Source organism: Aeromicrobium sp. Root236, assembly GCF_001428805.1.
In the GTDB taxonomy this organism is placed as follows: Bacteria; Actinomycetota; Actinomycetes; order Propionibacteriales; family Nocardioidaceae; genus Aeromicrobium.
This window is the reverse complement of the sequence record NZ_LMIS01000001.1, coordinates 1,232,630-1,288,142: the sequence shown is the minus strand read 5'-3', so window position 1 is coordinate 1,288,142 and position 55,513 is coordinate 1,232,630. Positions and strand designations below refer to the sequence as shown.

The following is a 55,513-nucleotide window of genomic DNA, read 5'->3' as shown; positions in this document are numbered from 1 at the left end:
CGCGGCCCAGGAAGCGCCCGAATGCCGCTGCCTCCTCGTCGAGCGCGCGCCTGGTGGAGGCCGTGATCCGGGGTGCGCGGTCGACGACGATCCTGACGGTCTTGGCCGTGACGGTCCGGGCCCACCGGCCCGACAACCGGCCGCCGATCATGAGCAGGCCGGCACCACGCATGACGTCGTCGACCGTGCCGTCGAAGCCCGTGTAGTCCTCGGGGTCGCGGGCGTAGGAGATGTACTCGTCGAAGTTGGACAGCAGCATCGCCGGTGGCACCTCGGTGTCGACCGGTTGGTCGAGCGTCCAGTAGGCCTCGCCGCCGACCTCGAGCGGTCGGAGCTCCGCCAGCTCGATCGCGCGGCGGCTGTCGGTCAAGGTCAGGCTCGTCCACCAGGCGAGGTCCTTGTCGCGGAACGCGCCGTGGCCCCGGGCATAGCGCCGGGCGACCTCGGTCAGCAGCTCGTCGTAGGTCCGCTCGTCGGGGGCCGACGGCAGGGCGACGTACGTGTGCTGCTTGCCGCGCATCGGGCCGTTGGCACACAGCAGGCTGATCTCTGCGTTCATGAGCTGATGGACGAGGAACGTGCCCTTGGCCTGCAGCCCGGCATCCTCGAGCGCCGTGGCGAGCTCGGCCCGGGTGTGCGGCGCGCCGTCGGCCAGGGCCGCGACGATGACCTCGGAGCCCCGCTCGATGAGCTCCGGACCGAGGCCCAGCGCGGCCCAGCTGGACGTCATGACCTGGCGGACCCGGGGTGCGGTGAGAGCCAGCAGCCAGTGGATGTCGGCCGGGTCGACGTAGTGCCAGGTCGGCCGCAGGACGTGCGTGCGGAGGAAGTCGCCCCGGTCGAACGCTGCCTGGGCGTCCGCGAGCGTCAGCCCGGTCGTGCGGCGGGCGACGGCCCACAGCGCCATGTCGTGGAGCTGGGACTGGACGCAGCCGAGGTGGCGTACGACGTCGGCGGCCGCGTCGAATCGGGCGGACGTCAGGCCTTGGGCGTGGAGGCGGCCGGGGACGGTTGGCTTCACGCGACCAGCATCTCGTACGAGGAGGACGTTTCGTCGGGTCGATCGCTCACGAGGCCGTGCTCTAGGCTCGCTCTGACGCAACGACGAAGATCAGCGACGAAGGTGGAGAACGATGAGCACTGGGAACCCCTCAGGACGCAACCGGCTCGTGGTGCCGGCTGCGGCGGCCGGCATCGTGATCGTCATCATCCTCGGCGTCCTCCTCGTGCGCGGCGGTGGAGACGACACCCCGGCAGAGCCCAAGGCCACCAAGACGACCGAGGCCGCCGGCACCAAGGCGCCGCAGGACAAGCTCAAGGGCTCCGGCGACGCTCCTGACGAGATCGCCGTCAAGACCGCGACCGTCGCCCGCGGCGCGACCGTGTTCGCGGTCGGTGCCGAGATCCCCGACATCGACCTCAAGAAGATCGACTCGGTCAGCCTCGTCCTGGGCCAGGACAACGGCAAGGTGCTCTGGCGCGTCACCACGTTCCAGGACGCGCGCGGCGCCTTCGTGTTCCCGCAGCTCTACCTCGCCAAGGACGGCAAGGACGAGCAGTACGCCTGCGCGTCGGCGATGCGCATCCGTGGACCGCAGCTGTCCATGACGGTGCCGCTCAAGTGCCTCGACAACCCCGAGAAGCCCCTGCGGGCGCGACTCGAGATCACCGACCGCGACGGGGGCGAGGAGAAGACCTCGACCTCCAAGGTCCTCTCCGCGCCCAAGTCGTAGCCCGTACGCCTAGGGCGTCTCCATCGCGGCATCGAGGGTGATGTCGACGCCGGCGAGGGCCTTGCTGACCGGGCAGCCGACCTTGGCCGCCTCGGCGGCCTCCAGGAACCCGGCCTCGTCGATGCCGTCGGCCTCGCCACGGACGGTCAGCGTGATGCCGGTGATCTTGAAGCCGCCCTCCGGGTCGGGGCCGAGGGTCACGTCAGCGCGGATCTCCATCGACAGCGGTGTCGCGTCGCGAGCGCCCAGCTGCCCGGCCAGCGACATCGCGTAGCAGGCCGAGTGCGCCGCGCCGATGAGCTCCTCGGGGTTGGTGACACCACCGCCGTCCTCGGACGCGCGCTGGGGGAACGAGACCTCGAACGTGCCGAGGCCCGAGCTGGTCAGCTCGACCTGTCCCGAACCGTCCTGCAGGCCGCCGTCCCAGGCCGTACGTGCTGTGCGTGTGGGCATCGTGAACCTCTTCCGTCGTGGATGTCCCTTCGACGCTACTGCGGGAGGCTGGACGCGGAAAGATCGCGAGCCGGTGAAACATTCCGTGCCCGCCGCGGCATGTACGTGATGTCATGTCCAAGCCGACCGGAGGTCCCGCCATCCATGATCGAAGTGTTCACGTGAAGTCCGACGCCGAGCTGATCGCGTCGTCGGGCCACGATCCGCAGGCGTTCCGCGAGCTCTACGACCGCTATGCCGAGCCGATCCACGCCTTCCTGCTCCGTCGTACGTCCGACCGTGAGGCCGCGCTCGACCTCACGGCGGAGACGTTCGCGCAGGTGTGGACGTCGCGGCACCGGTTCGTCGACCAGAAGGACGGCTCGGCCGGTCCATGGCTGTTCGGCATCGCCCGCAACGTCCTCTCCCGTTCCGCGCGCGAACGGCGACTGATCAGCGAGGCCAGCCAGGCCCTGCGGATCACCCACGGCCGCTCGAGCGCCACGCCCGACACCGCATGGGTCGACGGCATGGACTCCGACGTCGAGGAGGCACTCTCGACATTGCCGGAGTCCCAACGCCTCGCCGTCGAGCTCCGCGTCCTCTCCGACCGTCCGTACGACGAGGTCGCCGAGGAGCTCGACTGCACCCCGACCGCGGCCCGCATCCGCGTGTCCCGTGGCCTCGCCCGCATGCGGACCTCCCTCCAGACCGTCTCGAACCCCAAGGAATCGTCATGAACCCCACCACCCAGTCCGACCTCACCCGCATCGGTGACGACCTCGAGCAGGCCGTCGCCGCCCAGATCGCCGGATCGATCGTCGTACGCCGCCGCCGCAAGCGCTCCCGCACCACGATCGCCGCCTTCGCCACCGCCGGCGTCCTCGTCGTCGGTGGCGGTGCCGCAGCCGCCGTCAGCCTGCTGTCGCCCGACACGGTCGAGCGGGGCATGCCGGGCAGCAGCGTGATCTTCATCGACACCGACCCGACCTGCACCAAGAAGAGCGACATCGAGTTCGACTGCACCCTCGCGAAGGCGCCGAGCAAGGAGATCCTCGAGGACTACAAGGGCACCAAGGAGACGTTCAACGACGCCGACGACAACATCGCCGGCGGTTGCATCGGCCAGGACTCCGCCGGTCTGCACTGGACCTGCTATGCCGGCGAGAAGGCCGTCGAGATGGACATCATCGGCAAGGACCTCCTCGGCCAGCACACCAACGGTCCCGCAGCAGGCTGAAAAAAGATCGTCCCGGGTTGTCGAATCGCCCCGCGTCCGTACGACGTAGGGGTGAGGACGCCGAGAGTCGGTGTCCACGACAACCCGGGAGACGATCATGGGATCCATCACCTCAAGCCTCTTCATCTCGCTCGACGGCGTCATCGAGTCGCCCGAGACGTGGCACTTCGACTACTTCGACGACGAGATGGGTGCGGCAGTCGGCGCGCTCATGGGTAGCGCGGACGCGACGCTGTTCGGCCGGCAGACGTACGACGAGATGGCGGCATACTGGCCGACCGCCGACCCCAACGACCCGTTCACGGCCCAGATGAACGGCGCCCGCAAGTACGTCGTGTCGGACTCGCTGACCGAGGCGACGTGGGAGAACTCATCGATCATCAGCGGTGACGTCGTCGCCGAGCTGACGGCGCTCAAGCAGGAGACCCGGCTCGGCACGACCGGCAGCGCGACGCTCGTGCGCTGGATGCTCGAGCAGGGCCTCGTCGACGAGCTGCACCTGCTGGTGCACCCCGTCGTCGTCGGCAGCGGCAAGAAGCTGTTCGCCGATGGTGCCAAGGTGCCGCTCGAGCTCCGGTCCTCCACGACCTTCGGGACGGGTGTCCTGCACCTCGTCTACGGTCCGGTCTCCGCCTGAACGGCTCAGACGCCGAGCAGCTCCAGTGACACGTCCCAGAGCCGCTCGGCGTTGGCCGGGTCCAGCGCGTACGGCGCGACGCCGGTCATGTCGTTGGTCGGCCGGTCGACGAGGACAGCCTCCTGGTTGTCGACGAAGTAGCGGCCACCGACGCCCTCGAGCAGCGGGCTGGTCGCGAGCAGCACCGACGTCGAGGCACCCTGCTCGGGTGTCTTCGCGAGCGGGTTGGGGCTGCCGCCTCCGCTGTGGCGTTGCAGGTTGGTCGCGATGGAGCCCGGCATCAGCGAGTTGGCGGTGATGCCGTCGGCCGCCCAGCGGCGTGTGGCCTCCACCGCGAACAGCACGTTGGCGGTCTTGGACTGCCCGTAGGCGGCCCACGGGTCGTACGGCATGAACCGGAAGAACAGGTCGTCGAAGATCACCGGAGAGCGGAAGTGTGCGCTGGAGCTGACCGAGACGATCCGGGCGTGACCGGCGGCGGCCAGGGCGTCGTGCAGGCCGAGCGCGAGCCTGAAGTGGCCGAGGTGGTTGGTCGCGAACTGCAGCTCCCAGCCCTGCTCGGTGTACGTCTCGGGGGTCGCCATGACGCCCGCGTTGTTGACCAGGACGTCGAGCGGTCCGTCCCAGCCGGCGACGAACGCGTCGACGCTGTCGAGGTCGGTGAGCTCGAGCCGGCGTACGTCGACCGCGCGGCCCGTGGTGGCACGGATGTCGGCGGCGACCCGCTCGCCGGCCTTGAGGTCGCGCACGGCGATCGTCACCTCAGCGCCGGTGGCGGCCAGGACTCGCGCGGTCTCCACGCCGATGCCGGACGCGCCACCGGTCACGACGGCGCGCCTCCCGGTCAGGTCGATGCCATCGACCACCTCGGCTGCCGTGGAGCTGAAGTCGAAGGGCGTCGTGATGCGATCCATGCCCTCCAGCATGGGGGATCAGGCTGGGTGCGGGTACTCGGGGGAGCGGTGCTGGAACGCCAGGATGTCGGGGTTCTGGATGACGCCGTCGCGGATCTCGATCGCGCGCCGCAGGGTCTCGTCGGCGTCCCACGACTCGGGACCGGCGAGGACCTTCGACACGTACGGCAGCAGTGCCTGGCTGATCTCCCACGTGGCGGAGTTCCAGAGGTACGACGGGCTGTGGTCGACCGCGTAGTAGGTCACGCCGTTGCCGACCGTGAACGTCGGCTCGTCGAACGAGGTCGGCTTGGCCCACTCGAAGCCCATGCCCTCGTCGCACGAGACGTCGACCACGAGCGTGCCGGACGCGAGCGTCGGCAGGCCGTCGTTGGTCAGGAACGTCATCGGCGAGGTCGGGCTCTGCAGCACGCAGTTGACGATGACGTCGTGCTCGGCGAGCAGCGCGGGCATCGGGACCCAGCCTTCGTCGACGAACGCGCGGCTCTCGGCCGGCGATGCGGCGGGATCGAAGTGCACGATGTGCGCCGAGTGGATCGGTGCACTGACCGCGGCGACGCCGCGCTGGGTGAAGATGTTGACGTCGTGGATGCCGTGAGCGCTGAGCGCCGTGACCGCGCCGCGGGCGGTCGCGCCGAAGCCGATGACCGCGGCGCTCAGGCGGCGCCCGTAGTTGCCGGTCAGGCCGCCGATCTCCATCGCGTGCAGCACCGAGCAGTAGCCGGCGAGCTCGTTGTTCTTGTGGAACACGTGCAGCAGGAAGTTGCCGTCGCCGCTCCAGTGGTTCATCGCCTCCCAGGCGATCAGGGTCAGCTTGCGGTCGATCGCGGCCTGCGTTAGCGCGCGATCCTGCACGCAGTGCGGCCAGCCCCACAGCGTCTGGCCCTCACGCATCTCCAGCAGGTCCGACGGCTGGGGCTTGGTGAGCAGGATGACGTCGCACCGCTGGATCAGCTCGGCACGGCTGAGGATCCCTCCGACGTACGGCCGGAGCTCGTCGTCGGACCAGCTGAAGTTCTCGCCGTAGCCCTCCTCGAGGAACACATGGGGTCGCTGGGCGTCCGACAGGCGTTCGAGGTGCCGAGGGTGGATCGGCAGACGCCGTTCGTTCTCCTTGGCGGTGTGGGCGATGACGCCCAGGTCAAGCTGTTCCATGCCGACTCCGTCGGTGCGTGTTGCCAGGTTGTCCGCTGCTCGGTGAGGAGCGGTCGCGCCCGGCGAGGCTACACCCGTCAGGCGCCCAGGCCGTCTTCGAGCAGGTCGAGCGCACGACGGCCGAGGGCGAGGACGTCCTTGGCGATGCGCTTGCCGCTCTGGCCCGCGAGCGCCTGCCGGTGCACCGACGCCTTCATGGCTCGGTTGACCCCCATGAGCGCGTTGGCCACGACCCACGCCTCCGGGTCGTCCGGGCGCACGCCCCGCTCCGCTGCGATCAGCTCGGCGAGGGCTTGGGTGAACCGGTCGAACGTCTGGCGCTCGCGGCCCTGGAGGGCCGGGCTGTCGGCCGCGAGCCTGGCCACCGTCGCGACCCGCTCGATGCCCGCGGGATCGCTGCCGGCCAGTGCCCCTCGCGGCTGCAGCACGAAGTCGCGGAAGGCGGTGAGCACCGGGACGCCGTCCGCCCGGTCGTGCACGGCAGCGATCAGCGCGTGCTCGAACGCCTCCATGCCTTCGTAGACGAGGTCTTCCTTGGTGGGGAAGTAGTTGAACACGGTGGCCTCGGAGACGTCGGCCGCCCGTGCGATCGCCGCGACAGGGACCTTGTCGAAGCCGCTCTCGGCGAAGAGCTCGATCGCACAGTCCTGGATCCGCTGCCTGGTCTGTTGCTTCTTGCGCTCCCGCAGGCCCGTCTCGGTGGTCATGTCATGAGCATACCAGTTGACATTGGGGTGAGTCTAAATTTAGAGTGACCCTAAATACGTTTCCAGGACGGGAGAAGACCATGGCCACCACGCATCAGATGCCACCCGACGCTTCCGAGACGGGGCCGCTCGAACGACACGTCGTGGCGGTCGCCGCCGTCGTCGTGCTCGGCGCCGTCATGACGGTGCTCGACTCCACGATCGTCAGCGTGGCGATCGAGACGCTGGGCCGCGACTTCGGCTCACCGATGCCCACGATCCAGTGGGTCATGACCGGCTACATGCTGGCGCTCGCTGCCGTCATCCCGGTGACGGGCTGGGCTGCCGCGCGGTTCGGCGGCAAGCAGGTCTGGCTCTTCTCGCTCGCGCTGTTCGTCGGCGCCTCCGCCCTGTGCGCGACGGCCTGGTCGACCGAGAGCCTCATCGTCTTCCGCGTGCTCCAGGGACTCGGTGGCGGCATGGTCATGCCGGTCGGCATGACGCTCGTCGCGCAGGCCGCAGGACCGCAGCGCATGGGCCGGGCGATGAGCATCGTCGGCATCCCGATGATGCTCGGGCCGGTCATGGGCCCTGTCGTCGGTGGCCTGGTCGTGTCCAACGTGTCGTGGCGATGGATGTTCGTCCTGAACATCCCGCTCGGCCTCCTCGCGTTCTGGCTGTCGTCGCGGGTCATCGAGCGCAAGCCCAGCATGCGCACCGAGCGGCTCGACGTGCTCGGCCTCTCCGTCCTGACCCCTGGTGTCGTGTCCTTCGTGTACGGGCTGTCGGTGCTCGCCGAGCGTGGCGGGCTCGACGAGGTCACGGCGTGGGCAGCCGTCGCAGCGGGCGCCGCGCTGATCGCGGTCTTCGTGCGGCACGCGCTGCGCGTCGACAAGCCGCTGCTGGACCTGCGTCTGTTCGCCAACCGCACCTTCACCCTGGCGGTCGCGATCCAGGTGCTGCTCGGTGCCGTTCTGATCGGCTCGATGCTCCTGCTGCCGCTGTACTACCAGGTGGTGCGGGGCGAGTCCGCCAGCACGACAGGGCTGCTGCTGGTGCCGCAGGGCGTCGGTGCCGCACTCGCGATGGCCGTCACGGGCCGGCTCGCCGACCGGGGCAAGGGCAGGGTCTCGGTGCTGGCCGGACTGTCGCTCATCGTCGCCGGCCTGGCTGCCTACACCGCCTCGACCGCCGGCACGAGCTACGTCGTGATGTCCGCGGCCCTTCTCGTGATCGGCATCGGCACCGGGTGTGTCATGGCGCCGGTCATGGCGACGGCGTACGCGAAGCTCGACCGGGCCGCCATGCCGGGCGCGACGGCGACGCTCAACGTGACGCAGCGGATCGGCGGCGCGATCGGCACGGCGTTCTTCGCCGCGGTGCTGCAGCACCAGCTCAGCCAGGCGCGGGCAGTCGGCACAGACCTCGTCGAGGCGACCGCCGACGCGTTCGGCAGCACGTTCTGGTGGCCGCTCGCCCTCGCTGCGCTGGCGATCGTTCCTGCGGGGTTCCTGCCGCGCAGTCCTCGGCTCGCCTCTGGCGAAGGCCGCTGAACCCCACCATCATCGACACAGGAGGAGCAACGTCATGACAGCTCAGCTCAACCACACGATCGTCGAGTCCCGCGACAAGCGCGAGGCGGCGACGTTCTTCGCCGAGATCCTCGGCCTGCCGGATCCCCAGTCGTACGGGCCGTTCCTCGTGCTGGAGACCGGCAACGACGTCTCGCTCGACTTCGTCGACGCGCAGGGCCCGGTGCACCCGCAGCACTACGCGTTCCTCGTCAGCGACGACGAGTTCGACGAGGTCTTCGGCCGGATCAAGGAACGCGGCCTGGCGTACTGGGCAGATCCGTTCCACCGCCGGCCCGACGACATCAACCACAACGACGGCGGCCGCGGGGTCTACTGGACCGATCCCAACGGCCACAACCTGGAGATCATCACCCGCCCTTACGGAGGATGACCGAGAGCGCCACGACCGGGTGGCCGTGGCGCTCTCGTGGGTCCGTCCTCATCCCTCCAGGTTGCCGAAGAACTCGCGCAGGTCGGCGGCAACGGCGTCGGGACGCTCGAGCGAGGCGTAGTGCCCACCGGTCTCGTGCTCGGTCCAGTGCACGATGTTGCTGTTGTCGCGATCGGCGAACGTGCGGATCGACTTGAAGTCGTCGGCGAACACCGCGACGCCCGTACGTGCGTGGTTGACCGCGGGCTCAGCCCCGGCGTGCGCCTCGGAGTAGTGGTAGCGGCCGACGCTCGCCGAGGTGTTGGTGAACCACTCGAGCGACACCTCGGTCAGGATCTGTTCGCGGGTGACCAGGCTCGTGCCGTTGCCGAACGACATGAACAGCTCGTTCCAGGCCAGCTGGCCGACGGGGGAGTCCGAGATCCCGGCGGCAACCGTCTGGGGGCGCGACGCGTTGATCGCGTTGTAGCCGCCGACCGACTGGAACCACTTCATGTGCTCGAGGGCGGCGTAGTCCTTGGGCTCGAGCTTCTCGAACTCCGCGGGATCGCCCGAGGGGAACGAGAACAGCTGCAGGACGTGCAGGCCCAGGAAGCCTTCGGGCTGCAGCAGACCGAGCTCGCGAGCGACCATCGCGCCGCCGTCGCTGCCGTGCGCGCCGTACGAGTCGTAGCCCAGCTTGCGCATGAGGGTGTCGTACGTACGGGCCACCCGTGCCATGGTCCAGCCGTGGTCCGTGACGGGCGTGCTGAACGCGAAGCCGGGCATCGAGGGCACGACGACGGAGAACGCGTCCTCGGCCCTGCCGCCGTGCGCGACCGGGTCGGTGAGCGGGCCGATCATGTCGAGGAAGTCGACGAACGAGCCGGGGTAGGTGTGCAGCAGCAGGAGGGGTGTCGCGCCGGCCTCCGTCGACGGCACGTGGATGAAGTGGATCGTCTGGCCGTCGATGTCGGTCAGGTAGTGCGGGAACTCGTTCATCCGCGCCTCCTGCTCGCGCCAGTCGAACTCGCCGCGCCACTGCGCCACCATCTCCTCGAGGTAGTGGTTGGGCACGCCGTACGTCCAGTCGTCGCCAGGTGCGGGCGCCGGGTAGCGGGTCCGGGCGAGCCGGTTGTCGAGGTCGTCGAGCTCGGCCTGCGGGATGTCGATGACGAAGGGGCGGATGTCGGATGAGGTGCTTCGCTGTGTGGTCATGAATCTACCGTAGAACTGATATAGGAACGTTTGATTCCTAGTTCTGGGATAAGTTTTCACCCATGATCGACACGTCTGCGAGGCTGCTCGCACTCCTCTCTCTCCTGCAGTCCAGGCCCCAGTGGTCCGGCTCCGAGCTGGCCGAACGGCTCGAGGTGACGACGCGCACGATCCGCAACGACATCGACCGGCTGCGCAACCTCGGCTACCCCGTCAACGCCGAGCGCGGCGTGCACGGGAGCTACCGGCTCGGCGCCGGTGCCGCGCTGCCGCCGCTGCTGCTCGAGGACGACGAGGCGATCGCCGTCGTGCTCGGCCTGCGCGCCGCGTCGACGAGTGCGGTCGAGCGGGTCGCCGAGAGCAGCGCGCTCGCGCTCGCCAAGCTCGAGCAGGTGCTGCCCTCACGCCTGCGGCGCCAGGTCGCGACGCTCTCTCAGGTCACGACCCAGGTCGCCGACGACGCGGGCATCCCGGATGCCGACCCGCGGTTCGATCCCGAGACGCTGACGGCGGTGGCGGCGGCGATCCGCGACACCGAGTGGCTGCGGTTCGACTACGACGGTGAGCCCCGGCTCGTCGAGCCGTACCAGCTCGTCAGCTGGGAGCGCCGGTGGTACCTCCTGGGCCGTGACCCGGATGCCGACTCGTGGGGCGTCTTCCGCCTCGACCGGATGGCGCTGCGCATGCGCACCGGTCGGCGGTTCCCCCCGCAGCCCCTCCCGGACGAGGACGTCAGCGCGTACGTCATGCGGGCCGTCGCCTACGAGGGCTGGGCCGTGCATGCGCGCATCACGGTGCTGGCTCCGGCCTCCGAGGTCGTGGCGAGGATCAACCCCGCGGTCGGCATCGTCGAGCCGGTCGACGACGAGTCGTGCGTCCTGATCACCGGGGCCGACAGCTTCGGGACCATGGCGGTGTACGTGGGCCTGCTCGACATGGACATCCGCGTCGACGGCCCCCCAGAGCTGGTCGAGCGTCTGCGGGTGCTCAGTCGCCGCTACGGCGAAGCGGTGCGCTGAGGCTGCTGGTCGACGTCGTCCGCCGCATCGGTCCACGCGATGCGGGTCACCAGCGCGCGATGGTCCGTACCGGGCACCGCCTGCACATGCGCGTCCGTCGCCTCCAGCGGACCACGCATGAAGACGTGGTCGAGGCCGAACATGGCCGGCAGCCTCAGGCCGATGAGCCGGACGTGATCGGAGGACGGCCACGTGGGTCTCCAGACCAGGCCGGCGTCGGCGCTGGCATCTCGGTAGTCCGCCCGCAGAAGGGTCTCGAGCTGCGGATGGTCCAACGTGGCGTTGAAGTCACCGGCGACCAGCGTCGGCTCGTGCGAAGCCTTGGCCGTGGCGAGGATGAGATCGAGATCTCTGGACCACTGCGCGACGCCGTTGTTCGGGGCGATGGGGTGCACCGCGAGAACTCTCAGCGGGCCGCCGGCGGTCGCCAGCTGCACGCCGAACCCCGGGGTGCTGGTCGCGATGGTGGCGACGTCCCGGAGGGGCTCGTTGGTGAACAGCATGATCCCGTCACGGTTGACCTGGGCGGTGCCGGCGCGATGCTTCAGCCGCCGCTCCAGTCCGAGTCGGTCCAGCTCGGCCAGGGCGGAAGGGGTGATCTCCTCGAGGACGAGGATGTCGACCCCCTCACGATCGACCGCCTCGAGCAGGGACTCCGGATCGGCGCGCCCGATGTGCAGGTTCGCGGTCATGACCGAGAATCGGTTGGCGGTCGCGGAGCCCGGGGCGTCGGCCAGGAACGGCTTGACGAACCACCACACGTGCAGGAGGAGCAGCGACGTGACCACCGCCAGCACCGGGAGGGCGACAGGTCGGGTCACGCTGCGAAAGCCCCACGACAGGACGACCAGCACGATCACCGCAAACGCGTACGGGATGATCGCCACCGGAGCGCAGGCGCGGAGGATCACCCACCAGAGACTGGTGCCTGACTGCAGCCGGGCCGTCGTGATGGCCAGGGTGGGGAGCACCAGGAAGGCGACGAGGAGGCCCCCCACGAGCCTGGCCACCTGCGGGTGAGTCCCTGCGGTCGACAGGTCAGACCTTCCAGCGGCGGAGGGTGACCTTCGCGTTGCGCAGGGCCATGACCTCGGCGCGCAGGTAGCGCCGGTGCCCGCCCATGGTCCGGATCACCGTGAGGTTTCCCGCGTTGGCCCACTCGCACACCGTCTTGGTGTGCACGTCGAATATCGCCGCGACCTCGGCCGGGCGCATCAGCATGTCTGGGGAGTTGACCACCTTCATCTCAGATTCCCCCGTGCTGCGAGTCGTGCCGGGGCGGAGCCGAGCGCGACGTGCGTGCCATCTGATCATTGGCCATGAAAAACTCCCCTGTTGTTGTTTCGAGCCTGATGTTCCTGTCCCGGGCAAGCCGTTGGACTGGTCCGGGACTAGTGACGACAATGCAGGTGTCCAGGAGGGGGCGACAACAGGATTGCCGAAGTCCTACGGGCGTCCGCAATCGCCCGAATCCGACGGATGCGGGGACCCGCATCGCCTGTGGTTTGCCGCCATCGCAACGAGAAATGGCGTCACCATGGTTCAGGCCGGAGGCGCAGTTGCGCTGGGCGGCGCACCGTCGTCGGGAGCGCCGGCACCGGTGAGCACCGCGACGAGCTGGGCGCGGGAGTGGACGCCGAGCGAGCGATAGATGTGGGTGAGTCGCAGCTCGACGGTCCGGACCGAGACGAACAGCTCTTGGGCGATCTCGCGGTTGCGCAGCCCCTGCACGACCCGGATCGCGACCTCCCGCTCGTCCTCGGTGAGCTGATCCAGCATCGGCGCGCTCTCGGTTCGCCGATTCGTGCTGGCAGGGACGACCGGGGCCTGGTCGGTACGAGCGGCCCAGGCGTCGGCCCCCGCGGTCTCGAACGCCGCGACGGCGGCCATGCGTGAGCGCCGGCCCTCCACCGTCATGCCGAGCTCTTCCTGACGGATCGCCAGGCACCGCAGCGTCCGACCGAGCTCGTACGGCAGCTCGTCCCGGCCGAACTCCTTGACGGCGGCGTCGAACAGGTCGAGCGAGGACTCTCCGGTGTCGACCAGCGCCCGGGAGCGCAACAAGGCGAGCTCACCCCACCGCGACCGGTGGGAGGAGAGTCGCCGCTCGAGCGCCGTCACGGTGGCCGCGGCCTCCTGCACGCGACCGGTCATGACGCAGGCCTCGGTGTAGTCGGCCCAATGACGCAGCAACGTCGGGTTGCGGAACCGGGTCGAGGCCGCGCTGACCTCGCGCAGCTCCTTGACGGCAGACTCAGCATTTCCGGCCAGGAGGCGCAACGCGCTGCGCAGGGCCATGGCGCGGGCGCGGAGTGCCGGACTGGCCTCGCCCGCCGCGAGCTCGATGCACCGGTCGAGGAGCTCGTCCGCCTCTGCCTCCCGGCCCAACGAGTAGGCGTACCAGGCCTGCGCGTAGGCGAAGGCGGACGTGCCTCGGGTGAGCGACGGTGCCCTGCCCTGCCAGGTGTCGACCGCCGCCCGCGCCAGGCGGAACTCGGTGGCGTTGATCTCGTTGTGGATCGTCCCGTACGTCGCGAGGTCGTGGCGGAGGCCGTTGCGACTCGTCGGGCGGTTCCGGACGGTCGTGAAGAGCTGCCGCGCATCCGTGTAGGCCTCGTGCACGCTCAGGGCTCTGGCCCGAAGCAGCAACAGGTCGGGGTCCGCCGTCATCGGGTCCTCGAGCCCGATGGTGGGAGGTGTCCCGGTGATCGTCGTGCCTTCCATACCGTCGACGATGTCCTGCATGGCGAGCAGCTTGAGTCGCGTCAGCTCCGAGGCGCCGTCGGCGAGGCGCAGCCCGTGCTCCACCAGACGGCGGGCCTCATCGGTCTCCCATCGCTCCGACCGGAAGGCGGCGCCGAGGCAGATCATGGAGCATGCGCCCTCGCGGTTCGCCCCGGCGTGCAGGTCGGCAAGGGTCGACAGGTCGTCGTCGACCAGGTGCTTCTTGTGGAAGAGCCGGGCCATGAGCCTGACGTTGAGGATGTCCATCGACTGCTCGGGGGCTGTCGTCTCCGCGCGGGCGCGGGCGCTGTAGCGGTCCGCCAGGATCAGGTGACCATCCAACAGGAGGTGGTTGCACAACCGGATGAGCGGCTCTGCGTGATCCTCGATGTGCTCGGCCCGGTTCAGGGCTCGCTCCGTGAACTCGACGGCGGCGCCCACGTGGCGTTCGTCGACGAACGTGACAGCGGCGCTGAGGAGCTGGTCGACGCTCTGCGGCCCCCGCGCGGTCGAGCTGTGGTGCCAGATCGTCAGTCGTTCGTCGTACGGCTCGCAGGCCTCGGCCAGGGCGGCGTGGTTGTGACGGCGCGACTTGGAGCCCTGGTCCCAGTAGAGACGGCTGCGCAGCCGTTGGTCGGTGAACGTGATGTGGGGTCCCCGACGGGTCAGCACGCCACCGTCGACGAGGTCCTCGATGTCGTCCGCCGCATCGGGCAGGATGCCGCTGAGGGTGCCGACGTGGCACAGCGGCGCCAGGGCGACCAGCTGGAGGACCTCGCGCGCTGCCGCACTGAGGCCGTCGAGCGTCCCGGCCGTCACCTGCTCGATCGTGCTGGAGCCGCGCGGCGGCAGGGCGATCGACGCCGTGCCGTGCAGCTGGTCGTCCTGCAGGTTGGCGACCTGTTCCTCGAGGACGCGGGGGTTTCCGCCGGCGTACTTGGCGAGGATGCACACCGTCGACTCGTCGACGTCGTGGTCCGCCATCGTGATGGCGACGATCTCGTCGGGTGTGAACGGCAGCAGGTGGGCCGGTTCGAACCCCGGGACCGCGCTTCCCGGCTGGATCTCGGTGGCGGTCGCCACGATCCACAGGGACGTGCCGGCGAGGTGGGACGCGATCGTCCCGAGGACCGTACGGCTCGCGCTGTCCATCAGGTCGAGGTCGTCGATGAGCGCGACGGTCGGCGGCAGCTCGAGGCCGCGGATCAGGGACAGCAAGTCGTAGCCGGCGGCGAACAACGCATCGGGCTCCTCGGACCGGAGCGCGAAGTGGCGGTGCGGCTCGGACGACGGATCCTGCCGGAGCGCTGCGAACAGCGAGGCGAACCCCGCGAGCGGGAATCGCCACTCCTCCGGATGGATTCGCAACAGCACGGTCGGGGCGGTGGGCAATGCATGAGCGGCGGCCAACAGGTGGCTCTTGCCGCTGCCGTGCTCACCGATGAGGAGCAGGGCGCGCTCGTCGGTGGACTCGTGGAGGGTGGCTAGTGTCGTGTGGGCGTCTGCTCGACTGATCGACTCCATCCGTCGTCGCTCCTCACACCGGGATCCCCTGGTATCGCCGCTCCGGATGTGACCGGCACATGCGCTGTGGTGGTTGTGTGCACCGCGTACCCCTTTCGTCGGTCCCCGGCAGTTGTGCCGCCGGTGGATCACTTGTGTCCTAGCAGTCATATACACGTTCGCGACCACGTGCAACGGCACGCGACGTGTCGACATCATCACGCAACTGCCCGGATGTTGTCGGGTATTCACCTATTTATCCCCCCGGGATTCGAACGAATCCGAGGAGTCGAAGGCCTGGCGCCACGGAATCCGCAACCAAGGGCTCTTGCGAAGAGTGCACGATGTGCGAATTCGGCGCTTGCGGACCCACCGATCGTGCCATTGCGGACACCCGGTCCCCGTAGTGAAGTAGCGGGTGTCAGCAAGTCATGAGACGGCTCCGCCAAGCCGCTCGCCGCGAGGAATGCGAGTGAGTGATGAAGGCAGAGCAAGGACTTCGAGTCGGAGTCGTCGGGTGCGGGTACTGGGGTTCGAAGCACGTACGGACCCTGCTGTCGCTGGAAGCAGTGTCACGCGTGTGCGTGATCGATCCCAGCGACGAGCGACGCGGTGCCGTGACCCGCGTCTATCCGCGGGTCGACGAGTACAGGACCCTCAGCGAGGCGTTGGGACAGCTCGACGCGGTGATCATCGCCGTGCCTCCGACGCTGCACGCGCCCCTCGCGCTGGAGGCCATCGCACGCGGCGTCCACGTGCTGGTGGAGAAACCCTTGGCACCCACGGTCACGGAGTGCGAGGCCATGGTGCGAGCCGCCGAGAAGAAGGGCGTGACCCTGATGGTCGGGCACACCTTCGAGTACCACTCGGCGGTCTGGGAGCTCCGGTCGATGGTGCAGCGAGGCGATCTCGGCGACCTCTACTACCTCGACACGGCGAGGCTCAACCTGGGCCTGTACCAGCGCGACGTCAACGTGGTCTTCGACCTCGCACCACATGACATCTCGATCCTCAACTACGTGCTCGGCTCGTCGCCGTCGATGGTCGAGTGCTGGGGAGCACGCAACGCGCACCCCCGGCTCGAGGACGTCGCGCAGCTGCGGCTCTACTACGACGACCCCGGCGTGTTCGCGAACGTGCACGTCAGCTGGCTCAACCCGAAGAAGATCCGCCAGGTCACGATGGTCGGCAGCAACAAGATGGTCGTGTTCGACGACCTCAAGGCCGAGCAACGCGTCAAGGTGCACGACAAGGGCGTCACCGCCATGAGCGACGGCGCCGACCTCACCGCGGTCCCCATGTCGTACCGGCACGGCGACATCGTCTCGCCCTACCTGGAGATGAACGAGCCGCTGCGCGTCGAGGACGAGCACTTCCTGAACTGTGTGCAGACCGGGCTGCGCCCGCTCACCGACGGCGAGAGCGGGCTCGGGGTGGTCCGGGTGCTGGAGGCGGCGCAACGTGCGATGTCCGAAGGTGTCGCGGTTCGCCTGCCGGGGCGCTCGGAGTCGTTCACGCCCGCGCCGGCACTCGCCGGTGCGTCCGCCGGCGCGGCTCCCACGATCCTGAGCGGCGCCTCCCACGAGGAGGCGGCCGGATGAGTGCGGGCGTAGCTGCGATGGCGCCGGTCCCGGTTCCCCCCTTCGACTCGGTGCCGTTCCTCGACCTCGGCACGACGACCGCCGTGGTCGCGACCGAGGTGCGCGTCGGCTGGGAGAAGGTCATCGCCTCCAACCGCTTCGTCGGCGGCGAGCAGGTGAAGGCGTTCGAGGACGAGTGGGCGGACTACTGCGGCACGGAGTACGCGATGGGCGTGGGCAACGGCACCGACGCGCTGGTGCTGGCCCTGCGCGCCCTTGAGCTCGGGGCCGGGGACGAGATCATCGTGCCCGCCAACACGTTCGTCGCCACGATCGAGGCCATCGTGCTCGTGGGCGCCATCCCTCGATTCGTCGACGTCGACCTGCACACCGGGCTGATGGGTGCCGCAGAGGTGGAGGCCGCGGTGTCGGACCGGACGCGCGCCATCGTCGCGGTGCACCTGTTCGGCCAACTGACCGACATGGACGCCCTCGGTCGTTGTGCGACACAGCACGGCCTGGTCCTGATCGAGGACGCCGCCCAGGCGCACGGGGCCACGTGGCGCGGCATCCGCGCCGGAGGGTTCGGGGCCGTCGGCTGCTTCAGCTTCTATCCCGGCAAGAACCTGGGGGCCTTCGGAGACGCCGGCGCCGTCGTCACCTCGGACGAGGGCATCGCCGAGCGCATCCGTTCGATGCGTGACCATGGTCGTCCGGGGGGCTCGGAGGACCGGCACTACGACCACGTGCGGATCGGGACCAACAGTCGGCTGGACACGGTCCAGGCCGTGACGTTGTCGGCCAAGCTGCCGCACCTGGACCAGTGGAACGAAGATCGCAGGCGGCTCGTACGGCTGTACGCGGCTGCGCTTCCTCCGACGGTGGTGCCGCTGGGTCAGCTCGAGGAGTGTGCGGGCGCCCACCACCTCATGGTGGTGAGGGTTCCGCAGCGAGATCGCGTACGAGCCGAGCTCGCCGCCCTCGGGATCGGGTCCGGAATCCACTACCCGACGCCGTGCCACCAGCTGGAGCCGTACCAGCAGTGGTCGCCGGGCGTGCTGCCGAACGTGGAGCGGCTGGCTGGCCAGATCCTGTCCCTGCCGCTCTACCCGAGCCTGCCCGACGCCGACGTGATGCGGGTCTGCGAAGCGCTCGGCCACATCACGGCAGACCTGGAGTCTCTCGATGACCAGCCCGGAGACTGAGCCCCGGCAGGTCTTCCTCTCTGAGGAGGACGGCTGGGCCTACGGTCCCTGGGGTCGAGGGTTCCTGCGCTGCGGGACCGTGGTCTACAGCGGGTGCAGCATCGGCGAACGGCTGGAGACCGGCCACAACGTCGTGATCCGCGAGGACTGCGAGCTCGGTGACGACGTGTCGATCTGGAGCAACACCGTGATCGACTACGGCACGGTCATCGGCGACGGCGTCAAGATCCACTGCAACTGTTACGTGGCCCAGTACACCGAGATCGGCGACGGGGCGTTCCTCGCCCCCGGGGTGAGCATCGCCAACGATCTCTACCCCGGGCAGGAGGGCTCGCGGGAGGTGATGTCCGGGCCGCTCATCGGGGCGGGCGCCCAGCTGGGCGTCAACGTGACCGTCCTGCCGTTCGTGCGTATCGGCGAGGGTGCCATCATCGGCGCCGGATCGGTGGTGACCCGCGACGTCGAACCTGGCGTGGTGGCGTTCGGCAACCCCGCCCGGGTCCAGGGCCGGGTCGCGGACCTGGTGCCGGTCGAGGACCGCGTCGATGGCGCCGCACGTCCCGCCGGGCACCGCTACTCCCTCCGAGTGGACGATGCTCCGGGTGGCGAGGAGCCGCTGCCATGAGTGCATGGCCGGCTGAGCATGGTCGCCCCGGACGAGCGCGGCAACGCCGCGAGGTCCGGCAGTACGTGGGCAAGCGGGCGTTCGACGTCGTGATCGCGGCGGTCCTGCTGGTCGTGCTGTCCCCGGTGATGCTGCTGGCGTACGTCGCGGTGCGGGCGACCAGCCGGGGGAGCGGGGTCTTCCGCCAGGTCCGGGTCGGAGCCTTGCAGCAGCCGTTCGTCGTGCTGAAGTTCCGCACGATGGCCAAGGACTGCTCGCACGAAGCACACCAGGCCTTCGTCCGGCAGATGATGGCGGGCGGCGATCCTCGCTCGCGTGACGGCCTGTTCAAGCTCGACAACGACCCGCGTGTGACCCGCGTGGGTCGCCTGCTGCGGCGCACCAGCATCGATGAGCTGCCTCAGCTCGTCAACGTGCTGCGCGGTGACATGTCCCTGGTCGGCCCGCGACCAGCCCTCCCGTGGGAGGTCGAGCTGTTCCCGGTCTCGGCGTCCTCTCGCTTCCTCGTGCGGCCGGGACTGACCGGCCTGTGGCAGATCAGCGGCCGCAACCGGCTCACGATGGTCGACGGGCTGCGCCTCGACGTCGAGTACGTCGCGAAGTGTGCACTGCGGACCGACCTGCTGATCCTCCTCTTCACCCCGCTGACCCTGCTTCGCGGAGGCGCTCGATGACGCGCGGCACGGCTGTCCTGCCGTTCGCGTCCGACGACCTCTCCATCGGGGCCGGCGCGGCCCGGGACACCATGACGGTCGCCGTGTGGACCATGGTCAGCAGGGTGACGGGGCTCGCCCGCGTCATCGTGATCGGTGCGGTGCTCGGCCCGACGTACTTCGGCAACTCCTATCAGCTCACCAACGTGCTGCCGAACCTCGTGTTCTACGGCTTCCTGGCCGGGTCGTTGCTGTCGTCGTTGCTGGTTCCTGCGCTGGTGCGACACATCGACGCCGGCGACAGCGACGAGACCGGCCGGATCGCCGGAGGCTTCCTCGGCGTCGAGTGGTCGATCCTCGTGGTGGTCGCCCCGGTCGCGGTCCTCGCAGTGCCGCTGCTGCTGCCGAACGGGAACGCGGCGCTGGCGCTCGCCGTCCTCGCGATCCCGCAGGTCTTCTGCTACGCCATGGTCGCCTCCGCCACCGCTGTGATGTACGCGCGGCGCCGCTACCTGCTGGCCGCCGCTGCGCCGGCGCTGGAGAACCTCGGAGTCATCGCCGTGCTGGTCATGGCGGGCCGGCTGTACGGCGATGCCGTCGACGGAGCCGTGCCGACGGGTGCGGTGCTCCTGATCGGCGGAGGGTCGACGGTCGCCGTGGCGGTGCATGCCGGTGTGCAGTGGTGGGCCGCCCGCCGGTGCGGCGTCACGCTGGTGCCACGAGCGGGCTGGCGCGACGCGGACGTCCGCCAGGTCGTACGGCGCGCGGTCGCCTCGATGACCCAGGCCGGCCTGCTGGCGGCCCAGATCCTCCTGCTCCTGGCCGTCGCGGGCCGGGCGGCGGGCGGGACGGTGGCCCTCCAGATGTCGCTGAGCTTCTACCACCTCCCACTCGCGATCGCGGCTGCTCCGGTGGGCCTGGCCCTGCTGCCGAGGCTGTCCCGCATGACCGGAGAGCGGGAGGCGACGGAGTTCGCCGATGCCTACCAGAGAGCGATCGGGCTGGCCCTGTTCCTGATGGTCCCGGCCGCGTTCGGCTATCTGGTGCTGGCGGTTCCGCTGGCAAACATCGTGGCAGCGGGGCAGATGTCGACCGACGCAGGCGTGGCGATGGTGGCCGGATCACTCAGTGCCCTGGCTCTCGGGCTCATCGGCGAGACCCTGTTCGTGATCTCGACCCAGGCTGCCTACGCGCGGGGCGATGCGAGATCCCCGCTGCGCTCGATGATGGTGCAGGCCGCGGTCTGCGGCGCGCTCGTCGTACCCGCTGCGTTCCTCCACGGGACGGCCCTGGTCGCCGCCCTCGGCGCGGCGCTCGCCGTGGCGTCCGTCGTGGGCGGCGTGGACCTGTCGCTCCGCGTACGCCGAGGGCTCGCCCCTCCCACCGACCGGTTGCTGCCGTCGCTGGCGCGTACGTGCTGCGCCGGCATCGTGATGTCCTCGGTCGCGCTGTCGGTCGCTGCTGCGGCGATGGTCGTGCTGGACGGCACCGCCGGTCTGGTCGCCGCCAGTGTCGCCGCGACCGTGGCCGGTGTGACCGTCTATCTGGGTGTGCACCGGTCCTTCGGATCGGTGGAGCTGACGTGGCTGCTCCAGGGAGCACGCGGGCAGGTCGTGACCGAATCGACCCCGGCATGAGCGCCCTCCTCGTGGAGGACCACGGATCGGTCCTGTCCCGGGCGGACCGGTCCGACCGTCGGCGCGCGCTCGTCGTCCTGGTGCTGGGCTTCGCGACCGCTGTGGGAGCGGGTCTGCTCGCGGTGACCGCGCCCGTGGCCTGCCTCGGCCTGCTGCTGGTCGCGGCGCTCGCCACGGCGGTCTGGCGCCGTCCGGCTGTCGCCGCGTACGCGATCGTCGGCATCACCCCGCTGGTCGTCGGGATCGACCGCGGCCGGCTCGTGCCCCAGATGCGTGTCAACGAGGCATTGACGCTCTTCCTCGTCGGCGTCCTGTGCGTCCGCGCTGTGCTGCAGCGCCATCCCTGGCGCCTGCGTCAGCTGCGCCTCGATCCGATGTCCCGGGCGTTCGTGTGGTTCGCCCTCGCGTCCTCGCTGATCCCGATCGTCTTCCTCGTGGCTCGCGGCCGGCCGCTGGAGATGGACGACCTGACGTACGCCGTCGTGATGTGGAAGTTCTTCCTCCTGTACGCGGTCGTCCGGCTGACGATCCGCAGCGAGCGCGAGGTGACGATCGCGTTGTGGGTGTCGCTGGTCGCAGGGGTGCTGGTGGGCGTGATCGGCATCCTGCAGTCGCTCGACCTGCTGGGCGTACGTGCGCTGCTCGAGCCGTTGTTCGCGCCGTTCGGCTACACCGATGTCGTGCAGTCGGCCAGGGCCGGGTCCACGGTCGGACTGCCTGCGGCGACGGCCGACCTCATGGTGCTCAACCTCGTGATCGCTCTCGGGATGCTCTACAGGCGGCCGGCCCTGGCCTGGTGCCTCGCTCCCATGACCTTGGTCTTCGTCGTGTCGGTCTTCTCGGCCGCCGAGTTCTCCAGCGCTCTCGGCCTCGTGATCGCCCTCGTGTGCGTTGCCGTCCGGCTGCGACGCCTCGACCTGCTCAAGTGGTCCGTCGTGGCGTTGCCGGTGGCCGTCGCGGTGCTGTGGCCGACCATCGCGCCCCGCCTCGCCGACTTCTCGTCGTTGCACGGCATGCCCACGAGCTGGCTGGTGCGCTACCACAACCTGTCGACGTACTTCTGGCCGCAGATCGTCGACGGCAGCAACTTCCTCGTCGGCGTGCGGCCAGCAGCGCGGGTGCCGATCGACGAAGGCGCCTTCGGCTACGTCTGGATCGAGAGCGGATACCTGTGGCTGCTGTGGGGCGGCGGGCTTCCGTTGCTGGCGACGTTCTGCTGGTTCGTGTGGCGGAGTCTCCAGGCGACCGGTCCGGCCGCCCGCCTCCTGGCCACCCCGTCAGCGGTCGCCGCCCTGGCCGCGTACACCGGTCTCGTCTCGTGCGTCGTGCTCATGATCTTCGACCCGCACATCACCTACCGCGGCTCGGCCGACGCGTTGTTCGGTCTCTTGGCGCTGTCTGCGTGCGGCAGTCGCGTCATCGAGAACACCCGACGTCGACAGCAGCCATCTATCCAAGGAGAAGCACCGTGAGGGCATCGACACTTCCGAGCGACCGCGAGACCGGCATGGTCCGCCTCTACGCCTGGGTCATGATCATCACCGTGGGACTGGCCGTCGGCGTCGCCGTGCTGGGCACCCGGTCCGTCCCGCAGTACTCGGCGACCGCGGAGGTCCTGATCGACCCGACGATCACGCCGAGCGGCAACTACATCGAGCCGTCGATGCCCACCGAGCAGCGCGTCGCGACATCGGCGGACGTGGTCGGCAACGCAGCCGCCAAGCTCGGCGTGACGTCCAGGCAGGCCATGGGACACCTGTCGGTGACCGTGCCGGTGGACACCAAGATCCTGGTCATGTCCTACACGGACGACACGCCTGCCGCGGCCTTGACGGGTGCCAAGGTGTTCGCCGAGACCTACCTGCGGGCTCGCAATCCCGAGGACGGCAAGAATCCGGTCGCGAGCCTCGTCAGCCCACCCGAACGCCCGTCTGCCCCCGTGGGCACCAACTACCCGGTGATCCTGGGCGCAGCCGTCGTCGCGGGGCTTCTGATCGGCTTTGCCGTGGCGCGGGCCTGGGACCGAGTGCGAGGCCGCATCCGCACGGTCGCCGATGCGGAGCGGTGCGCCGGTCTCGACGCCATCGTCGTGACACCGCCCTTGCCGCGGACCTCGATCGATCGTCATCCCCGCTTCATGGCCGGTCGTGCACAGCTGACCTCGCTGGCCGCGCGCGTCCTCGGCGAGGTGGAGCAGGGGTCCCGCTCCAGCCTGCTGGTGACGGGTGCTGCCACCGACTGCGGCAGCACGGCGGTCGCGGCGACGACTGCCGTCGCCCTCGCGCGGATGGGGCGGGTGGTCGTGCTCGTGACCGCCGACGACGAGGTCGTCGCGAGGATGTCCCGGGACCGGGATGCCAAGCGCAAGAACGAGGTCCCCGAGGACCTGTGGCCCGAGACCCGGCCGGCCGAGCAGGAGGGTCTGCATCTCGTCTCGGTGGCGGAGTGGGATGCCGCCGGGATCGCTGCCGCGAGGCTGACGAACCTCCTCCCGGAGCTGCATCACCGGTTGCCGGAGGCCCTGATCATCATCGACGGCCCACCGGCCTGGTCGAGCGCGGGGATCGCCCTGCGGGTCGACAAGATCCTGCTGGTGGTCGCGTTGGGCCGAGGTTCACGCAAGTCGCTGGCGACCGCCGTGCAGGCGCTCGATCATTGCGCCGACAAGATGATGGGTCTCGTGATCACGCCGCGGGGGAGGCGGACGCGCCGCGAGAGCGGCTCGGTCCGGGAGTGGGCGTCCCGCCAGGTTCGCAAGGCCGTGTTCCGGATCGCGCCACCGCCCATGGATCCCGAGCCGACGTCCGGACGGTCCACCGCCCCCTCATCCGTTCCCGTCTGGACGGACAAGAAGCGCATCCAGGCCGTGCGCTCGGGCGTGACCACACCCGGCCGGAAGCCCGAAGCTGCTCGCCGGCCCAAGCCGGGCGCAGCGGGTGAGCCGCCGAGCTCCGTGGTGGCCTGATGTCGGTCCAAGCGGTGGCCGGAAAGGGCCGCCTCTGGGCGGTCCTCGTCGGACTGCTGCTGCTCGTCGCCGTCGTGTCGCTGGTGGCCATCAGCGTCCGCGACTCGACGCTCGCCTCGGACCGGAGGGCTCAACCGGACGGCTCGCTGGCTCCTGACCCCGACGGCTACTTCGCCACCAAGCCCGCGGGCTCGTGGAAGAGCCTGCCGTCGGACGAGGAGTGCGCCCGCCAGACGCATCGCTCACCCTGGGAGCCCCGGCCCAGCAACGCCAAAGCCAACCACACCGAACCGGACCCGGCCGCCGTACGGAAGTCGCTGACGTCGCGCCCGCGCGGCGACGGCACGACGTACGCGTCCCGCTACAACACCTGGCTGCTGCCTCGCGTGAGTGGACAGCACACCGGGACCACGGACGAGAACATCCAGTGGGCTGCCTGCAAGTGGGGGATCTCGGACAACCTGCTCCGAGCCATGGCCGCCGCGGAGTCGACGTGGTACCAGGGCCTGCGGGAGTCCAACGGTTCCTGTGTCGAGAAGCGCGGTTGCGGAGACATGGTGGAGCGTGCGACTCCGGCGTCCAGGACGTTCTGCACCGAGCTGAACCGCTTCGGCTACGACTACAGCCGCGACTACGGCGACGGCGTGTGCCCGAGGACGTTCTCGATCATCGGGGTCATGTCGTGGCAGGACCCGGACTGGGGCCCGATGGCCCAGAACCAGAACGGGACGTTCCCGTTCAACCGGGACTCGACGGCGTTCGCGCTGGACTACGCCGCCTCACACCTGCGCGGCTGCATGGAGGGCTGGATCGTGTGGTTGAGCAACCGGGACGGGTACGAGAAGGGAGACGTCTGGGGATGCGTCGGGGTCTGGTACGCCGGCGACTGGGAGATCCCGGCAGCACGCGACTACACGGCGCGGGTCAAGACGCTGATGAAGGACCGGATCTGGCTGCAGCCGAGCTTCGCGGAGTAGCCCTCCTCGGGCGGTCGTGGACCAGGCCGGCGACGGTCTCGAGATAGACCTCCTGCTGGCGTTCCCAGGCGAGATCGACCCGTACCCGTTCGCTGCCCACCTGGCCGAGCAGGGACCGCTTCGCAGGGTCGTCGAGCAGGCCGACCAGCTCGCGCGCCAACGCTTCGGTGTCGCCGGGCTCCACCAGGATCGAGGCGCCCTCGGCGAGTCGCCGGGTCTCCTGCACGTCGTACGCCACGAGCGGGAGCCCGACGCCGAGGTACTCCATCGCCTTGACCGGAGTGACCTCGGGCTGCAGCGACGTGTCGATGCCGACGTCGGCGGCCGCGAGGTGGCGATAGAGCTCCACCTCGTCGAGCCAGCCGGGGAACCAGACGTGCTCGCGCAACCCGAGCTCGTCCACCATGAGTCGAAGCTCGTCGAGGCACTCACCGTTGCCGATCAGCATGAAGCCCACGTCGTCGCGGCCCCACCCGTGAACCACCAGCTCGGCCACGCGTACGACGTCGTCGACGCGGTCCTGGCGCCCCATCTTGCCGGCCCACGTCACGACCGAGGAGAAGGACCGCGCCCGCGAGACTTTAGGGAGGGGAGCAACCTCGCGGGCGCGGCCGAGCCGTGCCAGCACGGGTCCGTTGCGGACCACGCGGACGCGTTCGGGAGCGCCGCCGGCGGCGATCAGCCGACTGCGCAGGTGGTCGTTGACGGTCACCGTCGCGTCGACGGAGGCCTGCGTACGCGACTCGAGCCAGTGCAGCACCTGCATCGCGCGCGCGGGTGCGGATGCATATCGCTGCGCGAACGTCTCGGGCATCAGGTCCCGCTGGTCGAGCAGCACCTTCACGCCGAGTCGACGAGCGACGGCCGTGACGGGGAAGTAGAGATCCGGCGGTTGGCAGATCTGCAGCACGTCGATCCGGTCACGCAGGTGCAACCGGGCCAGCCGGGGTATCTGCCGCACCAGCGAGGCGGCGTACTCGCGAAGGTGGCCCGTGGTGGACGCGCCGTCGACAGGCGCCCGGTACTCGATCAGTGTGAGGCCCGGAAGGTCTCGCCAAGGATCGTTGGCCGCGTCGCGGCGGGTGATGACCGAGACCCGGCAGCCGGCTGCGGACAGCGCCTCGATCTGCTTGCACAGGCGGTTGTCGTCGGCCAGTGACACGTTCTGCACCATCGCGGCGACATGGCTGCCTCGGAGGTCAGTCATGCGGGAGCGCCACGTCGGCGAGCTGGGCAGGTCGACCGGTTCGCGACGACGACCACGCCACCACGGCCTCGCCGCCGGCGGGGCCCCGCACGACCCAGCCGGCTGCGGACAGCGTGGGCACCGACTCGGCCCGGCGGCGCCACCAGGCGGCCACCTCACGTGGGAGCGCGTGCCACGCGCCGGCATCCGCGCAGAGCTGGTCCAGCAGCGCCTCCCAGGCGGGCAGCATTCCCGGGCAGTCGACATAGTCCGGGTGCGCGATCATCAGCACCATGCCGCCTCGCGACCGAAGGGCGTCGACCTTGGACCGCCACACGGACCCGTCGGTCATCCCGAGGATGTCGAACAAGGTGTGGTCCTGCGGCAACGTCAGGGGCAGCTCGACGAGGTCGTCGATGAAGAACGGCAGGTAGGTGCAGCAGCCACCCGGGCGCGGCTCGTGGGGGGCGCTGTCGGTGTAGGACGAGTCGTAGGCGAAGCCCAGCAGCGGCATGAGCTCCCACGATCGCTGGGTGGCCGGCGACCGGAACCCGACAGCGCCCCATCGGTCGGCCCACGCCCGGATCGCCGGAAGCCGCTTGCGCAGCATGCGCTTCGACGCCAGGTCACGGCCGTCGTGCCGCAGCCCGTGGACGCCGATCTCGCAACCCTCGGATCGCAGCTGGTCGAGCAGCTCGTCGGCGACCTCGTATCGCTCGGGCACCAGGTTCCACGACGACCGCAGCCCCCGCGACCGCTCGGGTGCACGCAGCACCTCGATGGCGTCCCGGCCGGCCGCAGTCTCGACGTCATGGGTCAGCACGAACGCCGACGTGTGACCGTTCGGCCATGGATGGAGGTACGGAACCGGCTCTCCGGCGACGTCCTCGAGCCGGTCGAGGAGCCAGTCGTAGAGGTCGTGGAGCGAGTGCTCCTCGGGCCAGCCGGGGAACTCCGGGTACGTCTGCCGCGCTGCGTGGCCGCGACGGAGCAGGAGCTGGAGCTTGCGGGGCAGCGCCGGCCGGATCGCGTAGTAGAGGGTGACGGCCAGATGTCGCAGCCGGCTGCGCAGGCCGGCGCTGCCCAGGGTCGTGTAGCGCTCGGACCACAGCCAGGACATCGCCTCGCCGGGGTCGAAGGGCAGGAAGAGGCTGCCCTGATCGTTCGTCCAGACCTGCGCCACGGTCACGCCGTGGAGGTTCTGGACGGGGGTGAGGGGCCGCCACCCCTCACCCCCGGTCCATCGACGGCACCCGATCTCCTCAGGTGACCCGGTGAAGACCGGGCTCGCAAGATCGATGCCGGCGAGCGTGTGGCGCCCCGCGTGGGTGCCGGGGGCGTGTCGACCGTCTTCGGGATGGACCCACAGGAGCCTCGGCCCGAGCGGCGACGACGTGGCGTGCAGTGCTCCCACGTGCCTCGGCAGGTTGCGGCGCATCGTGTGGTCGACCACGACCGGGACCCGCATGTAGTCCGCGAACGCGAAGGGGACCGATGACGTGAACATGAGATGCCCCCTAGAGCCCGCGGCGGATGGCGAGGCGGGGCAGGATGCCGAGCTCGGCGAGCGCCGGCAGCGGATCATCGGCGGCCCACACCGCGCCGACGTCGATCCCGCGCAACGTGCGCAGGTAGTCCATGAGCCGGAGCCGCCGCCGAGCGATGTCACGCAGCGCGTTCGGTACGTCGGTGGCGAGCCGGACCCACCGAACGCCGGCGCGGGCTCGGCAGGACGGCACCGGCAGGCCCATCTGGTCCTGGTGGAGCAGGGCGGCGAAGTCGACCCCGGCCGCAGCGCCGAGACCGTGATAGCCCCATGTCCGGGCGTTGACGTCGAGCAGCTTGACCGTCCCGCTGCGCTCGTCGCGCTTGAACTCCAGCTCGACCAGGCCGTAGTAGCCCATCTCCCGCAGCAGGCGGAGCGACGGCGCCTCGAGCTCGGGCAGGTCGACCGTCTCGACGAACGTGCTCGCCCGGCCGAAGTCGGACGGGTGCTGGCGACGGCGCACCACGGTCATGCTGCCGACCGGTTCGCCGTCCTTGACGAAGGCGCAGTACGCGAGCTGGCGCGCGCCATCACCCGGGACCAGCTCCTGCACGATGACCTCGTCGGCCGGGATGATCGCCGTGGCCTCGCGGAACTTCTGCACCAGCTCGGCCCGGGTGTCGGCGCGCCACGCCTTCGCCCCGGTCTCGTAGAAGAAGTGCTCCTTGATGGCCGGCTTGATGATCACGGGGCTGTCCATCGGGATCGCGGACAGGTCGGCCTCGTCGCGCGGGAACCAGCAGCGCGGCACGTCGATGCCGAGCCGCTCGGCCACCTGGTACGTCTGCCGCTTGTCCCAGGCGATCCGCACCGTCTCCCACGACGGTGTCGGGACCTTGAACGTACGCGCCAGCTCGTCGCGGTTCTGCGCCACCGCGGCCACGGTCTCCTCCCGCGTCGGGAACAGCACCCAGCCGTCCAGTCCGAACCGCCGGGCGGCCTCGTGCAACGCATCAGTCGTGGCCTGCGCGCTGCGCAGGGTCGGCACCCTCATGGCGTGCCGTACGTACCGCGATCTCGGCGCGATCGAGACCTCGTCGTCGAGCACCGCGACAGGGATGCCGCGCCGGCCCAGGCTCCTGGCGATCCCCAGCCCCTGGTAGTCGCCGCCGATCACCAACGCTCCGGGGCCGCCGCGGGATGCGCCGGTCTTGGCAGGGCGTCCGGTCTCGGTCGTGGTCATCACGCGGCCGCCGCGTGACGCGGCGACGGCTGGCTCGGGCGACGACGATCCTGTGCCGCCACCGTCTTGGCCACGGCCTTGGAGCTGAACCAGCTGCCGGCCACGAAACGCATCACCGGACCGAAGGACCGGGCGGCTGGAGCCCCGAGGAAGTGAAGTCGCGGCACGGACGACTCGAGACCCCGCCGGAGGACCGGGTAGCCGTCGACGCAGCGGACCTGTTCGGCCAGCGCGCGGTCGAGGTACGAGTATCGCCGGATGTCGACGTCGTAGCCGGTGGCGAACAGGAGGTGGTCGACCTGACGCCGGGTGCCGTCCGAGAGCTCGAGGGCGAGCTGGTCGCCAAGCGGGGTCGCCGTGGTGACGACGGCGCCGGCGGTGATGGGGACGTCGGGGAGCCGTGGCTTGAGCCACGACGCGCCGGCCGGCCGGATCGCCCGAGCGGCGATGACATCGAACAGCGGCCGCGGGAACCGGCGGAACACCTCAGGTGTCGCGACGAGCCGCGAGATCCCGATCGGCCCGACGTCGGTCGGCGCGTAGAACAGGGGAGCGAGGCGACCGAGGCCGTCGATCAGGCCGTCGCCGTGGAGCCAGTGGACCTGCGGATGCCTGGCCAGCACCTCGACCTCGGCGCCGCCCTCGTGCATGAGTGCAGCCGATTCGAGTGCGCTCTGACCGGCTCCGATGATTGCGACGCTCTTGCCGCGGAACCGCTCGTAGTCGCCGTGATCGGCGACGTGGGACGCGAGCTCGCCCGGCAGCTGTCGCAACATCGCCGGGCGGCGGGTGAACTCGGCGATGCCGGTGGCCGAGATGACCCGACCAGCCCGCATCTGGGTGCCGTCGCTGAGCGTGAGCAGGAAGCCGGACTCCTGACGCTCGAGCCGGACGACGTGCCGGCGGATGACGTCGGGAGCGACGCGGTTCTGGTACCAGTGGCCGTACTCGATGAACGTCGTGAGCTTCAGGTGCCGGTCGACGACGGCCTGGGTGTCGGCCGTGTAGCCCTCCATCGACAGCGGCCCGGTGACCTCGCCGATGGACGAGCCGTTGCGACGGGAGCGCATCCACAGGCCCTTCGGCATGGTGTGCCAGAACGCCATGGGGTCGCCGATCACGCACACTTCGCGCCCCGCCGCTCGCAGGCGTTCGGTCGCCCCCAGTCCATGGGGTCCGGCCCCGATCACCGCAATCTCTGTCTCGTCCATCGCCGACTCCGTCCTGATGTGAGGTGTCGTGGAGACAGGGCCTCACCGGTCTGTTGGGAGCGACGTTAGGCGCGGGGTCTGGAGGGCAGAATCCCACCATCGGACCATCTTTCCGCCGCAATTAGCCCGATGGCGAGAAATCGAACATATGGTTCCGGGGCGTGGGGAGCCGGCTGCCATCGCGGCCGACGTCGGGGGCGCTGAGCGCGCTTCTCCCGGGAGCCCCCGGGAGGATTCGAACCTCCGCTTCCGCCGTGCGGCTGAGTGCGGCGCTCTGTTCTGCCGTGCGTTCGGTCTGCGCCCCCGGGAGGATTCGAACCTCCGCTTGGGCCGTGCGGTTGAGTGCGGCGCTCTGTTCTGCTGTGCGTTCGGTCTGCGCCCCCGGGAGGATTCGAACCTCCGTTTGCGCCGTGTGGTTGAGTGCGGCGCTCTGTTCTGCTGTGCGTTCGGTCTGCGCCCCCGGGAGGATTCGAACCTCCGCTTCCGCCTCCGGAGGGCGGCGCTCTATCCCCTGAGCTACGGGGGCCAATACGGCCAACTGCGGTGTGAGCCTACCCCACAGGCACTACCGTGTTGACGGTGCCCAGAGTGCTTGTCGTGGACGACACCGCCTCGATCCGATTCCTGATCCGGACCAACATGGAGCTCGCCGGTTTCGACGTCGACGAGGCGGTCGACGGGGCGGATTGCCTCGAGTTCCTGCGTACGGCCGAGGTGCTGCCCGACGCCATCACGGTCGACGTCATGATGCCCCGGCTCGACGGCATCGCGACGGTGTCGGCGATCCGGGCCGACCCTCGGACGCGGCACATCGCGATCGTCATGGTGACCACCCAGGGCCATCCGGCCGACATCCAACGGGCGACCCAGGCCGGCGTCGACGCCTATGTCACCAAGCCCTTCGACCCTGACGCGCTGATCACCACGGTGCAGGACGCGATCGACCGCACGAAGAATCGCGGCGCCGAGTGACGCAAGGTCCTTGAGTGGCGCCATCTCCGGACGTACGGTTGCTGTACACGGATTGGAGGTGGTTCGAGGATATGAATAGCTCTTGGACTTGTGAGGTGGCTGTCCGCTAGCCGCAAGGCTCAGCTAGTGGCAGCGAATTTCCCGCAGCCACCCGACCCGCAGGGCGTCGAGTTGTCCACTCGACCGCGCTCCTACTCTCCGGAGGCGAGCGCAGCCCTGCGGGTCGTCCACGTTTATGGCCCTCTGCCCACGGCCGATAGTCTTGGCGGGTGACTCCCGAGCAGCTTTCTGCAGCCATCGTCGGTGCCCTCACCTCCCTCAGCGAGGCGGGCACGATCACGCTGCCCGACGGGGTGCCGGCGCACGTGCTCGTCGAGCGACCCAAGGTCAAGGAGCACGGCGACTACGCCACCAACATCGCGCTGCAGCTGGGCAAGAAGGCCGGCATGAACCCGCGCGAGTTCGCCCAGCTGCTCGCCGACCAGCTCGGTGCGGCTGACGGCATCGCGAGCGCCGAGATCGCCGGTCCCGGCTTCCTCAACATCCGCGTCGAGGCCGGCGCCCAGGGCGCCCTGGCCCCGCAGATCGTCGCGGCCGGCACCGCGTACGGAACGAGCGATCTCTACGCGGGCCAGAAGGTCAACCTCGAGTTCGTCAGCGCCAACCCGACCGGCCCGATCCACATCGGCGGCGTGCGGTGGGCCGCGGTCGGCGACTCGCTGGGCCGCATCCTCACGGCGATCGGCGCCGACGTCACGCGGGAGTACTACTTCAACGACCACGGCATGCAGATCGACCGCTACTCCCGATCGTTGCTGGCCAGTGCCCGCGGCGAGGACGCGCCCGAGGACGGCTACGGCGGCCAGTACATCGCCGACATCGCGGCCAGCGTGCTCGCCAAGCACCCCGACGCGTTGACGCTGCCCGACGCCGAGGCGCTCGAGACGTTCCGGGCCGAGGGCGTCGACCTGATGTTCGCCGAGATCAAGAAGAGCCTGCACGAGTTCGGGGTCGACTTCGACGTCTACTTCCACGAGAACGACCTGCACGAGTCCGGCGCCGTCGAGCGAGCCATCGCACGACTCCGCGAGCTCGGCATGATGTACGAGCAGGACGACGCGACCTGGCTGCGCACGTCCGACTTCGGCGACGACAAGGACCGCGTCGTCATCAAGTCCGACGGACAGCCGGCCTACATCTCCGGCGACCTCGCCTACTACCTCGACAAGCGCGAGCGCGGCTTCGACCGCTGCATCATCATGCTGGGCGCCGACCACCACGGCTACGTCTCGCGGATGCTGGCGATGTGCGCGGCGTTCGGCGACACCCCGGGCGTCAACCTCGAGCTCCTGATCGGCCAGCTGGTCAACCTCGTACGCGACGGTGAGCCCCTGCGCATGAGCAAGCGGGCCGGCACCGTGATCAGCCTCGAGGACCTCGTCGAGGCGATCGGCATCGACGCCGCCCGCTACGCGCTGGCCCGCTACTCGACCGACTCGACGATCGACCTGGACCTCGACCTGTGGGCCAAGCAGGACAGCGACAACCCGGTCTACTACGTCCAGTACGCCCACGCGCGCCTGTCGTCGATCATCCGCAACGCCGTCGACCTCGGCGTCGTGATCGACGACTCGACGTTCGATCCCTCGCTGCTCGCCGTCGAGCAGGAAGGCGCGCTGCTGCGCGCCCTCGCCGACTACCCGCGCATCGTCGCCCGGGCGGCGGAACTGCGCGAGCCGCACCGCGTCGCGCGCTACCTCGAGGACACCGCAGCGGCGTTCCACAAGTTCTACGACGTCGCGCACGTGCTGCCCAAGGGCGACGAGGAGCCGAGCGACCTGCATCGAGCCCGCCTCATGCTTGTCGCCGCGACGCGTCAGGTCATCGCCAACGGACTCGGGCTGCTCGGCGTCAGCGCCCCGGAGCGCATGTAGATGAGGAGCCACGAGGCAGGTGCCCTGCACGGCCAGTCCGGCGATCGCGGACCGGCCTGGTTGCGTACGCCCGAGGACCCCAACGAGCTCGTCCCGCACCTGTGGGCGTCGTCGGTCTCCAAGGTCGACGGCGTGCTGACGGTCGCGGGGGAGTCGGTCACCGACCTCGCCGCCGAGTTCGGCACCCCGACGTACGTCGTCGACGAGGACGACTTCCGCCGCCGCGCCCGCGCATTCAAGGACGCGTTCCCGAGCGCCGACGTCTACTACGCCGGCAAGGCGTTCCTGTGTGTCGCAACGGCCCGCTGGATCGCCGAGGAGGGGCTCAACCTCGACGTCTGCACCGGGGGCGAGCTGGCGGTGGCGCTCAAGGCCGAGTTCCCACCGGCGCGCATCGGCCTGCACGGCAACAACAAGTCCGTCGCCGAGCTGCGCCGCGCGCTCGAGGTCGGCGTCGGCCGCATCATCATCGACTCGATCGAGGAGATCGAGCGGCTGCGCGACCTGACCGCCGAGCTGGGGGTCAGGGCACCGGTGATGATCCGGGTGACCGCCGGGGTCGAGGCCCACACGCACGAGTACATCTCGACGTCGCACGAGGACCAGAAGTTCGGCTTCTCGATCACCGGCGGCGACGCGCTCGACGCCGTACGCCGGGTGCTCGCCGAGCCGGGTCTCGAGCTGCGTGGACTGCACTCGCACATCGGCTCGCAGATCTTCGTGACCGACGGCTTCGAGGTCGCGGCCCGCCGGGTCCTGCGCCTGCACGCCGAGATCGAGAAGGAGCTCGGCGTCGCGCTGCCCGAGTTCGACCTCGGTGGTGGCTTCGGCATCGCCTACACGACCCAGGACGACCCGTCGACGCCCGAGGACCTGGCTCGCGGGATGCTCAAGATCGTCGACGACGAGTGCGCCGCGATGGGCGTCGACGTCCCCCACCTGTCGATCGAGCCGGGCCGCGCGATCGCCGGCCCGTCGACGTTCACGCTCTACGAGGTCGGCACCACCAAGTCGGTGGCGCTCGACGGCGGCGCCTCCCGGCGCTACATCTCGGTCGACGGCGGCATGAGCGACAACATCCGGCCCGCGCTCTACGGCGCCGACTACTCGTGCACCCTGGCATCGCGCACCTCGGACGCGCCGGCACTGCTCAGCCGCGTCGTCGGCAAGCACTGCGAGTCCGGTGACATCGTCGTCAAGGACGAGTTCCTGCCGGGCGACGTCGAGGCCGGCGACCTGCTCGCCGTGCCCGGCACCGGCGCCTACTGCCGATCGCTGGCGAGCAACTACAACCACGTGCCCCGCGCCGCGGTCGTCGCCGTGCGCGACGGCGAGGCGCGCGTCATCCTGCGCCGCGAGACCGAGGACGACCTGCTCGCCCTCGACATCGGCTGAGCGACATGACCCACCGCTACGCAGCGCGCTTCGTCGTGATGCTGGCGGCGGGCCTCGTGGTCGGCGGGATCGTCGCCGCACTCGGTGGCGGTGCGCTCTCGGTCGTGCTCGGCTGGGCCGCCGCGTCGCTGGTGTACGTCAGCTGGGTCTGGCTCGTCATCGCCCGCATGGGCCCCGACGAGACCGCAAGTCATGCGCTGCGCGAGGACCCGGTCCGCGGGCTCGCCGAGCTGTTGATCCTGGTCGCGAGCCTCGCCAGCCTGGCCGCCGTCGCGATGCTGCTGGTCGAGGCCCGATCGGCTTCCGACACCCGCAGCGGCGTGCTCGCCGCCGTGGCGCTTGGCAGCGTCGCGCTGTCGTGGCTGCTCATCCACACGCTGTTCACGCTGCGCTACGCCAGCCAGTACTTCGCCGGCGAGCCCGGCGGGATCGACTTCAACACCGACGAGCCGCCGTGTTACGTCGACTTCGCGTACGTCGCGTTCTCGCTCGGCATGACGTTCCAGATCTCCGACACCAACCTGCTCACGAGTGCGTTCCGGGCCACGGCGCTGCGGCATGCCCTGCTCTCGTACGTCTTCGGCACGGTCGTGGTCGCCACCACGATCAACCTCGCCGTGAGCCTGTCCGGCTAGCGACGCAGCAACCGCCGCCTGTCAAGGGCCGACCAGTTGCGAAGCTCGTACCGCAGCGTCAATGAAGTCCGGGTCGAGATCCAGTTCCACATAGTCGCTCTGAACCCGTTCGCCAGCCTCTTTGAGACTCAGGCCGATGAGAGCGAGGTGGCCAGCCATGTGGCGAAGGGACGTCTGTAGCTCGGTCTCCTGGGCGGGAAGTTCGCCCTCCTCGTCGCGTTCCCATGCCGCGATGGCTCTGCTGGCCAGTCGCCAAGGGACTCGCACGCGGTACGACGGGAGCTGAGACTTCAAAACGATGCCAATCTCGGAGAGCAGCTGAGCGTCTTGCTTGTACCGCTCATACGGGTCCGAGTGGTTCACAGATGCAATGCTTGCATGTCAGCCTGTCCAGCTAGCGGCGGAGCAACCGCCGCGGGCCCGGGCCCGTCGTCGCGAGCCAGTCCTCGGGGTTGTAGAGCGAGCAGCTCTTGAGCGACAGGCAGCCGCAGCCGATGCAGCCGTCGAGGTTGTCACGAAGGCGTTGGAGCTGGTCGATGCGGGAGTCGAGGTCGGCCCGCCAGCCCTGCGACAGCCGGGCCCAGTCGGCCTTCGTCGGAACCTTCTCGTCGGGCAGCGAGTCGAGCGCCTCGCGGATCCTGGCGAGGCTGATCCCGAGGCCTTGCGACACCCGGATGAACGAGATCCTGCGCAGGACGTCGCGGTGGTAGCGACGCTGGTTGCCGGCCGTCCGCTCGCTCTCGATGAGGCCTTCGCGTTCGTAGAAGTGGAGCGCCGAGACAGCCACGCCGGCACGCGCGGCAACCTCGCCGGGGCTCAGTGGCTGGTGCTTCGAGATCGTCATGACCTCAACCATACTTGGGGTTCCTCGTCGCAGGTGCCTCCACGTTCGACCTGAGTCACCGCTCTTGCCCGAGCGGTGAGCTGGGTCGAACCTGCAGGCTCCCGGTTCGACCTGAGTCACCGGCGTCATGGTGCGGTTCGACCTGAGTCACCGCTCTTGCCCGGGCGGTGAGCTGGGTCGAACCTGCAGGCTCGCGGTTCCACCTGAGTCACCGGTCCTGCGGAAAGCACGAGCCGAGTCGACCCCACGAGTTGACCTCAACCAAAGTTTAGGTTGTGGACTGTGCGCACCAACGACGAAGGAGCAGCATGCACGCGATCAGGCAGTACGAGCTCGGCGGTCCCGAGGTGCTTCGGTACGAGCAGGTGCCGGACCTCGACCCAGGGCCAGGACAGGTGCGCATCGCGGTCAGCGCGAGCGGCGTCCACGTGCTCGACACGTCGCTGCGCGCAGGCTTCACCAGTGCCGTGCACCAGCCGCTGCAGCTGCCGATGACCCCGGGCCGCGAGGTCGCCGGCCGGGTCGACGCCGTCGGCTCCGGTGTCGACGGGGCGTGGTCGGGCAAGCGGGTCGTGGCGCACCTCGGCATGGCCAGCGGCGGGTACGCCGAACAGGCGCTCGTCGCCGCAGAGAGCCTCCACGAGATCCCCGGAGTCATGCCGTGCGCCGTCGCGGTCGCCTCGATCGGCACCGGGCGGACCGCGGCCGGGATCCTCGACCAGTCGCCGATCCGGCCGGACGACGTCGTCGTCGTGACGTCGGCCGCGGGCGGTCTCGGCGTGCTGCTGATCCAGGCCGCGAAGGAGGCCGGCGCCCTGGTCGTCGGTCTCGCCGGGGGAGAGGACAAGGTGGCGATCGCCCGGTCGCAGGGCGCCGACGTCGCGGTGGACTACCGGATCGACGGCTGGGACGACGTCGTGCGTCGCGAGCTCGGCGGCGACTGGGCGACCCTGGTGTTCGACGGCGTCGGTGGCAAGACCGCCGATGCGGCGTACGGCCTGCTCGCCACAGGCGGCCGGCTGATGCAGTACGGCTGGTTCACCGACGAACCGGCGACGTACGACGACCCGACCAGGACCGTGACGATGCTGCTCGGCCCGCAGATGCTGGCCCGGCCCGGTGGTCTGCGCTCGCTGGAGGCCGAGGCGCTGGCACGGGCGGCCGACGGCAGCCGGGTGCCCCTCGTCGACGCCGCCTTCGCGCTCTCGGACGCGTCGGGCGCGCATCGTGCGCTCGAGGCCCGGCAGACGTACGGCAAGGTCGTCCTGATCCCCGACGCACTCCGATGACCGCGGTCGCTCCCGACGAGCGCCTGTGGCTCGGACCGTACGGCCGTGTGGTCGCGGGCATCTTCTCGCTGGCATTCCTCGTCGCGTTCGAGTCGCTGGCGGTCGCGACCGTCATGCCGGTCGTCGCCGACGAGCTCGACGGGCTCGGCCTGTACGCCCTGTCGTTCGCCGCTCCGTCCGCCGTCGCCGTGGTCTCGATGACCGTCGCGGGCCCGCTGATGGATCGCCGGGGTCCCGGCCTCGCGCTGCGCGCCGGCGTGGGCATCTTCTCCGCGGGTCTGTTGGTGGCCGGGCTCGCGCCGACCATGGCGGTGTTCCTCGTCGGCCGTTCGGTGCAGGGTCTCGGCATGGGCTTCGTCGGCGTCGGCCTCTACCTCGTCATCGGCAAGGTGTTCCCGGACCACATGCGGGCGCGCGTCTGGACCGTCATGACCAGTGCATGGGTGCTGCCGGCACTCGTCGGCCCGGTCATCGCGGGCTTCATCGCCGACCACGTCGGCTGGCGGTGGGTGTTCCTCAGCGTCCCGCTCGTCGCGGTCGGCTCCCTCCTGCTGATCTGGCAGGCGCTCAACCGGCTCGACGGCGACCCCGAGGTCACCGCCGACCGGCGCCGCCTCTGGTGGGCGTCGCTCAGTGCCGGCGGCATCCTCGCGGTCAGCCTGGCCGGGCAGCGTGCGGTCGCGTGGTGGCCCGTCCTGTTGGTCGTCGCGCTCGTCCTCATCGGCGCGTACGCTCCCCGGCTCCTTCCGGCGGGCACGTGGCGCGGCGGTCGGGGCCTGCCGAGCGTCATCGCGACCCGCAGCCTCCTGAGCGCCGGCTTCTTCGGCGCCGAGACGTACGTGCCGCTGTCACTCGTCGAGCACCGCGGCCTCGAGGTGGCCCAGTCGGGACTGTTGCTGACGAGCGCCGCCGTGCTGTGGTTCAGCGGGTCGTGGATCGCCGCCAACGTGCCGGCCTTGTCGTCGAAGATCCTGCGGGTGCGGCTCGGTGCCGTCTGCGTGCTGGTCGGCACGGGTGCGGGCTTCCTGACCCTCACCGACACCGCGCCGGTGCTGGTCGTCGCGGCGATCTGGAGTGTCGGTGGTCTCGGCATGGGCCTGGCCGCGTCGACCCTCGGCGTCCTGCTCCTCGACCACTCGGCGCCGGGTGCGCAGGGCGCCAACAGCGCCGCGATGCAGACCAGTGACGCCGTCGTGCAGTCGCTCGTGCTCGCGATCGGCAGCGTCGTCTTCGCGGTGATGCTGAGCATCGACGAGATGACCGGGTACGTGCTGGTGTTCGTGCTCGCCGCAGCCACGGCAGCCCTGGCGGTCGCGGTGACCGCACGGGTGAGTGAGCGTCAGCCGACGCAGACCGCCACGTAGCCGGGCTTGTGGGCGGTGCGCCTGCTCACGACGGTGCCGTCGATCGTCACGGTGCACGTCACGTACGTCGCGGTGGACAGCACCTGCCCACCGATGCGGCCGACCGGCAGGGGACCGCGCACCGTACGCGTGATCGTGATCGACTTGTTGGCGACCTGCGTGCCGGCCCTCTTGCCGTCGCGGTAGTCGTGACCCTCGTTGATGGCGCCGTCCGAGGTGAGGGTCATGACGACGTTGTAGAGCTTGTTGGTGCCGTGCGACGAGGCGTACGGATCGGGCAGCGCGGCGAACGGGTCGTCCTTCGAGCCCACCTTCTTGACCCCGCTGCCTGAGGACTTCTCGTCGTCGGCCGAGGACGAGCCGCTGCCGTAGTCGCTCGTCCCACCGCTGACCCCGTCGGAGTTGGTGTCGGAGGCGGTTGCCGGATCGCTGTCACCGCGCAGGATCATCACGACGGACACCACGGCGATCAAGCTCGCCACGACGCCGATGGCGATGGCAGCGCGCTGCTTGAGGGCGGAACGGGTCCTGCGCTTCATGAAAACCTGACTCTTCTCTTGGGCACGCGACGGTGCTGCGGGGGTTCGTCCCTTCAACGATCGACGGCCCTCCGGGGCTATGGTGACGCACCCCTCGTGGACTGCTCATTCCGCGAACCGTGTCATGCCCGGGGGTCAGGCGCCTATACCCTTGACCGGTGAGCCCCTCGTCGTCGGACCCTGTCTCGTGGTCCCCCGGTCGCCCGCTCCGCGTCGCCCTGCTGGGCTGCGGAGTCGTCGGCACGGAAGTAGCCCGGTTGCTCACCAGCGACTCCGAGGAGCTGGCCCAGCGCGTCGGCGCCCCGCTCGAGCTGGCCGGCATCGCCGTACGCCGGCTCGGCCGTGAGCGCGACCTCGACGTACCCGGGGAGCTCTTCACGACCGATGCGGCCGGACTCGTGTCCCGCGGCGACATCGACGTCGTGATCGAGGTCATCGGCGGCATCGAGCCGGCGCGTGAGCTGATCCTGTCGGCCCTCGACAACGGCGCCTCCGTGGTCACCGCCAACAAGGCGCTGCTGGCCGAGGACGGCGCGACGCTGTTCGAAGCGGCGCACAAGGCCGAGCGAGACCTCTACTTCGAGGCCGCGGTCGCCGGCGCGATCCCCATCGTTCGGCCCCTGCGCGAGTCGCTCGCCGGCGACCGGGTGCAGCGCGTGCTCGGCATCGTCAACGGCACCACCAACTTCATCCTCGATGCCATGACGACCACCGGTCAGGGCTTCTCCGAGGCGCTCGACGAGGCCCAGCGGCTCGGCTATGCCGAGGCCGACCCGACCGCCGACATCGAGGGCTTCGACGCAGCGTCCAAGGCCGCGATCCTCGCCGGCCTGGCGTTCCACACCCGCGTCACGATCGGCGACGTGCACCGCGAGGGCATCAGCGAGGTCACCGCGGCGGACGTACGTTCGGCAGCCGAGATGGGCTGCGTCGTCAAGCTCCTCGCGATCTGTGAGAAGCGTGAGACCCCCGACGGTCCCGCGGTCTCGGCCCGGGTGCACCCCGCGATGATCCCGCTCTCGCACCCGCTCGCGAGCGTCCACGGCGCCTACAACGCGGTGTTCGTCGAGAGCGAGGCCGCCGGCCAGCTCATGTTCTACGGCCCGGGCGCGGGCGGAGCACCCACCGCGAGCGCCGTGCTCGGCGACGTCGTGTCGGTCGCCCGCAACCGGCGCAGCAACGTCTTCGGCCCCGGGGAGTCGACCCACGCGCAGCTCGAGGTGCTCGACATCGGCCGGGCGCGCACCCGCTACCACGTGTCGATTGACGTCGACGACCGCGCGGGCGTGCTGGCGTCGGTCGCGAGCGCGTTCGCCGAGTTCGACGTCTCGATCCGCACGGTCCGCCAGGAGGGCAGCGGCGACGACGCCCAGCTCGTGATCGTGACGCACGAGGCCGACGACGCGGCGCTGTCGGCGACCGTGGCCTCGCTGCGAGGCCTCGACATGGTTCGTGACGTGACATCGGTGATGCGCGTCGAGGGAGGATCCTGATGGCTCACCTGTGGCGTGGCGTGATCGAGGAGTATCGCGAGTGGCTCCCGGTCACCCCCGAGACCCCCGTCATCACCCTCGGCGAGGGCGGCACCCCGCTCGTGCACTCCGCCTGGCTGTCGGGCATCGTCCGTGGCGACGTGTGGCTCAAGGTCGAGGGCGACAACCCCACCGGGTCGTTCAAGGACCGCGGCATGACGGCCGCGATCTCGGTCGCGGCCGGCGAGGGCGCCAAGGCCGTCGTCTGCGCGTCGACCGGCAACACCTCGGCGTCGATGACGGCGTACGCCGCGCGCGCCGGGCTGACCCCGATCGTCCTGGTCCCGCACGGCAAGATCGCCGCCGGCAAGATGGCCCAGGCGGTCATGCACGGCGCCTCCGTGATCCAGCTGCGCGGCGGTTTCGACCAGTGCCTCCAGGTGGCCCGCGACCTCGCCGAGCAATATCCGGTCGCCCTCGTCAACTCGGTCAACCCCGTACGCCTGCAGGGCCAGAAGACCGCGTCGTTCGAGATCGTCGACGCACTCGGCCAGGCGCCCGACCTGCACATCCTGCCGGTCGGCAACGCCGGCAACATCTCGGCCTACTGGCTGGGCTACCAGGAGTACGCCGACGCCGGCATCGCCAGCAAGACACCGGCGATGTGGGGCTTCCAGGCCGAGGGGTCCGCGCCGATCGTGCTGGGTCACCCCGTCGAGCACCCCGAGACGCTCGCCACTGCGATCCGCGTCGGCAACCCCGCGTCGTGGCAGCTCGCCGTCGCCGCACGTGACGACTCGCGAGGCCGCATCGAGGCGGTCACCGACCAGGAGATCCTCAGCGCCCAGCACGAGCTGGCCTCGCGTGAGGGTGTCTTCGTCGAGCCCGCCTCGGCCGCCGGTGTCGCCGGGCTGCTCAAGTCCGCCGCCTCGGTCGAGCCCGGCTCGGTCATCGCCATCACCGTGACGGGTCACGGCCTCAAGGACACCGAGACCGCCCTGTCGGGCGTCGACTCGATCGTCGACTCGGTCATCGACGTCGACGTGCACGCGGCGGCCGAGGTCGCCGGCCTCGTATGACGTTCGTCAAGGGCCCGGTCACCGTACGCACGCCGGCCTCGAGCGCCAACCTGGGTCCGGGCTTCGACGCCCTGGGCCTGGCGCTGACGCTGTACGACGAGATCACCGCCGAGGTCCTCGACGCGCCTGGGCTCGAGATCGAGGTCACCGGCGAGGGGGAGCGGGACGTCCCGAGGACCAGCGATCACCTGGTGGTCACGGCGATGACCGCGACGTTCGACCTCCTCGGCGAACGGCCGACAGGACTGCGGCTCGAGTGCGCCAACGCGATCCCGCACGGCCGCGGCCTGGGCTCGTCGGCCGCGGCGATCGTCGGCGGCATCGCCCTGGCCCGGGCGCTCGTCGAGGGCAGCGCCTCCCGTCTCGACGACCGCGCGGCCTACCAGCTCGCAGTCGGCCTCGAGGGCCATCCCGACAACGTCGCCGCCGCGATGTTCGGCGGCCTGACGATCGCCTGGATCGACGGAGCCGCCGCCGAGGTGCAGCGGCTCGACACGTCGGTCGAGGTCACGGCGTTCGTGCCCAGCGAGGCGGTGTCGACCGAGAAGGCGCGCGGCCTGCTGCCCGAGACCGTCCCTCACGCCGACGCCGCGGTCAACGCCGGCCGCGCCGCGCTGCTCGTCGCCGCCCTCACCGTGGCGCCCGAGCGACTCATCTGGGCCACCGAGGACCGGATCCACCAGACGTACCGCTCCGACGCGATGCCCGAGTCCTACAAGCTGCTGCGCCAGCTGCGGGTGGAGGGCATCCCCACGATCATCTCGGGCGCCGGGCCGACCGTCCTGTCGTTCGCCAGGGGCGTCGCTGACCGGGCGCCGGAGGGCTGGTCCGTGCTCGAGCTGGACGTCGACACCGAGGGTGCGCGCACGCTCTGAGAAGTCCCTGTGACATGAACCCGAGCGGAATGCGGGATGACCCTCTGGTGTTACAGTGGACGAGTCGGAGTCGAGTGCGAAACTCCCCGACAGTGACAAGTAGCAGTGCCATTCAAGTCGCCCGTCGGATACGGGCAAGCCTTTCATGCGATCCGGATCGATCCGGGCATTAGGCCTTGTGGCCTCATCCAAAGGAACCTACGTGACTGAAACCACCATCACACCTGAGTCATCCACGCCTGCGGCCGACGCCGCGGCGACCGCCCCGCGCAAGACCAGCGGCGGACTGGGTGGCAAGGTCCTCGCCGAGCTCCAGGAGATCGCCGGCGAGCTCGGCATCACCGGCGCCGACAAGATGCGCAAGGGCGCCCTCATCGACGCCATCAAGATCGCCCGCGGAGACGCCGGCACCTCCACCAAGGCCGCGGTCGCCGCGGCCGCGCCCAGCAAGGTCGACACCAGCAAGGGTGACGCCGCTGCGGCCGCCAGGACCGAGCAGCCCGCCGCCGAGGCGCCGGCCGAGTCCAAGAGCGACACCCGCAAGCCCCGCAACGAGCCCAAGGCGGACAAGTCCGACAAGGCCGACAGCACGTCGGACCAGCCGGAGTCCAAGAACGACTCGCGCAACGACGACTCATCCGACGACGAGTCGGGTCGCCAGGGCGGCCGCAACCGCAACCAGAACCGCAACCAGAACCAGAACCGCGACAACGACGGCGGCGGCAACAACAACCGCAACCAGAACCGCAACGACGGCGGCGGCAACAACCGCAACCAGAACCAGGGCCAGAACCAGGGCCAGGGCGGCAACCGCAACCAGGGCCAGTTCGAGGACGACGACGACAACGGCATGGGCCGTCGTCGCAACCGCCGCGGACGCAACCGCAACCCCGGCGGCCGCGGCTCCGAGGTCGACACGACCTACACCGAGGACGACGTCCTCGTGCCGGCCGCAGGCATCCTCGACATCCTCGACAACTACGCGTTCGTCCGCACGACGGGCTACCTGCCCAGCGAGAACGACGTCTACGTCTCTCTCTCCATGGTCCGCAAGTGGGGGCTTCGCCGCGGCGACGCCGTCATCGGCCAGGTGCGCCAGCCCCGTGAGGGCGAGCGCAAGGAGAAGTTCAACCCGATGGTCAAGATCGAGTCGGTCAACGGCATGACCCTCGACGAGAGCCTCAAGCGCGTCGAGTTCGCCAAGCTGACTCCGCTCTACCCGTCGGAGCGCCTGCGCCTCGAGGGCGAGGCCGGCGGACTCACCGGCCGGGTCGTCGACCTCGTCGCCCCGATCGGCAAGGGCCAGCGCGGCCTGATCGTGTCGCCGCCCAAGGCCGGCAAGACCATGATCATGCAGCAGGTCGCCAACGCGATCACCGAGAACAACCCCGAGTGCCACCTGATGATCGTCCTCGTCGACGAGCGTCCCGAGGAGGTCACCGACTTCCAGCGCACCGTCAAGGGTGAGGTCATCGCCTCGACGTTCGACCGTCCGGCCACCGACCACACCACGGTCGCCGAGCTCGCGATCGAGCGCGCCAAGCGCCTCGTCGAGCTGGGCCACGACGTCGTGCTCCTGCTCGACGGCATCACGCGCCTCGGCCGGGCCTACAACCTGGCGGCCCCGACCAGCGGGCGCATCATGTCCGGTGGTGTCGACTCGTCGGCGCTCTACCCGCCCAAGAAGTTCTTCGGCGCCGCGCGCAACATCGAGGACGGCGGCTCCCTGACGATCCTGGCCACCGCGCTGGTCGAGACCGGCTCGCGCATGGACGAGGTCATCTTCGAGGAGTTCAAGGGCACCGGCAACTGGGAGCTCCGCCTGCGTCGCGACTTCGCCGACAAGCGCATCTTCCCGGCGGTCGACGTCGACGCCTCGAGCACGCGCCGCGAGGAGCTGCTCATGGGCAAGGACGAGCTCGCCGTCGTGTGGAAGCTGCGCCGCGTGCTGTCGGGCCTCGAGGGCCAGCAGGGCCTCGAGCTCATCCTCGACAAGCTCAAGAAGACGACCAGCAACGTCGAGTTCCTCATGCAGATCAACACGACGCTGCCGCAGGACGGGACCACCAACGGCAAGTAGTCAGCCGTACGTCCGAAGGGCCCGGGGGAGACCTCGGGCCCTTCGGCGTTCGCGGACTCACCCGGCCGTCGTTATCAGTCGCAACTAGAGTTGGCGCCATGACGACTGCATACGACTTCTCCGCGACGGCGATCGACGGCACCGAGCGCCTGCTCGCCGACTACAAGGGGAAGGTCCTGCTGGTGGTCAACACCGCCACGCAGTGCGGCTTCACCCCGCAGTTCAAGGGACTCGAGAAGGTCTACCAGGAGTATGTCGACCGCGGCCTGGTCGTGCTCGGCTTCCCGTGCGACCAGTTCGGCCACCAGAACCCCGAGTCCGACGAGGACACCGCGGTGTTCTGCGAGCGCAACTTCGGGGTGACGTTCCCGCTGTTCTCCGAGATCGAGGTCAACGGCGACAACGCCCACCCGCTCTACCAGTGGCTCAAGTCCGAGAAGTCCGGCGTGCTCGGCAGCACCAAGATCAAGTGGAACTTCACCAAGTTCCTGATCAACGCCGAGGGCGAGGTCGTCAAGCGCTACGGCTCGACCACGGCGCCCGAGGACATCAAGGACGACATCGAGGCGCTGCTCCCGGCGGAATAGATCCGCCCTCGATTTCCTTATACGTACTGCCAACTGGCAGAATCAATCCTTGGTTCTGGTTCACGGATCGCAACCCGCGGTACGACCCAGCGACCGCCGAGAGGACATCATGAAGCAAGGCATCCACCCCGAGTACGTCGAGACCCAGGTCACCTGTACCTGTGGCAACTCGTTCACGACCCGTAGCACCGCCACCGACGGCACGCTCCGTGCCGACGTGTGCGCCGCGTGCCACCCGTTCTACACCGGCAAGCAGAAGATCCTCGACACCGGCGGCCGCGTCGCCCGCTTCGAGAAGCGCTACGCCAAGAAGACGACCGAGAGCAAGTAGCTCCACTCCGGCACCGACCCGTACGCACGCCGTGCGGGTCGGTGCCGTTGTCGTGTCCGCACCCGTCCGCACCGAGCCTGAGGAGCCATCGTGTTCGAAGCCGTCGACACGCTCGTCGCCGAGCATGCCGAGCTCGAGGTCCGCATGTCCGACCCCGCGGTGCACTCCGACCAGGGGCTGGCCAAGAAGCTGGGGCAGCGCTACGCCGAGCTGACCGCGATCGTCAAGACGTACCGCGACTACCAGCAGGTCACCGACGACCTTGAGGCCGCGCGTGAGCTGGCGGCCGAGGACGACTCGTTCGCCGCCGAGATCGAGACGCTTGAGCCGCGCCTGCACGAGCTGAGCGAGCGGCTGCAGCGCCTCCTCGTGCCTCGCGACCCGGCTGACTCCAAGGACGTCATCATGGAGATCAAGGGCGGCGAGGGCGGCGAGGAGTCGGCGCTGTTCGCCGGCGACCTGCTGCGCATGTACACCCGCTACGCCGAGCACCGCGGCTGGAAGACCGAGATCATCGACGCGACCGAGTCGGCGCTGGGCGGCTTCAAGTCCGTCACGATGGCGGTCAAGGCCAAGGGCACGCCCGAGCCCGGCGAGGCGCCGCACGCGCTGCTGAAGTTCGAGGGCGGCGTGCACCGCGTGCAGCGCGTCCCGGTGACCGAGTCGCAGGGCCGCATCCACACGTCGGCGGCCGGCGTCCTGGTGCTGGCTGAGGCCGAGGACATCGACATCGAGATCCACGACAGCGACCTGCGCATCGACGTCTACCGCTCGTCGGGTCCCGGCGGTCAGAGCGTCAACACGACCGACTCAGCCGTGCGCATCACGCACCTGCCCACCGGCATCGTCGCCAGCTGCCAGAACGAGAAGAGCCAGCTGCAGAACAAGGAGCAGGCGATGCGCATCCTGCGGGCCCGGCTCCTCGAGGCCGCGCAGGCCGCCGCCGACGCCGAGGCGTCCGACGCGCGCAAGTCGCAGATCCGCACGGTCGACCGCTCGGAGCGCATCCGCACCTACAACTTCCCCGAGAACCGCATCTCCGACCACCGCACGGGCTACAAGGCGTACAACCTCGACCAGGTCATGGACGGGGCCCTCGACGACGTCATCAAGTCGCTCGTCGACGCCGAGCTCGCCGACCGCCTCGCCGCCGTCGAGTCCGGGGAATGACCGGCGTACGTACTCTGGCCGAGCGGTTGCTGACCGAAGCGACCGATCGGCTGGAGGCGGCAGGCGTCAGCTCGCCGCGCCACGACGCCGAGACCCTGCTGAGCCACGTCACCGGCGTGCCGCGCTCGTCGTTGATCACCCGCGCCAAGCCCAACCCGCTCCAGCAGGAGACGTTCCTCGAGCTCGTGGACGCCCGTGCCCGGCGCTTCCCGCTGCAGCACCTGACGGGTTCGACCGGGTTCCGCTACGTCGACGTCGAGGTCGGGCCCGGCGTGTTCGTGCCGCGGCCCGAGACCGAGGTGCTCGCCGGCTGGGCCATCGACCACGCCAAGGCGCTGCCCGCGCCGGTCGTCGTCGAGCTGTGCGCCGGCGCAGGTGCCATCGCGCTCTCGGTGGTCCACGAGGTGCCCGGCGCCTCCGTGCACGCCGTCGAGCTGGACGAGAAGGCGTACGAGTGGGCGCAGCGCAACCTCGCCGGCACGGGCGTCGACCTGCGGCTCGGCGACATGGCCGATGCGTTCGCCGACCTGGACGGCACGGTCGACGTCGTCGTGGCCAACCCGCCCTACATACCCTTGGACGCCTGGGAGAGCGTGGCGCCCGAGGCTCGCGACCACGACCCCGCGCTGGCCCTCTGGTCGGGCGATGACGGACTCGATGCCATGCGGGTCGTGGAGCAGGTCGCCTGGCGCCTGCTCAAGCCCGGCGGCGTCGTCGGCGCCGAGCACGCGGACGTGCAGGGCGAGTCCGCGCCAGAGGTGTTCAGGGCCCGCTGGAACGGCGTGCAGGACAACCTCGACCTCGCGCGTCGCCCGCGCTACGTGACAGCCGTCAGGCCCCGCTGACGGGCCAGCCCCGGAGCACGAACCGGGCGACCGAGGTCGCCAGCTCGCCGATCGTCCAGGTGTCCCCGTGGTCGCGCAGCAGCAGCGCGGCATTGCTCTCGCCGAGCGCCAGCATGTTCTCGGCGATCAGCCGCGCCTCGCGCTCGCTGAGGGGCTCGGCCACCGACGCGAAGTAGTGCGACACGAGTGCAGCCAGCTGCTCGCCGATCAGCGTGCGACCGCGGCGGATACGGGCGGCGATCTCGTCGTTGACGAGCTGCTGGGCCTCGAAGACGACCCGCCACGAGGCGGGGTAGTCGACCGCCGCGGTGAAGAACGCCTCGTAGGCCGACTGCACGACCTGCTCGATGTTGTCGATGTCGAGCTCGTCGGGCAGGGCGCGCTGTGCCGCGTCGATCAATCGCTGCTCCTCCCGGTCGAGCAGGGCCAGCAGCACCTCGTGCTTGTCGGCGTAGCAGGCGTAGAGGACCGGCTTGCTGACCTTGGCCTCGCTCGCGATCAGGGCCATCGTCGTACGCCGGTAGCCGTGCTCCATCCACACCGCCAGGGCCGCGTCGAGCACGAGCGGGCGGCGACGTTCGGGACCCAGATGGGCCGCACGGCTGCCGGCTGTCGGCGTCGCCGTCGGGGTAGCCATGCGGTCCTCCGCTCGTTGACAGGTGTGACTCGGGTCACTACGGTGAGCCAGATCCTACCGCACGGTAGGAAAACCAGGAGGCACGGCGATGGGCGATCTTCGCGACTGGCTCGACGGCATCGCGCCGGCCGACCTCGGCACGCACTTCGCCGGTGTCGACGCCGAGGAGATCGCCCGCATGGTCGCCGAGACGCCCGACCGCGAGCTGCGGGCGCTGATCGACGACGACGCGATCCGGGAGGCCGCGCTCGAGGCGGGCTTCGGCCGGTTCGGCGAGTTCGCGGTGCCCGAACGCCTCGCAGCGGTCTCGGGCCTCGTACGTTTCGTGGTGCGGCGCGGCAAGGCCGTCGACGAGGCGTACGACGCGAGGTTCGCCGGCGGGGCGGTCGACGTCGAGCCGGCCGGCACCGACGAGCCGGACCTGACGATCTCGACCGACGCCATCACGTTCCTGCGCCTCCTGTCGGGTACGGCCAGCGCCGCGCTCCTGGTGCTCGCGGGCGACATCCGCGTCGTGGGTGACGAGGACCTCGCACTGCAGGTCGGCGGCGTGTTCCGGGTGCCGGGCACGGACGGCGTGGCGGTCGACCCGACGACGCTCGACGCGGTCGAGGTCGCCGGCGTGATCTCCAAGGCCAAGGATGCGCACCTCCGCGAGGTCATGAAGGGCGGCTTCCGTCCAGTGGTGCTCGACGAGATCTTCCGGAGGTTCCCCGAGTACCTCGACGAGCGGCGATCCGCGAAGCTCCGCCTCGCCGCGTGCTTCAAGATCGGCGGCGGAGCCGGCGAGGACGACCGCTACCTCGTCGAGATCGACCACGGCGTGTGCACCGTGACCCCCGACGGCGAGGGCAAGCGGAGCGTGACGATCGCCCTGGGCGGCGCGGAGTTCCTCAAGCTCGCCACCGGCAACCTCAACCCGACGATGGCGTTCATGAAGGGCTCGCTCAAGGTCAAGGGCGACCTCAGCGCCGCGCTCGCCCTGAGCTCGGCCGTACGCATCCCGTCGGCGAAGGGCTGATCGTGTCCATCCCGGTGCTGACCCGCGCGCGTACGACGGTCAACGACGGCCTCGAGACGTTCGGGTCGATGATCGCGCTGGGGTTCAAGGCCGGCCGGTACGCCCTCGGAGACATCGTGCGGGGGCGCTTCTCGTGGCACGAGTTCTTCGAGCAGGCGTGGTTCATGACCCGCGTGGCGCTGCTCCCCACGATCCTCGTGGCGATCCCGTTCGGGGTCATCGTCGCGATCCAGGTCGGCGCGATCGCCCAGCAGATCGGCGCGGTGTCGTTCACCGGGGCGGTCAACGGCATCGGCGTGCTGCGCCAGGGTGCACCGCTCGTCACCTCGCTGCTGATGGCCGGCGCCGTCGGCTCGGCGATGTGTGCCGCGCTCGGGTCGCAGACCGTGCGTGAGGAGGTCGACGCGATGCGGGTCATGGGCCTCGACCCGATCCGGCGGCTCGTGGCTCCGCGGCTCGTCGCGGCCACGGCGGTCGGCCTGCTGCTCAACGTCGTCGTGGCGGCCACCGCGATGATCACCGGCTACGCCCTCAACGTCGGCTCGGGGGACGTCAGCTCCGGCGCCTACCTCGACTCGTTCACGAGCTTCGCGCAGCCGACCGACCTGCTGCTCGCCGAGGGCAAGGCCGCGATCTTCGGCTTCCTCGCCACGATCATCGCCTGCCACAAGGGGCTCACCACGACCGGGGGCCCCAAGGGCGTCGCCGACGCGGTCAACCAGAGCGTCGTGCTGAGCGTCATCACCCTCGCGGTCGTCAACGTGGCGATCACCCAGGCGTACGTGATGCTCGTGCCGCAGAGGATCGCGTGATGAGCCTCGTAGACCGGCCGCTCAACGCGATCGCGGTCCTCGGCACCCAGGCGACATTCGTGCGCCGGGTGGTGCAGTCGATCCCCGCGACCCTGGTCAACTATCGCCGCGAGACGTTGCGCATCCTCGCCGACATCAGCTGGGGCTCCGGCGCGCTGCTGGTCGGCGGCGGCACGATCGGCGTGATGGTGCTGCTGGCGCTGTCGGCCGGCACGTCGCTGGGCATCGAAGGTTTCAACGGCCTCGAGACGATCGGGCTGTCGCCGCTCACCGGGTTCGTCTCCGCGGTCGTCAACACCCGTGAGCTCGCCCCGCTGATCGCTGCGCTGGCCCTCGCCGCCCAGGTCGGCTGCCGCTACACCGCGCAGCTCGGCTCGATGCGCATCAACGAGGAGATCGACGCGGTCTCGGCGATGGCCGTGCACCCGCTGCGCTACCTCGTCACGACCCGCTTGATCGCCGCGATGCTCGCGATCCTGCCGCTCTACCTGATCGGCCTGGTCGGCTCGTACGTCGCCTCGGAGCTCTCGGTGACCCTGGTGTTCGGCCAGCCCAAGGGCACCTACCTGCACTACTTCCAGACGTTCATCAGCCTCGACGACATCCTGCTGTCGGTCGTCAAGATCCTGGTCTTCGCGTTCGCGGTGACGCTGATCCACTGCTGGTACGGCTTCATGGCCAGCGGGGGAGCCGAGGGCGTCGGCGAGGCGACCGGCCGTGCCATCCGCGCGAGCATCGTCGTGGTGGTGCTGCTCGACATGGTCATGACGCTGCTGTTCTGGGGCGGCGACCCGGGCGTCAGGATCTCCGGGTGATGCCATGATCGACGCGCGCCTCATCGACCCCGACCTCGACGACCGCAGCACGCTGGTGTGGCGAGGACTCGTGCTGCTCGTCGTGCTGCTGGTGGTCGGCGTGGGCCTCCTGGCGGTCGGCCGGGGCGTGTTCTCCGACTCGGTCAAGGTCTCTGCCGACGTCGACGACATCGGTGGATCGCTCACTGAGGGCGCCGACGTCAAGCTGCGCGGGGTCATCGTCGGCAAGGTCAGCGGCATCGAGACCCACGGCGACGGCGTGCGCCTGGCGTTGACGGTCGACGGCAAGGCCGCCGGTCGGATGCCGGGGCAGCTGCAGGCCCGCATCCTCCCGGCGTCGGTGTTCGGCACGTCGTACGTCGACCTCGTCGCGACCGGTGGTGGCAGGCTCGAGGCCGGCCAGGTCATCGCCCAGGACCGCCGCCGCGAGACACTCGAACTGCAGGACACCCTCGACAGCACCTATCGCGTCATGAAGGCGGTGCGCCCGGCCGAGCTCGCCACCACGCTGTCGGCACTGGCCGGTGCGCTCGACGGCCGCGGGGCACAGCTCGGCGAGACCACCGAGACCCTCAACGCGTACCTGCGCCGGCTCGAGCCCGAGATCCCGCTGGTCCGCGAGGACCTGCGACTCCTGGCCGGCAACCTGCGAACTCTCGAGGACGTCGCACCCGACCTGTTCGACGCCGTGGAGAGCTCGCTCGTCACGAGCCGCACGATCGTCGCCGAGCAGGCGCAGCTGACCTCGCTCCTGACCGGCGGCGGCGCCCTGGTCGAGGAGTCCGACCGGCTGCTGACCGACGCGGAGCAGCCGTTGGTCGATGCGATCCGGCAGTCCGCCGTCGTCGTCGACGCGCTGTACGACGAGCGCGCCGGCATCGCCGGCGGCTTCACGTCGTTCGTCGACTTCGCGCACAAGGCGTCGGCGGCGTTCACGGACGGTCCCTGGCTCAACACCAACGTCTTCATCCGGCTCGGCGACGGCACGCCCTACTCGTCGGCCGACTGCCCGCGGTTCGGCTCCGCCGCAGGCGACAACTGCGACGGGACCTCGCCGTCTGCCGAGGCGCCGGCCGTGAGCCCACCCGTCGACGATGCGCTCCTCGAGGCCATGAAGGACCGGCTCGCCGAACTCGACCGAGCCGGCGCGGCGCACGCGGGCGGCGTGGCCGAGCTCCTGCAGCGGCCCTACCTCGGGGACGCCCGATGAGGTCGTCGGCGCTCAAGTTCGGCGCCTTCGCGGTCGTGGCGATCATGGTGCTCGTCGTGCTGGCGAACACCATGAACAACCGCGTCGCCGGGTCGTCCCGCACGTACGAGGCCGACTTCACCAGCGTCAGCGGGCTCCGCACGGGTGACGACGTGCGCGCCGCCGGGGTCAAGGTCGGCCGCGTCGAGCACATCAGCCTGCACGACAACAGCCGGGCACGCGTACGGTTCACGCTCTCGTCGGAGCAGCCGCTCTACGACACCACCAGGATGGTCGTCCGCTACCAGAACCTGCTCGGCCAGCGCTATCTCTCGCTGCTGCGCGGCCCCGACGGCGGGCGCCGGCTCGCGGACGGCGCGCGGGTGCCGGAGTCGCGCACCGATCCCGGATTCGACCTGACGGCCCTGCTCAACGGCTTCGAGCCGCTGTTCTCCAGCATCGAGCCCGACCAGGTCAACCAGCTCGCCGGCTCGATCATCTCGGTCATGCAGGGCGAGGGTGGCACGGTCGAGTCGTTGCTGTCCGAGACGGCGACCCTGACGGACCACCTCGCCGACAAGGACCAGGTGCTCGGCAAGGTGCTCGACAACCTCACTCCCGTGCTCGAGAACCTTGCCGACCACGGCACCGAGCTCGACACCACGGTCGACGAGCTCGGGTCGCTCATGACGAAGCTGGCCCAGGAACGTACGAGCATCGGCGACTCGATCGACGGCATCGGCGAGCTCTCGCGCGCCACGTCGTCCCTGCTCGAGGAGGCACGCCCCGACCTCAGCCGCGACATCGCGTCCCTCCGGCGCACGGCGGCGCTGTTCGCCAAGGTCCGCGCACAGCTCGCTGCGGCGTTCGAGACGCTCCCGCTGACGACCGGCGCGTTCGCGCGACCGATGTCCTACGGCACGTGGCTCAACATGCACATCTGCAACATGGGCACGGAGCTCGACGGACACCTCGTCAACTTCGGCAGCCCCACGGGGCCCTACTCGGCGGTGTGCCGATGAGCGGGCCGTTCGGTGGCGGGCACCGGCGACTCGGCGTCGTCGGGGTCGTGGCCGTGGTCGTCATGGGTCTCGGGGTCCTGGCCCTCAGCGTGATCCCGTTCGGCCAGCGGCACTACTCAGCGCTCGTCGAGCACTCGGCGGGGCTCCGGGTGGGCGAGGAGGTGCAGGTCGCCGGCGTGGGTCTCGGCGAGGTGCGCGGCATCAGCCTGCAGGGCAAGGCCGTCAAGATCGACTTCACGCTCGACACCTCGGTCCGCCTCGGCCGTGACTCGACGGCGACGATCAAGGTCGCGACGCTTCTCGGCACGCACTTCCTCGAGGTCAAGCCGGCCGGCGACGGCTCGTTGCCCGACGGCACGATCCCGCTGGCGCACACGTCGGTGCCCTACAACCTGCAGGACGTCGTGGAGGGCTCGACCCGCACGCTGGACGACATCGACGGCAAGAAGGTCGCGGCCTCGATGCAGGTGCTCGCCGACACGCTGCGTGACACCCCGGAGGAGGCCCGCCGCGCGATCGACGGCGTGTCCCGGCTGTCGGGTGTCGCCGCCAAGAGGTCGGACCAGATGCAGCGCCTGCTCGCCGGGGCGCGCCGGGTCACCGGCGACCTTGCCGACAACGACGAGGAGATCCTCGACCTGCTCAAGCAGTCGACCCTGGTGCTGGACGAGCTCACCTCGCGCCGGGACGTCATCGACCGCATGCTCGCCGACAGCACGAAGCTCGCCGAGCAGGTGTCCGGCGTGCTCAAGGACAGCGACAAGCAGCTCGAGCCGCTCATGCGGGACTTCACCACGACCCTCGACGCGCTGCGCAAGCAGCGCAAGGACATCACGGCGTCCGTCGACGGGCTGTCGACGATGGTGACCTACTTCGCCAACGCGACGGGCAACGGACCGTGGATGGACCTGCACGTCGCGTCCGCGCTCAACGACAACCTCACGTGCGCCGTGCTGGGGCCGACATGCTGACCCGCCGACTCGTGATGGCCGTCGTGCTCGTCGCCACCGGGTTCCTGGCCGGCGGGTGCGGCGGGCAGGAGCCGACCACCGTCACCGCCCGGTTCAGCGACGCCGCCGGCCTGTTCGAGGGCAACGACGTCGGCGTGCTGGGCGTGCGCGTGGGCAGCGTCGAGTCGGTGACTCCGCGCGGCGACCACGTCGACGTGACGTTGCGGATCGATCCCGGCGTCAAGGTCCCGGCGGACGCCGGCGCGGTGATCGTGTCCCGCTCGGTCGCCACCGACCGCTACGTCGAGCTGACCCCGGTGTACGACGGGGGGCCCCGGCTCCGGAGTGGTGCCGTGCTCACGCGGGCCAGGACACGTACGCCCGTCGAGTTCGACGACCTGCTCTCCTCGCTGGAGAAGATCTCCTCGACCCTCGCGGGACCAGGGGGCGACGCAGCACCCCTCAACGAGCTGCTGTCGGTCGGTGCGACGACCCTCGACGGCAACGGCAAGCGGCTCGGCACCGCCCTGCACGACCTCGCTGCGGTGCTGGACGACGTCGACCAGGGCTCGGGCGACCTCGCCGGAACGCTCAGCAACCTCGACACGCTCACGTCGGCGCTGGCCAGGAACGACGACCTCGTCCGCCGCTTCAGCCACGAGGTCACGGATGCGACGTCGATGCTCGACGACCAGCACAAGGCCATCGAGCAGACCTTCGACTCCCTGGCGGAGATGGTGCGCCGCGTCGCGGCCTTCGCGCGTGCGCACCGCGGCCAGGTCGACGACCAGCTCGACGACATCGCGGCACTCTCGTCGTCGCTGCTCGAGCACAGCTCGCAGCTGGAGCAGCTCGTCTCGACGATGCCGCTGATGCTGCAGAACGCCGACCGCGCGGTCGACAAGAATGACCGGCTCGTGTTCAAGACGCGGCCCGGCGACCTGACCCCGGACCAGGACGAGATCGCCCTGCTGTGCAAGACGCTGCCGAGCGCGGTCTGCGCGTCGTTCGACCTCGACGACTTCGCCCTCTGGGACCTCATCGGCGCGTTGGCGGGGGTGAAGAAGCCATGAAGCGTCTCCTGATGGCCGTGGCGGCAACGGTGCTGCTGACGGGCTGCGGCACCACGGCCGCGGACCTGCCGCTCCCCGGCGGGAGCGTCGACGGTCCAACGTACGAGCTGAAGGCCGAGTTCGAGGACGCCCTCAACCTCGCCGTCGGCGCACCCGTGAAGGTCGACGGCGTCACGGTCGGCCGGGTCCGCGACGTCGAGGTGCGGGACTTCACGGCCCACGTCACCCTCGACGTCAAGCGCTCGACGCCGCTGCGTCGCGGTGCCGAGGCGCGACTTCGCTCGACCACACCGCTCGGTGAGCTGTTCGTGCAGATCGACGACGCCGCCAAGGGCACCCGCCTGGCGGCCGGAGCGACGCTCGGCACCGACGACACCAGCGTCGCACCGACGATCGAGGACACCATGACGTCGGCGTCGATGCTGATCAACGGCGGCGGGCTCGGCCAGCTCCAGACGATCGTCCGCGAGGCCAACGCCGCGCTGGGCGGGCACGAGGACTCGACGCGGGAGGTGCTGGGCCGGCTCGCCAGCACCGCAGCGCAGTTCAACGCCAGCAGCGACGACATCGACGCCGCCGTCGACGCCCTCGCGGCGGTCTCGGGGGAGCT

The 55,513-nt window shown here is 69.9% G+C and carries 54 protein-coding genes and 1 tRNA gene (2 of these 55 cut by a window edge); 37 read left to right on the top strand and 18 right to left on the bottom strand.

The annotated features are described in order from the left end of the window. Nucleotides 1-1,021, bottom strand: partial view of a winged helix DNA-binding domain-containing protein gene (locus ASE12_RS06440; RefSeq protein WP_056398410.1) — the 5' portion only. It extends 26 nt beyond the left edge of the window; only the first 1,021 of its 1,047 coding nucleotides appear in the window; its start codon is at nt 1,019-1,021; the stop codon falls past the left edge of the window. 112 nt (nt 1,022-1,133) lie between these two features. Between ASE12_RS06440 and ASE12_RS06435 the strand changes: the two genes are divergently transcribed. Beyond that, entirely contained in the window at nt 1,134-1,733 is a 600-nt protein-coding gene (locus tag ASE12_RS06435) for a hypothetical protein (protein ID WP_157412834.1), read from the top strand. A 9-nt stretch (nt 1,734-1,742) separates the two neighbouring features. Here ASE12_RS06435 and ASE12_RS06430 read toward each other — a convergent pair whose 3' ends face one another. Next, entirely contained in the window at nt 1,743-2,186 is a 444-nt protein-coding gene (locus tag ASE12_RS06430; RefSeq protein ID WP_056398407.1) for an OsmC family peroxiredoxin, read from the bottom strand. A gap of 161 nt (nt 2,187-2,347) precedes the next feature. On the opposite strand from ASE12_RS06430, the gene ASE12_RS06425 reads away from it, so the two are divergent. The 3 genes from ASE12_RS06425 to ASE12_RS06415 all read left to right on the top strand — a co-directional run bounded on the left by ASE12_RS06425 (nt 2,348) and on the right by ASE12_RS06415 (nt 4,042). Next, nucleotides 2,348-2,905, top strand: coding sequence for an RNA polymerase sigma factor (locus ASE12_RS06425; RefSeq protein WP_056398403.1), 558 nt, complete (start codon nt 2,348-2,350; stop codon nt 2,903-2,905). Further along, nucleotides 2,902-3,405, top strand: a complete 504-nt coding sequence (locus ASE12_RS06420; protein ID WP_056398399.1) for a hypothetical protein — start codon at nt 2,902-2,904, stop codon at nt 3,403-3,405. Before ASE12_RS06425 ends, ASE12_RS06420 begins: the two co-directional genes overlap by 4 nt. A 97-nt stretch (nt 3,406-3,502) precedes the next feature. Then, the gene (locus ASE12_RS06415) at nt 3,503-4,042 is read left to right on the top strand and encodes a dihydrofolate reductase family protein (protein ID WP_056398397.1); all 540 of its coding nucleotides are present in this window, start codon (nt 3,503-3,505) and stop codon (nt 4,040-4,042) included. A gap of 5 nt (nt 4,043-4,047) precedes the next feature. Here the strand turns inward: ASE12_RS06415 and ASE12_RS06410 are convergent, their stop codons facing one another. The 3 genes from ASE12_RS06410 to ASE12_RS06400 all read right to left on the bottom strand — a co-directional run bounded on the left by ASE12_RS06410 (nt 4,048) and on the right by ASE12_RS06400 (nt 6,818). After that, the gene (locus tag ASE12_RS06410) at nt 4,048-4,956 is read right to left on the bottom strand and encodes an SDR family NAD(P)-dependent oxidoreductase (RefSeq protein WP_056404585.1); all 909 of its coding nucleotides are present in this window, start codon (nt 4,954-4,956) and stop codon (nt 4,048-4,050) included. Nucleotides 4,957-4,974: 18 nt separating this feature from the next. Next, entirely contained in the window at nt 4,975-6,111 is a 1,137-nt protein-coding gene (locus ASE12_RS06405) for a N(5)-(carboxyethyl)ornithine synthase (protein WP_056398394.1), read from the bottom strand. Nucleotides 6,112-6,188: 77 nt separating this feature from the next. Beyond that, nucleotides 6,189-6,818 carry a TetR/AcrR family transcriptional regulator gene (locus ASE12_RS06400; protein WP_056398392.1) on the bottom strand — a complete coding sequence of 210 codons (630 nt, stop codon included), beginning with the start codon at nt 6,816-6,818 and terminating at the stop codon, nt 6,189-6,191. Between the two features lie 80 nt (nt 6,819-6,898). On the opposite strand from ASE12_RS06400, the gene ASE12_RS06395 reads away from it, so the two are divergent. Both ASE12_RS06395 and ASE12_RS06390 read left to right on the top strand, forming a co-directional pair. Continuing rightward, nucleotides 6,899-8,350: an MDR family MFS transporter gene (locus ASE12_RS06395; protein WP_056398390.1), complete on the top strand. Its 1,452-nt coding sequence runs from the start codon at nt 6,899-6,901 to the stop codon at nt 8,348-8,350. Between the two features lie 34 nt (nt 8,351-8,384). Then, nucleotides 8,385-8,762, top strand: a complete 378-nt coding sequence (locus ASE12_RS06390) for a VOC family protein (RefSeq protein ID WP_056398387.1) — start codon at nt 8,385-8,387, stop codon at nt 8,760-8,762. Between the two features lie 48 nt (nt 8,763-8,810). Here the strand turns inward: ASE12_RS06390 and ASE12_RS06385 are convergent, their stop codons facing one another. Then, nucleotides 8,811-9,959: an epoxide hydrolase family protein gene (locus ASE12_RS06385; protein WP_056398384.1), complete on the bottom strand. Its 1,149-nt coding sequence runs from the start codon at nt 9,957-9,959 to the stop codon at nt 8,811-8,813. 62 nt (nt 9,960-10,021) lie between these two features. On the opposite strand from ASE12_RS06385, the gene ASE12_RS06380 reads away from it, so the two are divergent. Continuing rightward, nucleotides 10,022-10,978: a YafY family protein gene (locus ASE12_RS06380; RefSeq protein ID WP_056398382.1), complete on the top strand. Its 957-nt coding sequence runs from the start codon at nt 10,022-10,024 to the stop codon at nt 10,976-10,978. Here the strand turns inward: ASE12_RS06380 and ASE12_RS06375 are convergent. The 3 genes from ASE12_RS06375 to ASE12_RS06365 all read right to left on the bottom strand — a co-directional run bounded on the left by ASE12_RS06375 (nt 10,957) and on the right by ASE12_RS06365 (nt 15,226). After that, a complete protein-coding gene (locus ASE12_RS06375; protein ID WP_157412833.1) occupies nt 10,957-11,976 on the bottom strand; it encodes an endonuclease/exonuclease/phosphatase family protein in 1,020 nt (339 codons plus the stop codon). The genes ASE12_RS06380 and ASE12_RS06375 overlap by 22 nt on opposite strands. 40 nt (nt 11,977-12,016) lie before the next feature. Continuing rightward, nucleotides 12,017-12,223 (bottom strand): BldC family transcriptional regulator, encoded by a 207-nt coding sequence (locus tag ASE12_RS06370; RefSeq protein ID WP_056398375.1) that lies wholly within the window; start codon nt 12,221-12,223, stop codon nt 12,017-12,019. A gap of 297 nt (nt 12,224-12,520) precedes the next feature. Then, on the bottom strand, nt 12,521-15,226 hold the full coding sequence (locus ASE12_RS06365; protein ID WP_056398372.1) for a LuxR family transcriptional regulator: 2,706 nt from the start codon (nt 15,224-15,226) through the stop codon (nt 12,521-12,523). Between the two features lie 458 nt (nt 15,227-15,684). On the opposite strand from ASE12_RS06365, the gene ASE12_RS06360 reads away from it, so the two are divergent. From ASE12_RS06360 to ASE12_RS06325, 8 genes are read left to right on the top strand one after another with little or no spacing between them, the layout of a single operon-like run. Further along, nucleotides 15,685-16,806, top strand: a complete 1,122-nt coding sequence (locus ASE12_RS06360) for a Gfo/Idh/MocA family protein (RefSeq protein WP_082582119.1) — start codon at nt 15,685-15,687, stop codon at nt 16,804-16,806. Next, nucleotides 16,803-17,990, top strand: a complete 1,188-nt coding sequence (locus ASE12_RS06355) for a DegT/DnrJ/EryC1/StrS aminotransferase family protein (RefSeq protein ID WP_056398369.1) — start codon at nt 16,803-16,805, stop codon at nt 17,988-17,990. The genes ASE12_RS06360 and ASE12_RS06355 overlap by 4 nt, the downstream gene beginning before the upstream one ends. Then, complete coding sequence (locus tag ASE12_RS20655) at nt 17,971-18,615, top strand: acyltransferase (protein ID WP_056398366.1); 645 nt, start codon at nt 17,971-17,973, stop codon at nt 18,613-18,615. Before ASE12_RS06355 ends, ASE12_RS20655 begins: the two co-directional genes overlap by 20 nt. Further along, on the top strand, nt 18,612-19,289 hold the full coding sequence (locus ASE12_RS06345) for a sugar transferase (RefSeq protein WP_056398364.1): 678 nt from the start codon (nt 18,612-18,614) through the stop codon (nt 19,287-19,289). The genes ASE12_RS20655 and ASE12_RS06345 overlap by 4 nt, the downstream gene beginning before the upstream one ends. Beyond that, a complete protein-coding gene (gene murJ, locus ASE12_RS06340) occupies nt 19,286-20,905 on the top strand; it encodes a murein biosynthesis integral membrane protein MurJ (protein WP_056398362.1) in 1,620 nt (539 codons plus the stop codon). Before ASE12_RS06345 ends, murJ begins: the two co-directional genes overlap by 4 nt. Then, nucleotides 20,902-22,377 (top strand): hypothetical protein, encoded by a 1,476-nt coding sequence (locus ASE12_RS06335; RefSeq protein WP_056398360.1) that lies wholly within the window; start codon nt 20,902-20,904, stop codon nt 22,375-22,377. The genes murJ and ASE12_RS06335 overlap by 4 nt, the downstream gene beginning before the upstream one ends. Beyond that, on the top strand, nt 22,374-23,870 hold the full coding sequence (locus tag ASE12_RS06330) for a hypothetical protein (RefSeq protein ID WP_157412832.1): 1,497 nt from the start codon (nt 22,374-22,376) through the stop codon (nt 23,868-23,870). Before ASE12_RS06335 ends, ASE12_RS06330 begins: the two co-directional genes overlap by 4 nt. Next, nucleotides 23,870-24,847 carry a hypothetical protein gene (locus tag ASE12_RS06325; RefSeq protein ID WP_056398356.1) on the top strand — a complete coding sequence of 326 codons (978 nt, stop codon included), beginning with the start codon at nt 23,870-23,872 and terminating at the stop codon, nt 24,845-24,847. Before ASE12_RS06330 ends, ASE12_RS06325 begins: the two co-directional genes overlap by 1 nt. Here the strand turns inward: ASE12_RS06325 and ASE12_RS06320 are convergent. The 5 genes from ASE12_RS06320 to ASE12_RS06300 all read right to left on the bottom strand — a co-directional run bounded on the left by ASE12_RS06320 (nt 24,795) and on the right by ASE12_RS06300 (nt 30,499). After that, the gene (locus ASE12_RS06320; protein ID WP_082582118.1) at nt 24,795-26,054 is read right to left on the bottom strand and encodes a glycosyltransferase family 4 protein; all 1,260 of its coding nucleotides are present in this window, start codon (nt 26,052-26,054) and stop codon (nt 24,795-24,797) included. The two genes, ASE12_RS06325 and ASE12_RS06320, sit on opposite strands and share 53 nt — an antisense overlap. Further along, on the bottom strand, nt 26,047-27,540 hold the full coding sequence (locus ASE12_RS20200) for a hypothetical protein (RefSeq protein WP_162255469.1): 1,494 nt from the start codon (nt 27,538-27,540) through the stop codon (nt 26,047-26,049). The genes ASE12_RS06320 and ASE12_RS20200 overlap by 8 nt, the downstream gene beginning before the upstream one ends. A gap of 10 nt (nt 27,541-27,550) precedes the next feature. Continuing rightward, on the bottom strand, nt 27,551-28,762 hold the full coding sequence (locus ASE12_RS06310) for a hypothetical protein (RefSeq protein WP_056398350.1): 1,212 nt from the start codon (nt 28,760-28,762) through the stop codon (nt 27,551-27,553). After that, nucleotides 28,762-29,973 (bottom strand): FAD-dependent oxidoreductase, encoded by a 1,212-nt coding sequence (locus ASE12_RS06305; protein WP_056398347.1) that lies wholly within the window; start codon nt 29,971-29,973, stop codon nt 28,762-28,764. Before ASE12_RS06305 ends, ASE12_RS06310 begins: the two co-directional genes overlap by 1 nt. A gap of 454 nt (nt 29,974-30,427) precedes the next feature. After that, nucleotides 30,428-30,499 (bottom strand) — tRNA-Arg (locus ASE12_RS06300). A gap of 53 nt (nt 30,500-30,552) precedes the next feature. Here ASE12_RS06300 and ASE12_RS06295 point away from each other — a divergent pair. The 4 genes from ASE12_RS06295 to ASE12_RS06280 all read left to right on the top strand — a co-directional run bounded on the left by ASE12_RS06295 (nt 30,553) and on the right by ASE12_RS06280 (nt 34,909). Beyond that, a complete protein-coding gene (locus ASE12_RS06295; protein WP_082582117.1) occupies nt 30,553-30,945 on the top strand; it encodes a response regulator in 393 nt (130 codons plus the stop codon). Between the two features lie 269 nt (nt 30,946-31,214). After that, nucleotides 31,215-32,879 (top strand): arginine--tRNA ligase, encoded by a 1,665-nt coding sequence (gene argS, locus ASE12_RS06290; protein ID WP_056398340.1) that lies wholly within the window; start codon nt 31,215-31,217, stop codon nt 32,877-32,879. Next, on the top strand, nt 32,880-34,274 hold the full coding sequence (gene lysA / locus ASE12_RS06285; protein WP_056398337.1) for a diaminopimelate decarboxylase: 1,395 nt from the start codon (nt 32,880-32,882) through the stop codon (nt 34,272-34,274). A 5-nt stretch (nt 34,275-34,279) separates the two neighbouring features. Beyond that, the gene (locus ASE12_RS06280; protein WP_056398334.1) at nt 34,280-34,909 is read left to right on the top strand and encodes a DUF1345 domain-containing protein; all 630 of its coding nucleotides are present in this window, start codon (nt 34,280-34,282) and stop codon (nt 34,907-34,909) included. A 21-nt stretch (nt 34,910-34,930) separates the two neighbouring features. Here ASE12_RS06280 and ASE12_RS06275 read toward each other — a convergent pair whose 3' ends face one another. Continuing rightward, on the bottom strand, nt 34,931-35,272 hold the full coding sequence (locus tag ASE12_RS06275; RefSeq protein WP_056398331.1) for a hypothetical protein: 342 nt from the start codon (nt 35,270-35,272) through the stop codon (nt 34,931-34,933). 31 nt (nt 35,273-35,303) lie between these two features. Further along, nucleotides 35,304-35,753, bottom strand: a complete 450-nt coding sequence (gene soxR / locus ASE12_RS06270; RefSeq protein ID WP_056404582.1) for a redox-sensitive transcriptional activator SoxR — start codon at nt 35,751-35,753, stop codon at nt 35,304-35,306. A gap of 308 nt (nt 35,754-36,061) precedes the next feature. Here soxR and ASE12_RS06265 point away from each other — a divergent pair, with 308 nt between their 5' ends. Both ASE12_RS06265 and ASE12_RS06260 read left to right on the top strand, forming a co-directional pair. Further along, nucleotides 36,062-37,042 carry a zinc-binding dehydrogenase gene (locus ASE12_RS06265; RefSeq protein WP_056398327.1) on the top strand — a complete coding sequence of 327 codons (981 nt, stop codon included), beginning with the start codon at nt 36,062-36,064 and terminating at the stop codon, nt 37,040-37,042. Continuing rightward, a complete protein-coding gene (locus tag ASE12_RS06260) occupies nt 37,039-38,406 on the top strand; it encodes an MFS transporter (protein WP_056398324.1) in 1,368 nt (455 codons plus the stop codon). Before ASE12_RS06265 ends, ASE12_RS06260 begins: the two co-directional genes overlap by 4 nt. Here ASE12_RS06260 and ASE12_RS06255 read toward each other — a convergent pair. Then, nucleotides 38,382-38,945 carry a hypothetical protein gene (locus ASE12_RS06255; protein WP_056398319.1) on the bottom strand — a complete coding sequence of 188 codons (564 nt, stop codon included), beginning with the start codon at nt 38,943-38,945 and terminating at the stop codon, nt 38,382-38,384. The genes ASE12_RS06260 and ASE12_RS06255 overlap by 25 nt on opposite strands. Nucleotides 38,946-39,103: 158 nt before the next feature. Here ASE12_RS06255 and ASE12_RS06250 point away from each other — a divergent pair, with 158 nt between their 5' ends. From ASE12_RS06250 to prmC, 8 genes are all read left to right on the top strand, one after another. Next, nucleotides 39,104-40,438, top strand: a complete 1,335-nt coding sequence (locus ASE12_RS06250) for a homoserine dehydrogenase (protein WP_056398316.1) — start codon at nt 39,104-39,106, stop codon at nt 40,436-40,438. Then, nucleotides 40,438-41,496 (top strand): threonine synthase, encoded by a 1,059-nt coding sequence (thrC, locus tag ASE12_RS06245; RefSeq protein ID WP_056398314.1) that lies wholly within the window; start codon nt 40,438-40,440, stop codon nt 41,494-41,496. Before ASE12_RS06250 ends, thrC begins: the two co-directional genes overlap by 1 nt. Then, nucleotides 41,493-42,371 (top strand): homoserine kinase, encoded by an 879-nt coding sequence (gene thrB, locus ASE12_RS06240; RefSeq protein WP_056398311.1) that lies wholly within the window; start codon nt 41,493-41,495, stop codon nt 42,369-42,371. The genes thrC and thrB overlap by 4 nt, the downstream gene beginning before the upstream one ends. 202 nt (nt 42,372-42,573) lie before the next feature. Next, the gene (gene rho, locus ASE12_RS06235; protein ID WP_056398308.1) at nt 42,574-44,451 is read left to right on the top strand and encodes a transcription termination factor Rho; all 1,878 of its coding nucleotides are present in this window, start codon (nt 42,574-42,576) and stop codon (nt 44,449-44,451) included. A gap of 98 nt (nt 44,452-44,549) precedes the next feature. After that, nucleotides 44,550-45,038, top strand: a complete 489-nt coding sequence (locus ASE12_RS06230; RefSeq protein WP_056398307.1) for a glutathione peroxidase — start codon at nt 44,550-44,552, stop codon at nt 45,036-45,038. Between the two features lie 109 nt (nt 45,039-45,147). Beyond that, on the top strand, nt 45,148-45,369 hold the full coding sequence (rpmE, locus tag ASE12_RS06225; RefSeq protein ID WP_056398306.1) for a 50S ribosomal protein L31: 222 nt from the start codon (nt 45,148-45,150) through the stop codon (nt 45,367-45,369). A 90-nt stretch (nt 45,370-45,459) separates the two neighbouring features. Further along, nucleotides 45,460-46,539, top strand: a complete 1,080-nt coding sequence (gene prfA, locus ASE12_RS06220) for a peptide chain release factor 1 (RefSeq protein ID WP_056398305.1) — start codon at nt 45,460-45,462, stop codon at nt 46,537-46,539. Then, nucleotides 46,536-47,384, top strand: a complete 849-nt coding sequence (gene prmC / locus ASE12_RS06215) for a peptide chain release factor N(5)-glutamine methyltransferase (protein WP_056398303.1) — start codon at nt 46,536-46,538, stop codon at nt 47,382-47,384. The genes prfA and prmC overlap by 4 nt, the downstream gene beginning before the upstream one ends. On the opposite strand, the gene ASE12_RS06210 is transcribed toward prmC, so the two are convergent. Beyond that, complete coding sequence (locus ASE12_RS06210; RefSeq protein ID WP_056398300.1) at nt 47,371-48,021, bottom strand: TetR/AcrR family transcriptional regulator; 651 nt, start codon at nt 48,019-48,021, stop codon at nt 47,371-47,373. The genes prmC and ASE12_RS06210 overlap by 14 nt on opposite strands. Nucleotides 48,022-48,109: 88 nt before the next feature. On the opposite strand from ASE12_RS06210, the gene ASE12_RS06205 reads away from it, so the two are divergent. The 8 genes in view from ASE12_RS06205 to ASE12_RS06170 are tightly spaced (at most 4 nt apart) and all read left to right on the top strand, a layout consistent with a single transcriptional unit that may run on beyond the window. Beyond that, a complete protein-coding gene (locus tag ASE12_RS06205) occupies nt 48,110-49,042 on the top strand; it encodes an SCP2 sterol-binding domain-containing protein (RefSeq protein WP_056398297.1) in 933 nt (310 codons plus the stop codon). Between the two features lie 2 nt (nt 49,043-49,044). Beyond that, on the top strand, nt 49,045-49,854 hold the full coding sequence (locus ASE12_RS06200; RefSeq protein WP_235508849.1) for an ABC transporter permease: 810 nt from the start codon (nt 49,045-49,047) through the stop codon (nt 49,852-49,854). Further along, nucleotides 49,854-50,669, top strand: coding sequence for an ABC transporter permease (locus ASE12_RS06195; RefSeq protein ID WP_056398294.1), 816 nt, complete (start codon nt 49,854-49,856; stop codon nt 50,667-50,669). The genes ASE12_RS06200 and ASE12_RS06195 overlap by 1 nt, the downstream gene beginning before the upstream one ends. Before the next feature lie 4 nt (nt 50,670-50,673). Beyond that, entirely contained in the window at nt 50,674-51,879 is a 1,206-nt protein-coding gene (locus ASE12_RS06190; protein WP_056398292.1) for an MCE family protein, read from the top strand. Beyond that, nucleotides 51,876-52,880 (top strand): MCE family protein, encoded by a 1,005-nt coding sequence (locus ASE12_RS06185; protein ID WP_056398291.1) that lies wholly within the window; start codon nt 51,876-51,878, stop codon nt 52,878-52,880. The genes ASE12_RS06190 and ASE12_RS06185 overlap by 4 nt, the downstream gene beginning before the upstream one ends. After that, nucleotides 52,877-53,851: an MCE family protein gene (locus tag ASE12_RS06180; protein WP_056398289.1), complete on the top strand. Its 975-nt coding sequence runs from the start codon at nt 52,877-52,879 to the stop codon at nt 53,849-53,851. Before ASE12_RS06185 ends, ASE12_RS06180 begins: the two co-directional genes overlap by 4 nt. Continuing rightward, nucleotides 53,845-54,903 carry an MCE family protein gene (locus ASE12_RS06175; RefSeq protein ID WP_157412828.1) on the top strand — a complete coding sequence of 353 codons (1,059 nt, stop codon included), beginning with the start codon at nt 53,845-53,847 and terminating at the stop codon, nt 54,901-54,903. The genes ASE12_RS06180 and ASE12_RS06175 overlap by 7 nt, the downstream gene beginning before the upstream one ends. Continuing rightward, a protein-coding gene (locus ASE12_RS06170) for an MCE family protein (protein ID WP_082582115.1) crosses the window boundary here: on the top strand, nt 54,900-55,513 show its 5' portion. The gene runs 475 nt beyond the window's last position; only the first 614 of its 1,089 coding nucleotides appear in the window; it begins with the start codon at nt 54,900-54,902; its stop codon lies beyond the right edge, outside the window. The genes ASE12_RS06175 and ASE12_RS06170 overlap by 4 nt, the downstream gene beginning before the upstream one ends.

Excerpts from the sequence above, each read along its gene's own strand:
- ASE12_RS06265 (WP_056398327.1), top strand. The coding sequence starts at position 36,062 with ATGCACGCGATCAGGCAGTACGAGCTCGGCGGTCCCGAGGTGCTTCGG.
- thrB (WP_056398311.1), top strand. The coding sequence starts at position 41,493 with ATGACGTTCGTCAAGGGCCCGGTCACCGTACGCACGCCGGCCTCGAGC.
- ASE12_RS06175 (WP_157412828.1), top strand. The coding sequence starts at position 53,845 with ATGCTGACCCGCCGACTCGTGATGGCCGTCGTGCTCGTCGCCACCGGG.
- ASE12_RS06410 (WP_056404585.1), bottom strand. The coding sequence starts at position 4,956 with ATGGATCGCATCACGACGCCCTTCGACTTCAGCTCCACGGCAGCCGAG.
- ASE12_RS06305 (WP_056398347.1), bottom strand. The coding sequence starts at position 29,973 with ATGGACGAGACAGAGATTGCGGTGATCGGGGCCGGACCCCATGGACTG.
- ASE12_RS06370 (WP_056398375.1), bottom strand. The coding sequence starts at position 12,223 with ATGAAGGTGGTCAACTCCCCAGACATGCTGATGCGCCCGGCCGAGGTC.
- ASE12_RS06190 (WP_056398292.1), top strand. The coding sequence starts at position 50,674 with ATGATCGACGCGCGCCTCATCGACCCCGACCTCGACGACCGCAGCACG.
- ASE12_RS06415 (WP_056398397.1), top strand. The coding sequence starts at position 3,503 with ATGGGATCCATCACCTCAAGCCTCTTCATCTCGCTCGACGGCGTCATC.
- rpmE (WP_056398306.1), top strand. The coding sequence starts at position 45,148 with ATGAAGCAAGGCATCCACCCCGAGTACGTCGAGACCCAGGTCACCTGT.
- ASE12_RS06230 (WP_056398307.1), top strand. The coding sequence starts at position 44,550 with ATGACGACTGCATACGACTTCTCCGCGACGGCGATCGACGGCACCGAG.
- ASE12_RS06195 (WP_056398294.1), top strand. The coding sequence starts at position 49,854 with ATGAGCCTCGTAGACCGGCCGCTCAACGCGATCGCGGTCCTCGGCACC.
- ASE12_RS06395 (WP_056398390.1), top strand. The coding sequence starts at position 6,899 with ATGGCCACCACGCATCAGATGCCACCCGACGCTTCCGAGACGGGGCCG.
- soxR (WP_056404582.1), bottom strand. The coding sequence starts at position 35,753 with ATGACGATCTCGAAGCACCAGCCACTGAGCCCCGGCGAGGTTGCCGCG.
- lysA (WP_056398337.1), top strand. The coding sequence starts at position 32,880 with ATGAGGAGCCACGAGGCAGGTGCCCTGCACGGCCAGTCCGGCGATCGC.
- ASE12_RS06420 (WP_056398399.1), top strand. The coding sequence starts at position 2,902 with ATGAACCCCACCACCCAGTCCGACCTCACCCGCATCGGTGACGACCTC.
- ASE12_RS06320 (WP_082582118.1), bottom strand. The coding sequence starts at position 26,054 with ATGACTGACCTCCGAGGCAGCCATGTCGCCGCGATGGTGCAGAACGTG.
- ASE12_RS06255 (WP_056398319.1), bottom strand. The coding sequence starts at position 38,945 with ATGAAGCGCAGGACCCGTTCCGCCCTCAAGCAGCGCGCTGCCATCGCC.
- ASE12_RS06325 (WP_056398356.1), top strand. The coding sequence starts at position 23,870 with ATGTCGGTCCAAGCGGTGGCCGGAAAGGGCCGCCTCTGGGCGGTCCTC.
- ASE12_RS06280 (WP_056398334.1), top strand. The coding sequence starts at position 34,280 with ATGACCCACCGCTACGCAGCGCGCTTCGTCGTGATGCTGGCGGCGGGC.
- ASE12_RS06260 (WP_056398324.1), top strand. The coding sequence starts at position 37,039 with ATGACCGCGGTCGCTCCCGACGAGCGCCTGTGGCTCGGACCGTACGGC.
- ASE12_RS06210 (WP_056398300.1), bottom strand. The coding sequence starts at position 48,021 with ATGGCTACCCCGACGGCGACGCCGACAGCCGGCAGCCGTGCGGCCCAT.
- ASE12_RS06400 (WP_056398392.1), bottom strand. The coding sequence starts at position 6,818 with ATGACCACCGAGACGGGCCTGCGGGAGCGCAAGAAGCAACAGACCAGG.
- ASE12_RS06335 (WP_056398360.1), top strand. The coding sequence starts at position 20,902 with ATGAGCGCCCTCCTCGTGGAGGACCACGGATCGGTCCTGTCCCGGGCG.
- ASE12_RS06380 (WP_056398382.1), top strand. The coding sequence starts at position 10,022 with ATGATCGACACGTCTGCGAGGCTGCTCGCACTCCTCTCTCTCCTGCAG.
- ASE12_RS06430 (WP_056398407.1), bottom strand. The coding sequence starts at position 2,186 with ATGCCCACACGCACAGCACGTACGGCCTGGGACGGCGGCCTGCAGGAC.
- ASE12_RS06405 (WP_056398394.1), bottom strand. The coding sequence starts at position 6,111 with ATGGAACAGCTTGACCTGGGCGTCATCGCCCACACCGCCAAGGAGAAC.
- ASE12_RS20655 (WP_056398366.1), top strand. The coding sequence starts at position 17,971 with ATGACCAGCCCGGAGACTGAGCCCCGGCAGGTCTTCCTCTCTGAGGAG.
- ASE12_RS06385 (WP_056398384.1), bottom strand. The coding sequence starts at position 9,959 with ATGACCACACAGCGAAGCACCTCATCCGACATCCGCCCCTTCGTCATC.
- prmC (WP_056398303.1), top strand. The coding sequence starts at position 46,536 with ATGACCGGCGTACGTACTCTGGCCGAGCGGTTGCTGACCGAAGCGACC.
- ASE12_RS06355 (WP_056398369.1), top strand. The coding sequence starts at position 16,803 with ATGAGTGCGGGCGTAGCTGCGATGGCGCCGGTCCCGGTTCCCCCCTTC.
- ASE12_RS06185 (WP_056398291.1), top strand. The coding sequence starts at position 51,876 with ATGAGGTCGTCGGCGCTCAAGTTCGGCGCCTTCGCGGTCGTGGCGATC.
- ASE12_RS06435 (WP_157412834.1), top strand. The coding sequence starts at position 1,134 with ATGAGCACTGGGAACCCCTCAGGACGCAACCGGCTCGTGGTGCCGGCT.
- ASE12_RS06205 (WP_056398297.1), top strand. The coding sequence starts at position 48,110 with ATGGGCGATCTTCGCGACTGGCTCGACGGCATCGCGCCGGCCGACCTC.
- ASE12_RS20200 (WP_162255469.1), bottom strand. The coding sequence starts at position 27,540 with ATGTTCACGTCATCGGTCCCCTTCGCGTTCGCGGACTACATGCGGGTC.
- murJ (WP_056398362.1), top strand. The coding sequence starts at position 19,286 with ATGACGCGCGGCACGGCTGTCCTGCCGTTCGCGTCCGACGACCTCTCC.
- ASE12_RS06310 (WP_056398350.1), bottom strand. The coding sequence starts at position 28,762 with ATGACCACGACCGAGACCGGACGCCCTGCCAAGACCGGCGCATCCCGC.
- ASE12_RS06360 (WP_082582119.1), top strand. The coding sequence starts at position 15,685 with ATGAAGGCAGAGCAAGGACTTCGAGTCGGAGTCGTCGGGTGCGGGTAC.
- ASE12_RS06390 (WP_056398387.1), top strand. The coding sequence starts at position 8,385 with ATGACAGCTCAGCTCAACCACACGATCGTCGAGTCCCGCGACAAGCGC.
- thrC (WP_056398314.1), top strand. The coding sequence starts at position 40,438 with ATGGCTCACCTGTGGCGTGGCGTGATCGAGGAGTATCGCGAGTGGCTC.
- ASE12_RS06345 (WP_056398364.1), top strand. The coding sequence starts at position 18,612 with ATGAGTGCATGGCCGGCTGAGCATGGTCGCCCCGGACGAGCGCGGCAA.
- ASE12_RS06365 (WP_056398372.1), bottom strand. The coding sequence starts at position 15,226 with ATGGAGTCGATCAGTCGAGCAGACGCCCACACGACACTAGCCACCCTC.
- ASE12_RS06180 (WP_056398289.1), top strand. The coding sequence starts at position 52,877 with ATGAGCGGGCCGTTCGGTGGCGGGCACCGGCGACTCGGCGTCGTCGGG.